The sequence below is a fragment of the Mycobacterium sp. URHB0044 genome, assembly GCF_000620625.1.
GTDB lineage: Bacteria > Actinomycetota > Actinomycetes > Mycobacteriales > Mycobacteriaceae > Mycobacterium.
In genome coordinates, this window is the sequence record NZ_JIAW01000003.1 from 400,599 (window position 1) to 457,272 (window position 56,674).

At 66.8% G+C, this 56,674-nt stretch carries 57 protein-coding genes (2 of these 57 only partly in view); 22 read left to right on the plus strand and 35 right to left on the minus strand.

Going from position 1 to position 56,674, the window contains the following annotated elements; all coding sequences use genetic code 11:
- The 3 genes in view from N536_RS0108705 to N536_RS37805 are tightly spaced (at most 51 nt apart) and all read left to right on the plus strand, a layout consistent with a single transcriptional unit that may run on beyond the window.
- Positions 1-208, plus strand: partial view of a hypothetical protein gene (locus tag N536_RS0108705; RefSeq protein WP_029113264.1) — the 3' portion only. It extends 167 nt beyond the left edge of the window; only the last 208 of its 375 coding nucleotides appear in the window; its start codon lies beyond the left edge, outside the window; it ends in the stop codon at positions 206-208.
- A gap of 51 nt (positions 209-259) precedes the next feature.
- Positions 260-424 (plus strand): hypothetical protein, encoded by a 165-nt coding sequence (locus N536_RS42555; RefSeq protein ID WP_197040084.1) that lies wholly within the window; start codon positions 260-262, stop codon positions 422-424.
- Complete coding sequence (locus tag N536_RS37805) at positions 424-1,929, plus strand: trehalose-6-phosphate synthase (protein WP_051574330.1); 1,506 nt, start codon at positions 424-426, stop codon at positions 1,927-1,929. Before N536_RS42555 ends, N536_RS37805 begins: the two co-directional genes overlap by 1 nt.
- Here N536_RS37805 and N536_RS0108720 read toward each other — a convergent pair.
- The 12 genes from N536_RS0108720 to N536_RS0108775 all read right to left on the minus strand — a co-directional run bounded on the left by N536_RS0108720 (position 1,916) and on the right by N536_RS0108775 (position 13,659).
- Positions 1,916-2,410, minus strand: coding sequence for a hypothetical protein (locus tag N536_RS0108720; protein ID WP_029113265.1), 495 nt, complete (start codon positions 2,408-2,410; stop codon positions 1,916-1,918). The genes N536_RS37805 and N536_RS0108720 overlap by 14 nt on opposite strands.
- Positions 2,410-3,093: a hypothetical protein gene (locus N536_RS0108725; protein ID WP_029113266.1), complete on the minus strand. Its 684-nt coding sequence runs from the start codon at positions 3,091-3,093 to the stop codon at positions 2,410-2,412. The genes N536_RS0108720 and N536_RS0108725 overlap by 1 nt, the downstream gene beginning before the upstream one ends.
- Positions 3,090-4,805, minus strand: a complete 1,716-nt coding sequence (locus N536_RS0108730) for an MCE family protein (protein ID WP_029113267.1) — start codon at positions 4,803-4,805, stop codon at positions 3,090-3,092. The genes N536_RS0108725 and N536_RS0108730 overlap by 4 nt, the downstream gene beginning before the upstream one ends.
- On the minus strand, positions 4,805-6,004 hold the full coding sequence (locus tag N536_RS0108735; RefSeq protein ID WP_051574331.1) for an MCE family protein: 1,200 nt from the start codon (positions 6,002-6,004) through the stop codon (positions 4,805-4,807). Before N536_RS0108735 ends, N536_RS0108730 begins: the two co-directional genes overlap by 1 nt.
- Complete coding sequence (locus N536_RS0108740; protein ID WP_029113269.1) at positions 6,001-7,365, minus strand: MCE family protein; 1,365 nt, start codon at positions 7,363-7,365, stop codon at positions 6,001-6,003. The genes N536_RS0108735 and N536_RS0108740 overlap by 4 nt, the downstream gene beginning before the upstream one ends.
- Positions 7,362-8,420 carry a virulence factor Mce family protein gene (locus N536_RS0108745; protein WP_029113270.1) on the minus strand — a complete coding sequence of 353 codons (1,059 nt, stop codon included), beginning with the start codon at positions 8,418-8,420 and terminating at the stop codon, positions 7,362-7,364. The genes N536_RS0108740 and N536_RS0108745 overlap by 4 nt, the downstream gene beginning before the upstream one ends.
- Complete coding sequence (locus N536_RS0108750; RefSeq protein ID WP_029113271.1) at positions 8,413-9,450, minus strand: MCE family protein; 1,038 nt, start codon at positions 9,448-9,450, stop codon at positions 8,413-8,415. Before N536_RS0108750 ends, N536_RS0108745 begins: the two co-directional genes overlap by 8 nt.
- On the minus strand, positions 9,450-10,652 hold the full coding sequence (locus tag N536_RS0108755) for an MCE family protein (protein WP_029113272.1): 1,203 nt from the start codon (positions 10,650-10,652) through the stop codon (positions 9,450-9,452). Before N536_RS0108755 ends, N536_RS0108750 begins: the two co-directional genes overlap by 1 nt.
- Positions 10,653-10,662: 10 nt before the next feature.
- Positions 10,663-11,505 carry an ABC transporter permease gene (locus tag N536_RS0108760; protein WP_029113273.1) on the minus strand — a complete coding sequence of 281 codons (843 nt, stop codon included), beginning with the start codon at positions 11,503-11,505 and terminating at the stop codon, positions 10,663-10,665.
- A 7-nt stretch (positions 11,506-11,512) separates the two neighbouring features.
- The gene (locus tag N536_RS0108765) at positions 11,513-12,277 is read right to left on the minus strand and encodes an ABC transporter permease (protein WP_029113274.1); all 765 of its coding nucleotides are present in this window, start codon (positions 12,275-12,277) and stop codon (positions 11,513-11,515) included.
- Between the two features lie 256 nt (positions 12,278-12,533).
- Positions 12,534-13,454, minus strand: a complete 921-nt coding sequence (locus N536_RS0108770) for a 3-oxoacyl-ACP reductase (protein ID WP_029113275.1) — start codon at positions 13,452-13,454, stop codon at positions 12,534-12,536.
- Between the two features lie 13 nt (positions 13,455-13,467).
- The gene (locus tag N536_RS0108775) at positions 13,468-13,659 is read right to left on the minus strand and encodes a ferredoxin (protein ID WP_029113276.1); all 192 of its coding nucleotides are present in this window, start codon (positions 13,657-13,659) and stop codon (positions 13,468-13,470) included.
- Between the two features lie 176 nt (positions 13,660-13,835).
- Here N536_RS0108775 and N536_RS0108780 point away from each other — a divergent pair, with 176 nt between their 5' ends.
- The 4 genes from N536_RS0108780 to N536_RS0108795 are packed head-to-tail and all read left to right on the plus strand — an operon-like array spanning position 13,836 to position 18,399.
- Complete coding sequence (locus N536_RS0108780) at positions 13,836-15,017, plus strand: acyl-CoA dehydrogenase family protein (protein ID WP_029113277.1); 1,182 nt, start codon at positions 13,836-13,838, stop codon at positions 15,015-15,017.
- Positions 15,018-15,024: 7 nt separating this feature from the next.
- Positions 15,025-16,122, plus strand: a complete 1,098-nt coding sequence (locus N536_RS0108785) for an acyl-CoA dehydrogenase family protein (RefSeq protein WP_029113278.1) — start codon at positions 15,025-15,027, stop codon at positions 16,120-16,122.
- Between the two features lie 14 nt (positions 16,123-16,136).
- Complete coding sequence (gene fadD17, locus N536_RS0108790) at positions 16,137-17,657, plus strand: long-chain-fatty-acid--CoA ligase FadD17 (protein ID WP_029113279.1); 1,521 nt, start codon at positions 16,137-16,139, stop codon at positions 17,655-17,657.
- 10 nt (positions 17,658-17,667) lie between these two features.
- Positions 17,668-18,399: a DUF6597 domain-containing transcriptional factor gene (locus tag N536_RS0108795; protein ID WP_029113280.1), complete on the plus strand. Its 732-nt coding sequence runs from the start codon at positions 17,668-17,670 to the stop codon at positions 18,397-18,399.
- On the opposite strand, the gene N536_RS0108800 is transcribed toward N536_RS0108795, so the two are convergent.
- Complete coding sequence (locus N536_RS0108800) at positions 18,336-18,731, minus strand: VOC family protein (RefSeq protein WP_029113281.1); 396 nt, start codon at positions 18,729-18,731, stop codon at positions 18,336-18,338. The two genes, N536_RS0108795 and N536_RS0108800, sit on opposite strands and share 64 nt — an antisense overlap.
- A gap of 64 nt (positions 18,732-18,795) precedes the next feature.
- Between N536_RS0108800 and N536_RS0108805 the strand changes: the two genes are divergently transcribed.
- On the plus strand, positions 18,796-19,602 hold the full coding sequence (locus N536_RS0108805) for an SDR family NAD(P)-dependent oxidoreductase (RefSeq protein WP_029113282.1): 807 nt from the start codon (positions 18,796-18,798) through the stop codon (positions 19,600-19,602).
- Positions 19,603-19,797: 195 nt separating this feature from the next.
- Positions 19,798-20,514 carry an LpqN/LpqT family lipoprotein gene (locus N536_RS0108810; protein ID WP_029113283.1) on the plus strand — a complete coding sequence of 239 codons (717 nt, stop codon included), beginning with the start codon at positions 19,798-19,800 and terminating at the stop codon, positions 20,512-20,514.
- Between the two features lie 57 nt (positions 20,515-20,571).
- Here the strand turns inward: N536_RS0108810 and N536_RS0108815 are convergent, their stop codons facing one another.
- Both N536_RS0108815 and N536_RS0108820 read right to left on the minus strand, forming a co-directional pair.
- Positions 20,572-21,693 (minus strand): nitronate monooxygenase family protein, encoded by a 1,122-nt coding sequence (locus N536_RS0108815; protein WP_029113284.1) that lies wholly within the window; start codon positions 21,691-21,693, stop codon positions 20,572-20,574.
- Complete coding sequence (locus N536_RS0108820) at positions 21,694-23,346, minus strand: acyl-CoA synthetase (RefSeq protein WP_029113285.1); 1,653 nt, start codon at positions 23,344-23,346, stop codon at positions 21,694-21,696.
- Between the two features lie 69 nt (positions 23,347-23,415).
- Between N536_RS0108820 and N536_RS0108825 the strand changes: the two genes are divergently transcribed.
- The gene (locus N536_RS0108825; protein ID WP_029113286.1) at positions 23,416-24,216 is read left to right on the plus strand and encodes a crotonase/enoyl-CoA hydratase family protein; all 801 of its coding nucleotides are present in this window, start codon (positions 23,416-23,418) and stop codon (positions 24,214-24,216) included.
- Between the two features lie 78 nt (positions 24,217-24,294).
- On the opposite strand, the gene N536_RS0108830 is transcribed toward N536_RS0108825, so the two are convergent.
- The 3 genes from N536_RS0108830 to N536_RS0108840 all read right to left on the minus strand — a co-directional run bounded on the left by N536_RS0108830 (position 24,295) and on the right by N536_RS0108840 (position 27,310).
- On the minus strand, positions 24,295-25,503 hold the full coding sequence (locus N536_RS0108830; RefSeq protein ID WP_029113287.1) for a cytochrome P450: 1,209 nt from the start codon (positions 25,501-25,503) through the stop codon (positions 24,295-24,297).
- Entirely contained in the window at positions 25,500-26,180 is a 681-nt protein-coding gene (locus tag N536_RS0108835; RefSeq protein ID WP_051574359.1) for an acetoacetate decarboxylase family protein, read from the minus strand. The genes N536_RS0108830 and N536_RS0108835 overlap by 4 nt, the downstream gene beginning before the upstream one ends.
- Before the next feature lie 98 nt (positions 26,181-26,278).
- Entirely contained in the window at positions 26,279-27,310 is a 1,032-nt protein-coding gene (locus tag N536_RS0108840) for an LLM class F420-dependent oxidoreductase (RefSeq protein ID WP_029113289.1), read from the minus strand.
- Between the two features lie 70 nt (positions 27,311-27,380).
- Here N536_RS0108840 and N536_RS0108845 point away from each other — a divergent pair, with 70 nt between their 5' ends.
- The 4 genes from N536_RS0108845 to N536_RS0108860 are packed head-to-tail and all read left to right on the plus strand — an operon-like array spanning position 27,381 to position 31,086.
- Positions 27,381-28,385 (plus strand): Zn-ribbon domain-containing OB-fold protein, encoded by a 1,005-nt coding sequence (locus N536_RS0108845; protein WP_029113290.1) that lies wholly within the window; start codon positions 27,381-27,383, stop codon positions 28,383-28,385.
- A gap of 45 nt (positions 28,386-28,430) precedes the next feature.
- Positions 28,431-29,504 (plus strand): thiolase domain-containing protein, encoded by a 1,074-nt coding sequence (locus N536_RS0108850; RefSeq protein ID WP_029113291.1) that lies wholly within the window; start codon positions 28,431-28,433, stop codon positions 29,502-29,504.
- Positions 29,504-30,679 (plus strand): thiolase domain-containing protein, encoded by a 1,176-nt coding sequence (locus tag N536_RS0108855; protein ID WP_029113292.1) that lies wholly within the window; start codon positions 29,504-29,506, stop codon positions 30,677-30,679. Before N536_RS0108850 ends, N536_RS0108855 begins: the two co-directional genes overlap by 1 nt.
- On the plus strand, positions 30,676-31,086 hold the full coding sequence (locus N536_RS0108860) for a nuclear transport factor 2 family protein (RefSeq protein ID WP_029113293.1): 411 nt from the start codon (positions 30,676-30,678) through the stop codon (positions 31,084-31,086). Before N536_RS0108855 ends, N536_RS0108860 begins: the two co-directional genes overlap by 4 nt.
- Here the strand turns inward: N536_RS0108860 and N536_RS0108865 are convergent.
- A complete protein-coding gene (locus N536_RS0108865; RefSeq protein WP_029113294.1) occupies positions 31,083-31,607 on the minus strand; it encodes a gamma carbonic anhydrase family protein in 525 nt (174 codons plus the stop codon). The genes N536_RS0108860 and N536_RS0108865 overlap by 4 nt on opposite strands.
- A 99-nt stretch (positions 31,608-31,706) precedes the next feature.
- Here N536_RS0108865 and N536_RS0108870 point away from each other — a divergent pair, with 99 nt between their 5' ends.
- Both N536_RS0108870 and N536_RS0108875 read left to right on the plus strand, forming a co-directional pair.
- Complete coding sequence (locus N536_RS0108870; RefSeq protein WP_029113295.1) at positions 31,707-32,861, plus strand: Rieske 2Fe-2S domain-containing protein; 1,155 nt, start codon at positions 31,707-31,709, stop codon at positions 32,859-32,861.
- The gene (locus N536_RS0108875) at positions 32,858-33,328 is read left to right on the plus strand and encodes a hypothetical protein (protein ID WP_029113296.1); all 471 of its coding nucleotides are present in this window, start codon (positions 32,858-32,860) and stop codon (positions 33,326-33,328) included. The genes N536_RS0108870 and N536_RS0108875 overlap by 4 nt, the downstream gene beginning before the upstream one ends.
- A gap of 8 nt (positions 33,329-33,336) precedes the next feature.
- Here N536_RS0108875 and N536_RS0108880 read toward each other — a convergent pair whose 3' ends face one another.
- The 3 genes from N536_RS0108880 to N536_RS0108890 are packed head-to-tail and all read right to left on the minus strand — an operon-like array spanning position 33,337 to position 36,389.
- Positions 33,337-34,479 (minus strand): sulfotransferase, encoded by a 1,143-nt coding sequence (locus N536_RS0108880; RefSeq protein ID WP_029113297.1) that lies wholly within the window; start codon positions 34,477-34,479, stop codon positions 33,337-33,339.
- Positions 34,476-35,258: an SDR family oxidoreductase gene (locus N536_RS0108885; protein ID WP_029113298.1), complete on the minus strand. Its 783-nt coding sequence runs from the start codon at positions 35,256-35,258 to the stop codon at positions 34,476-34,478. Before N536_RS0108885 ends, N536_RS0108880 begins: the two co-directional genes overlap by 4 nt.
- Before the next feature lie 3 nt (positions 35,259-35,261).
- Positions 35,262-36,389 carry a hypothetical protein gene (locus N536_RS0108890; protein WP_029113299.1) on the minus strand — a complete coding sequence of 376 codons (1,128 nt, stop codon included), beginning with the start codon at positions 36,387-36,389 and terminating at the stop codon, positions 35,262-35,264.
- Positions 36,390-36,529: 140 nt separating this feature from the next.
- Between N536_RS0108890 and N536_RS0108895 the strand changes: the two genes are divergently transcribed.
- The gene (locus N536_RS0108895; protein ID WP_029113300.1) at positions 36,530-37,441 is read left to right on the plus strand and encodes an IclR family transcriptional regulator; all 912 of its coding nucleotides are present in this window, start codon (positions 36,530-36,532) and stop codon (positions 37,439-37,441) included.
- On the opposite strand, the gene N536_RS0108900 is transcribed toward N536_RS0108895, so the two are convergent.
- The 4 genes from N536_RS0108900 to N536_RS0108915 are packed head-to-tail and all read right to left on the minus strand — an operon-like array spanning position 37,438 to position 41,703.
- Positions 37,438-39,525, minus strand: coding sequence for an ATP-dependent DNA helicase RecQ (locus N536_RS0108900; protein ID WP_029113301.1), 2,088 nt, complete (start codon positions 39,523-39,525; stop codon positions 37,438-37,440). The genes N536_RS0108895 and N536_RS0108900 overlap by 4 nt on opposite strands.
- Positions 39,526-39,585: 60 nt before the next feature.
- Complete coding sequence (locus N536_RS0108905; RefSeq protein WP_029113302.1) at positions 39,586-40,293, minus strand: TIGR03943 family protein; 708 nt, start codon at positions 40,291-40,293, stop codon at positions 39,586-39,588.
- A complete protein-coding gene (locus tag N536_RS0108910) occupies positions 40,290-41,282 on the minus strand; it encodes a permease (protein ID WP_029113303.1) in 993 nt (330 codons plus the stop codon). The genes N536_RS0108905 and N536_RS0108910 overlap by 4 nt, the downstream gene beginning before the upstream one ends.
- 25 nt (positions 41,283-41,307) lie before the next feature.
- A complete protein-coding gene (locus N536_RS0108915; protein ID WP_029113304.1) occupies positions 41,308-41,703 on the minus strand; it encodes a heme-binding protein in 396 nt (131 codons plus the stop codon).
- A gap of 220 nt (positions 41,704-41,923) precedes the next feature.
- Here N536_RS0108915 and N536_RS0108920 point away from each other — a divergent pair, with 220 nt between their 5' ends.
- A complete protein-coding gene (locus N536_RS0108920; RefSeq protein ID WP_155948495.1) occupies positions 41,924-42,442 on the plus strand; it encodes a hypothetical protein in 519 nt (172 codons plus the stop codon).
- 34 nt (positions 42,443-42,476) lie between these two features.
- Here the strand turns inward: N536_RS0108920 and N536_RS0108925 are convergent, their stop codons facing one another.
- The 4 genes from N536_RS0108925 to N536_RS0108940 all read right to left on the minus strand — a co-directional run bounded on the left by N536_RS0108925 (position 42,477) and on the right by N536_RS0108940 (position 46,747).
- Positions 42,477-43,748, minus strand: a complete 1,272-nt coding sequence (locus tag N536_RS0108925) for a hypothetical protein (protein WP_155948497.1) — start codon at positions 43,746-43,748, stop codon at positions 42,477-42,479.
- A gap of 230 nt (positions 43,749-43,978) precedes the next feature.
- Complete coding sequence (gene dmpG, locus N536_RS0108930) at positions 43,979-45,034, minus strand: 4-hydroxy-2-oxovalerate aldolase (RefSeq protein ID WP_029113307.1); 1,056 nt, start codon at positions 45,032-45,034, stop codon at positions 43,979-43,981.
- The gene (locus N536_RS0108935) at positions 45,031-45,948 is read right to left on the minus strand and encodes an acetaldehyde dehydrogenase (acetylating) (protein WP_029113308.1); all 918 of its coding nucleotides are present in this window, start codon (positions 45,946-45,948) and stop codon (positions 45,031-45,033) included. The genes dmpG and N536_RS0108935 overlap by 4 nt, the downstream gene beginning before the upstream one ends.
- 13 nt (positions 45,949-45,961) lie before the next feature.
- Complete coding sequence (locus N536_RS0108940) at positions 45,962-46,747, minus strand: 2-keto-4-pentenoate hydratase (protein WP_029113309.1); 786 nt, start codon at positions 46,745-46,747, stop codon at positions 45,962-45,964.
- Between the two features lie 71 nt (positions 46,748-46,818).
- Between N536_RS0108940 and kstD the strand changes: the two genes are divergently transcribed.
- The 3 genes from kstD to N536_RS0108960 all read left to right on the plus strand — a co-directional run bounded on the left by kstD (position 46,819) and on the right by N536_RS0108960 (position 52,178).
- Positions 46,819-48,501, plus strand: a complete 1,683-nt coding sequence (gene kstD / locus N536_RS0108945; protein WP_036435889.1) for a 3-oxosteroid 1-dehydrogenase — start codon at positions 46,819-46,821, stop codon at positions 48,499-48,501.
- A 5-nt stretch (positions 48,502-48,506) separates the two neighbouring features.
- Entirely contained in the window at positions 48,507-49,367 is an 861-nt protein-coding gene (locus tag N536_RS0108950) for a MaoC family dehydratase (protein WP_029113311.1), read from the plus strand.
- A 1,884-nt stretch (positions 49,368-51,251) separates the two neighbouring features.
- Entirely contained in the window at positions 51,252-52,178 is a 927-nt protein-coding gene (locus N536_RS0108960; protein WP_029113313.1) for an MPT63 family protein, read from the plus strand.
- A 4-nt stretch (positions 52,179-52,182) separates the two neighbouring features.
- Here N536_RS0108960 and N536_RS0108965 read toward each other — a convergent pair whose 3' ends face one another.
- From N536_RS0108965 to N536_RS42100, 4 genes are all read right to left on the minus strand, one after another.
- Entirely contained in the window at positions 52,183-53,046 is an 864-nt protein-coding gene (locus N536_RS0108965) for a hypothetical protein (protein ID WP_051574333.1), read from the minus strand.
- Between the two features lie 116 nt (positions 53,047-53,162).
- Positions 53,163-53,894, minus strand: a complete 732-nt coding sequence (locus N536_RS0108970) for a PE domain-containing protein (RefSeq protein ID WP_029113315.1) — start codon at positions 53,892-53,894, stop codon at positions 53,163-53,165.
- Positions 53,895-53,912: 18 nt separating this feature from the next.
- Positions 53,913-54,998, minus strand: a complete 1,086-nt coding sequence (locus tag N536_RS0108975; RefSeq protein ID WP_029113316.1) for a hypothetical protein — start codon at positions 54,996-54,998, stop codon at positions 53,913-53,915.
- Positions 54,999-55,364: 366 nt separating this feature from the next.
- The gene (locus N536_RS42100; RefSeq protein WP_155948499.1) at positions 55,365-55,559 is read right to left on the minus strand and encodes a hypothetical protein; all 195 of its coding nucleotides are present in this window, start codon (positions 55,557-55,559) and stop codon (positions 55,365-55,367) included.
- A gap of 65 nt (positions 55,560-55,624) precedes the next feature.
- Between N536_RS42100 and N536_RS0108985 the strand changes: the two genes are divergently transcribed.
- Positions 55,625-56,053 (plus strand): hypothetical protein, encoded by a 429-nt coding sequence (locus N536_RS0108985; RefSeq protein ID WP_231514455.1) that lies wholly within the window; start codon positions 55,625-55,627, stop codon positions 56,051-56,053.
- A 231-nt stretch (positions 56,054-56,284) separates the two neighbouring features.
- Here N536_RS0108985 and N536_RS0108990 read toward each other — a convergent pair whose 3' ends face one another.
- Positions 56,285-56,674, minus strand: the 3' end of a protein-coding gene (locus tag N536_RS0108990; protein WP_197040086.1) for a glycosyltransferase family 4 protein. It continues 789 nt past the right edge of the window; the window shows 390 of its 1,179 coding nt (coding positions 790-1,179); its start codon lies off the right edge, out of view — the gene reads right to left on this strand; the stop codon is at positions 56,285-56,287.

Below are 56,674 nucleotides of genomic sequence, written 5' to 3' on the forward strand. Positions count from 1 at the left end.
CATCCCGCACACCGTGCCGAGCTCGCCCTCTCCCTTCACCACCGATGCCGCCAACCCCGACATCCCGGAGATCAGCGGCGTGCCGTGCACCGGGCGCAACTCCGGCCAATGCATCGGCCTTGCCGAGGATGCACCCGCGTTCGTGCAGCCCGAATCGACCGTCGGCAGCAGCCCGACCGTCACTGGCAGCACGGGAAGCGTCGGCTAGTAAACGTAGGCGGCGCTCCGGGTTGCCCGGCGCGTCGCCTACAGTTGTCATATGCCTGCAAAATCTGATCCCGCCGAACTGGGCGACGTCGAACCATTGGCCGATAGCACCGCCCGGCAGGCCCGGCGCGTGGTAGCCGCTTACGCCACCGACGCCGACGAGTGCCGCGTCTTCCTGTCGATGCTGGGCATCGGGCCGGCGAAGATCGAAGCGTAGTGGCTGCTGGAGGCGGCCCGGACGGAAATTCGTCGGCTGACTCCGGGCACTCCGACTTCGTTGTGGTGGCCAACCGGCTGCCCATCGACATGGAGCGTCTTCCCGACGGCTCCACGACGTTCAAGCGCAGCCCGGGCGGACTGGTAACCGCACTCGAGCCCCTGCTACGGCGTCGCCGTGGGGCCTGGATCGGGTGGCCGGGCATCACCGACGGCGACGAGGAACCCATCTTCGAGGACGACCTCGAGATGCGCCCGGTTCGGCTGTCCGACGACGACGTCGCCGACTACTACGAGGGCTTCTCGAACGCCACCCTGTGGCCGCTGTACCACGACATCATCGTCAAGCCGATCTACCACCGAAGGTGGTGGGACCGGTACGTCGACGTCAACCGTCGGTTCGCCGAGGCCACCGCACGCGCGGCGGCGCCGGGCGCCACCATCTGGGTTCAGGACTACCAGCTGCAGCTGGTGCCGAAGATGCTGCGGATGCTGCGGCCCGACCTGACCATCGGGTTCTTCCTGCACATCCCGTTCCCTCCCGTCGAGCTGTTCATGCAGATGCCGTGGCGGACCGAGATCATCGAGGGCCTTCTCGGCGCCGACCTGATCGGCTTCCACCTGCCGGGCGGGGCGCAGAACTTCCTGATCCTGGCGCGCCGGCTGGTCGGTGCGAACACGTCGCGCGCCTCGGTCGGGGTGCGGTCCCGGTTGGGTGAGGTCCAGGTCGGCTTCCGCACCGTGAAGGTGGGCGCCTTCCCCATTTCGATCGACTCCGCCGAGCTCGACAGGAGGGCACGCGATCGTGGCATTCGCCAACGGGCCCGCGAGATCCGCGCCGAGATGGGCAACCCGCGCAAGGTGCTGCTCGGCGTCGACCGGTTGGACTACACCAAGGGCATCGACGTCCGGCTGCGGGCGTTCTCCGAGCTGCTCGACGAGGGTCGCATCAACGCCGACGACACGGTGATGGTCCAGTTGGCCACGCCCAGCCGCGAGCGGGTCGAGAGCTACAAGGCGATGCGCGAGGACATCGAACGTCAGGTCGGCCACGTCAACGGCGAATACGGCGAGGTCGGCCACCCGGTCCTGCACTACCTGCACCGGCCGATCCCACGCGACGAGCTGATCGCCTTCTTCGTTGCCGCAGACGTCATGCTCGTCACGCCGCTGCGCGACGGGATGAACCTGGTCGCCAAGGAGTACGTCGCCTGCCGCAGCGATCTCGGCGGCGCGCTGGTGCTCAGCGAATTCACCGGTGCCGCAGCGGAATTGCGGCAGGCCTACCTGACCAATCCGCATCACCTCAACGGCGTGAAGGACTCCATCGAGGCCGCGCTGACGCAGTCCCCCGAGGAAGGTCGGCGACGCATGCGCGCACTGCGCCGCCAGGTGCTCGCCCACGACGTCGACCGGTGGGCGCGCTCGTTCCTCGATGCGCTGGCCGCCACGCGCGACGCGGACAACGCGTCGGACGTCGGAGAAGGTGACGTCAGAGAAGGTTGATGCCCCCGATGAGCCATTTGCCGTCGATCTTCTGATATTCGACGCGCAAGCGGCTTCCGTCGTAGACGGGTTGTTTGGACTTGTCGGTGACGGTGCGGTTCATGAACACCATCACGGACGCCGAATCACGTTGCGCGGCCAGCATTCCCACCCCGACCACGTTCACCTGGCTGATCACCTGCCGATCCCTGGCCTGCGGGATCACGTTCTTGGTGGTGTCGTCCTCGTATTGGCGCCGGAACTCCGGCGTCATCAGGTTGTAGACCTCGGTGCGGCTGCGCTCCACCGTCTGGTAGTCGAAGCCCAGAATCATCGGGATCTGCTGTGCGGCAAGCGGAGGCAGTTCCTGGCGCGTCTGTTGTTCGGCCCGGATCTCGAAGCGGTTCCAGAACAGATAGCCACCGATACCGCCCAGTGCGACCAGCGCGACGGCGAACAGCGCCCCGACGAGCGCGGCCAGCCTGGTGGTCCAGCGGCCCATCAGTTGCCCCCGTCCGGGTATTTGAGGTCGTAGCCCGTCATGTGGCCGTTGTCGTCCTCGTGCACGATGACCCGCAGCCGGTAAGGCTGCGACGGCTTGTTCACGCCGTCCAAGTCGGTCACCGTCACCCGCACCGACACCAGTACCGAGGCGTTGTTGGCCACCTCATCGATCTTCTCCAGCGCCGCACCGTTGATCACGGCCTCGGAGCTGGCTTGGGTGTCGCGGAAGATGGCCTTCAGATTGTCGACGTTGCCTGCCTGGCTCATCATGTCGCGCAGCGGACCGCTGGTGCCGTTGACGAACCGGTTCACGCTCTCGTCGATGTTGTTCTGGTTGTAGCTGAACATGTTGACCACGGTCTGCGACGCGGTGTCGATGAACTCCTGCTGCCGCGCCTGATCGGCGTCGGCGGTGCGCTGCTGGGTGAGCAGCAGCGCCACCACGCCGGCGAGCAGAGCCACCAACACCCCAGTGACGACCAGCCCGACGAGCGCGACCAGGTTGACGTTCGGCCGACGGCGTGGCGGCGGTCCCATCGGGCGCGCGAGCCGCACCTTGACCGTGCTCGGCTTGTCGACCTTGACGCCTACGGACGCCGCAGTCTCGCCCGCCGCCGGTCCGGCCGCCCGAGAAGCGCGGCGGCGCCTGCGGGCGGCAGCCGTCGATTCTTGTTCAGTCATGCCTGCCTTGGATCCCTCATCAGGTCGACCCACGTCTCCGCAGTCGCGACCTTGTCCGTACCTCCGGCGTATACGCCCGTGCCTCCGGCGGGGTCGACGAACACACCGGTCCTCGAATCGTACGTCGTGCTCGCAGGCGCACCGGCGGCCTGCGGAGCGTCGGGGATCGGCGCCTCCGCGGGCAGCGGACCCGGCGCAGGCGGCGGGGGCGGCGGTGCGGGTGGCATCCGGCCATACGGCGGCACCACCTGGTCCGGTGGAGCGTAGAACGGCAACGGCGGTGGTGGCCCATTGTCGTTCGGCGGCACCGGCAGTGGGAACGGCGCCTGCGGCGCGGGCCCCGGCCCGGGTACTACCCCTGGCGGCAGCTGCACGGCCGGCGGACCCGGATCGTAGTCGGCGTATGGCGGAATGTAGGGAAATTTGTTGGGCGGAGTGATGTTTCGCCCCGGCGGCTCGTAGTGATTGTCTTCCCGTTGATCCATCGGGGTGTCATACGGAATGGGCGGCCCACGCCAGGGGCTGGTGCCGATCGGTACGTAGCCGCGCGGATCGCGGCAGATCTGCACGGTCGGGGCGCGCTTGCCGGGGAATTCCTGGCACGGGTAGTTGCGCGCGCCGCGCACCACGGCGGGATCGTTCTGCGCCGTCTTGCAATACAGGTCGCCGGGCAGGTCGCGCAGCGTGGTGTCGGCAGGCGAACGGATCAGCGGCGGAGGGATGAATCCCGTCGAGCACGGGGGCGGATCACCGAGGTCGACCTTGAAGTCCAGCTTGCCGCCCTCGTCGGTGGGCAGCCCACCACCGACCGTGATCAATGCCGCCATCAGCGCAGGGAAGATCACCAGTGCCTGCTCGAGCGACTTGTGATAGATCACGCCGATGCGGCCGAAGTTGGCCAGGTTGGCGGCCAGCATCGGGAACGTCGGCCGGATGCCGTCGAACGTGGTGTTGGCCGCCTCCGTCGCGCCGGGCACGGTCTGCAGCACGTTGCGCAGTTGCGGATCGGCTCCTGCGGCCTCGGTGGTCAAGCGGGCCAGCCCGTCGGCCAGTGACTTGATGTCGTCACCGCTGCGAATCTGTGAATCCAGGAACGGCCCGACCTGGTCGATCAGCTGCGTGGTCTGCCCGTAATTGGAATTCGCCTCATCCACCAGCAGGCGTGAAGACTGGATCAGCCGCGACAGCTCGGGGCCGGATCCGTTGAACGCCTTGAACGTCTCGCGCAGCAGATCCTGAATGCGGCTGTCACCGATGCTGCTGACGAGTTCGTCGGCCTTAGTGAGCAAGCCGGAGATGTCCTGACCGATCGCGGTGCGGTCGGTGCCGATGTCGGAACCGTTGCGCAGCATCTCGTTGGACGCGTCGGCCGGTGGCACCAGGTCCACGTACTGTTCGCCGACGGCCGACACGCTCTTCACCGTCGCCGTGACGTTCTCCGGGACGGGGGTGTCGGTGTTGAGGCGCATGTGCGCCACGACGCCGTCGTTGGACAACCCGACCGATTCGACCCGTCCGATGGTCACGCCCCGGTAGGTGACGTTGGCGTTCTCGTAAAGGCCGCCGCCTGCAACGAAGTTCGCGGTGATGTTGTATGAGCCGATGCCCATCGCCGACGGCACGTGCAGATAGAACGCCGCCATGGCTCCGACACAGAGCACGGTGACGAGTGCGAAGATCGACAGTTGCAGGCGCGTAAGGCGGTCCAGCATTACGGGCTCCCCCCGTCGTGCTGAGTTGCGGTGCCCGGCGGGATCTTGAACGGATCGGCCGCCTGGCCGGACAGGTTCGCCATCGCCCCGGTGAGGAAGTCCGGCGGATTGACGACCTCGTCGAGGCGCTTCATGTTCGGATCGAAGCCCAACGAGGTGGTGAGCACCGACTCGCCAAGTCGCCGAAGGGTCAGGTCGAACGTGACGAACACGTTGAGGTAGTCGCCGCGCACGGCGTTGCGCAGATACTTGTAGTGGAACGGGAATGTCGGCAGCAGTTCGAGATCCGAGATGAAGTCGTCGGCATTGTCGTTGAACGCCTTGACGACCGGATAGAGATCCTTCAAGTCCGCCGCGAAGTCACTCTTCGTCTCCGACAGCACGTGCGACGCGACGCCTGCGAACCTGCGCAACGCGGTGAACGTGTCGACGATGTTCGTGCGGTTGTCGTTGAGCACCTTCAGTGCGGCGGGCAGCGAGTCCAGCGTGCGGCCCAGGCCGTCCTTGCTGCGCGCCAGAATTCCCGCGAACCGGTTCAACCCGTCGGCGGCGGCGATGATGTCGCCGGTCTGCTGGTCAAGCGAACCGGTGAGTTCGGCGAGCCGGGGTATCAATTCGGCGAAGCTGCCCGCCCGACCGGCCACGGCGTTGTATGCCTCGTCGGTGATGTCCTGCAGCGCACCGAGATTGCCCTTGTTCACCACGACGCCCAGCGAGGACAGCACCTCTTCGGTGGTGGGGTACCGGCCGGTCTGGCTCAGCGGGATGTTCGAGCCGTCGACGAGCCTGGGTTGCCCCGACTGGTCAACGGGCGGAATGAGTTCCACGTGTTGCGAGCCGAGCAGTGACGTCTGTGCCACGGTCGCGCGCGAGCTCTGCGGAATCTTGACGTTCTCGTCCAGCGACAACTTCACCGCCGCGTAGAACGTCCCGTCGGGCCGTTGCACCGCGTCGATGCCCGACACGCTGCCGACCGTGACGTCGTCGATCATCACCGGTGAGTTCTGCGGCAGCGTCGCGACGTCGGGAAGCTCGACGGTGATGCTGTAGGAACCGCTGCCATGCCCGGCCGTACCGGGCATGTTCAGCGAGTTGAGGCCGCCGAACTGGCAGCCGGCCAGCAGCACCACCCCGGAGCCGAGAGCGAGCGCATTCCGGGACTGCCGCAGCACACGGCGGCGCGCCGTGGTTCGGGTCATCCGCCCGCTCCTTCCGCAGGCAAGGGCGCCGGGCCGGGCGCCGGACCAGCTGGGGAGACCTGTCCCACCTCGGCGGGCGGCGGCAGGATCAGATCGCTCAGCATGCCGTCCGGGCCAGGGGTCGAGGGCGTCACGCCAGGAGCGGGCTGCCACTGCAGATACGGCACCGGGGTCTGCGCCTTGGCTTCGGTTTCCGGTGTGTCGTAGATGATCTGGCCCTTGTACGCCGTGATGCTGTTGATCGGGTGGAACAACATCGGCGGGTAGTTCATCGCGATGCGCTTGAACACCGGACCCATCCGCTGGCGGCAGATCTCCGCGCGCTTGTAGTTGTCCGGGTTCGCGCCGGTGTCGAAGGTACCGCCGCAGATGAACTGCACCGGGTTCGAGAAGTTCGGCAGCGACAGCAGACCGCCGACGGTGCCCTGAGCGGGGTTGTAGATGTTGTAGAAGTTCGCGAGGCCGTTCGGCGTGATGTGCAGGACCTGCTCGATGTCGTCACTGTGATCGGTGAGGATCTGGGTGAAGTCGGCCAGCTTGCCGACCTGAGCGATGAGGGCCTCGTTGTTCTTGTTGAGGAAGCCCTTCACGTCACTCAAGGCCTGGTTGAGCGTGCCCAGCGTGACGTCGAGATCCTTTGAGCTGTCGGCCAATACCTGCGACACCGAGGCGACGTGGTTGGAGAACTGCACGATCTGCTCGTTGCTGTTGGACAGCGCGTTGACGAGCACCTGCAGGTTGCGCACGGTGCCGAACAGGTCGGAACGGGAGTCGCCGAGGCGGCCTGCGGTCTGGGACAGTTCCCGCAACGCCTTTCGGAACGAGTCGCCGTTGCCGTCGAACGTGTCCGCGGCCTGATTCACGAACTCGCTGAGCGGACCCTGCAACGATCCCTGCTGCGGACCCAGCTGGGTGCTGAGCTGGGTGAGCTGTTCCTTGACCTCGTCCCACTCGACGGGTACGCCGGTGCGGTCGAGTCCGATCTGCGCGCCGTCGGCGAGCACCGGACCCCCGGTGTAGGCGGGGGTGAACTGAACGAACCTGGCCGACACCAGGTTTGGGGCGACGACGATGGCGCGGGCATCGGCGGGCAACTTCACCCCGTCGCGCACGGTCATCGTGACCTGCACGTCGGACGCGCGGGGCTTGATGGAGTCGATGGTGCCGACGGGCACTCCGACCACCCGCACGTCGTCGCCCGGGTACAGGCCCACCGCCGACGGGAAGTACGCCACCACCTCGTGCCCGCGACGCGACGGCCACAACGTGTACACGCCGCCTGCCAGCACCACCACCAACAGGGCGGCCAGGATGACCCGGATCCACCGGGACCGACGCAACTTCGAATCGTCTTGTGTCATGGCGACTTCGGCCTAATGATCAGGCGCTCCGAGATGTATCCGCGCAGCATGTCGGCGAGGCTGTCGGGCAGTTTGCCCGGCTGAAAGTAGGTGTCGAGCAGCACTTCGGACATCGTGGCAGGCGGCAGGCCGTACAGGTTGATCTGGAAGCCGGGGCCGGAGCCGACGACCTCGCCCAGCGCCGTCGCATAGCCGGGGAGCCGCTTCAGCGCCTCACCGATGTGCTCGCGGCGCTCGAGGAGGTTGTCCATGACCTTGTTCAGGTTCTCCAGCGCCGGACCGAACTCGCGCTGGTTGTCCGCGACGAAACCCGAGAGCTGACGGGACACGTCGTCGATGCCGGAGATGAGGTTGCTCAGCGCTTGGCGGCGTTCGTCGAGCGCGGCGAACAGCAGGTTGCCCTCGGTGATCAGCTGATTCACCTGACCCGACCGCTGCGCGAGGGTGTCGGACACCCGCTTGGCGTGGCCGAGAAGTTGTTCCAGCGCTTCGTCGCGCTTGTTGAGGCTGCGCGACAGGTTCGCCACGCCGTCGAGGGCACCGCGCAGTTGCGGGGTCGCGTCGCGCAAGGTGTCGGTGAGCGTCTGCAGCGCCAGCTCGAACTTCGGCTTGTCCAGCTCGCTGGCGTTGCGGCCGAGATCCTGCAGCGCAGTGTTGAGCGTGTACGGAGTGGTGGTGCGGCCCAACGGAATCGTCGTCGACGAGCCGCTGCCACCCGGCGTCACCGCCAGCGACTTCTGACCGAGCACGGTGTCGGTCTTGATCGCCACCAGCGACTGATCGCCGACCTTGATGCCGCGGTCCACCGTGAACGTGACCCGTGCGGCGTCACCGGCCAGTTCGACCGACGACACCTGCCCGACCTTGATCCCGGACACCGCGACGTCGTTGCCCGGCGAGATGCCGCCCGCGTCGGTGAAGTACGCCTGGTAGCTCTTGCCCTGCGGCCAGAACGGGAGCTTGGTGTAGCCGAACGACACCAGGACCAGGCACGCCACCAGGACGATGCCGAAGACCCCCGTGCGTACCGGGTTGCCGCTGTCCGGCCTAGCCATTCTCGGAGCACCTTCCCTTCGAAGGATCTGGCGGACCACCGAACGGGATCAGGATGTCACTGCCCGCGGGGCCGTTGATCTTCATCCGGATCGAGCAGTAGTAGATGTTGAAGAACGAGCCATACGCACCAAGTGCGTTGAGCCGCAGGTAGTTTTCGGCGAGCGGTTCGATGACCTTGTTGACGTCGCCCTTGCGCTCATCGAGCCGCTGCGCCAGCGGCCGCACGTTCTCGAGGACGCCCTGCAGCGGGCGACGGCTGGTCTCCAGCATCTCGGTCAGGTCGTTCTCGGCCGAGGCGAGCGGCGGAATGGCGCCCGCGATCGGGTCGCGATTCTGGGCCAGTCCGGTGACGAGCTGCTCGAGCTGGTCGACGCTGGCGTCGAACTGCGCGCCCTTCTCGTCGACCGTGCCGAGCACCGTGTTGAGGTTGTTGATCACGTCGCCGATCAGCTGATCGCGCGCGGCGAGGTCCTGGGTGAACGATCCGGTGCTGGCCAGCAAGTTGGACAGCGCGCCGCCCTGCCCCTGCAGCAACTCGATGACCGCGTTGCTGACCTCGTTGACCTTGGTGCCGTCCAGGCCCTTCAATACCGGCTTCAAGCCACCGAGCAGCGCGTCGAGGTCCAAAGCCGGCTGGGTGTTCTCCCTGGCGATGGTGCCGCCCGCAGGCAGCTTACGCAGGTCGCCTGGGCCAGAGGTGATTTCGAGGTACCGGTCCCCCACCAAGTTCTGGTACCGGACCACGGCCTTGCTCGACGTGTACAGCTGGTAGCGCTCGTTGACGTCGAACGTCACGTCAACGCTGTTGTCGGGATTGAGCTTCAAGCCCTTGACCGAGCCCACCGGGACGCCGGCGATCCGGACGTCCTGCCCGGACTTCAGCCGAGAGGCATCGGAGAAGTTGGCGTGATAGGTGTTGCCCGACGCGAAGCGGAACTGCCCGAACACCACCACCAGGCCCGCTGCCACCAGCAGCATCACCGTGGTGAAGACGGCGACGTTGATGAGCGTGCTGCGTTCGCGGTTCATCACCAATCATCCCGTTCCGCGTATGCCCCGTTGAACAGGAACTGCAGCGTCGACGGTGCGTCGAACTGCAACTCGGTGTTCGGCTGGTACGGGACGTAGGCATTGTCGGTGACCAGGAAGGGCGAGTGGTACCACGATCCGCCGAACTGCTTGGACGGCACGTTCGGCAGGCCCCGGCAGTTCGGGCCGCCCGACGCGTTCACGTACGGCAGGCTCTCCGGGTACGTGTACGCGGGGGCGCCTGGCAGGAAGTTCGACGCCACGAACAGGCCCGGCCGGATGCCGCCGATGATGGGTGCGAAGGTATCCAGCGCCTTCTTGGTACCGGTGATGATGCAGCCGAGTTCTGGCGAATAGTCGCCGGCCACCTTCAGCGGCGCCCGCAGCCGTTGGATGGCGGCGATGTAGTCCTCGGCCGCGGGTTCCAAGGTCGCCGTGCCGTTGTTGGCCAGGCCGGTGGCGGCGAGCAATGTGGCGTTCAGGTTGTCCTGCTGGTCGACGAGCGTATTGCTGATGGTGGGCACGTTGTCGAAGACCGTCGCGAGGTCGGGCGCCGCGTCGGCGTAGATGTTGCCGACGACCGCCGTCTTCTGGAAGTCCTGCTGCAGCGTGGGCAGCTTCGGATTCAATTGTTGGAGATAGTAATTCAGGCCGGCCATGGCGGCGCCGAGGTCGTCGCCGTTGCCCCGCAGACCCTCCCCGAGCGCGGTGATGGTCGCATTGAGGTTGATCGGGTCGATCTTCTGCAACACGTCGGTCAGCGTCTGGAACAAGGTGTTGACCTCGAGCTGGACGTCCGAGGCGGCCACCTGCGCACCGGCCCGCAGCGAGTGATCCGCAGGCGAATCGGGCGGGAGGAACTCCACCGCCTTGGCGCCGAACACCGTTGTGCCGCCGATGCGCACCTTCGCGTTGGACGGGACGTACGGCAGTTGGTTGCTGTCGATCGCCAGCGTCAGCTTGGCCTGATTGCCTGCGTACTCGATCTCCTTGACCCGGCCGATCTGGATGCCGCGGTACTTCACCTTGGCGTCGGTCTCCATCACCAGGCCTGCCCGCGGCGCGGTGACCGTGACGGTGTCGGTGGAGGTGAAGGCCGCGGTATAGGAGAGGTAGGTGAACACGGTGGCGGCGAGCACCAGCACACCCAGAATCGCCGCAGCGATCCTGACGTGGCTGCGCTTGGCGTCACCGTTCGACATTCGTCCCTGCCTATCCGGAGAGGTTGAAGTTGCCGGAGGCGCCGTAGACGGCGAGGGAGATGAACAGCGTGATCGTGACGACGACGATGAGCGACGTGCGCACGGCCTGACCGACGGCGATGCCGACGCCAACCGGACCGCCGGACGCGTTGTAGCCGTAATAGGTATGTACGAGCATGACCGCGATCGACATCACGATCGCCTGCAGGAACGACCACAAGAGGTCGGTCGGCACCAGGAAGGTGTTGAAGTAGTGGTCGTACAGCCCCGCCGACTGGCCGTTGATGAAGACGGTGGTGAAGCGCGCCGCGAAGAACGCGGCGAGCACCGACAGTGAGTACAGCGGGACGATCGCGATGAGGCCGGCGATGATGCGCGTCGACACCAGGTAGGACACCGAGTGCACGGCCATCGCCTCGACGGCGTCGATCTCCTCGGCCACCCGCATGGCGCCCAATTGCGCAGTGGTGCCCGCTCCGATGGTGGCGGCGAGCGCGATGCCCGCGATCACCGGGGCGACGATGCGCACGTTGAGGAACGCCGAAAGGAAGCCGGTCAACGCCTCGATGCCGATGTTGCCCAGCGACGAATAGCCCTGGACGGCGATGACGCCGCCGGACGCCAGCGTCAGGAACGCCGCGACGCCCACCGTGCCACCGATCATCACCAGAGCGCCCGCGCCCATGGTCATCTCGGCGATGAGGCGGATGGTCTCCTTGCGATAGCGGGTGATCGCGTTGGGGATGTAGCGCATCGACTCGCCGTAGAACAGCGCCTGCTCGCCGATGACGTCGACGGCCTTTGGCACGCCGCGGAAGAACCGGCGCAGGCGAAGTGTGGCGTCGTAACTCATGGGCGGCTCACCTGGCCAGGACCCGGACGCCGATCGCCGTGGCGATCACGTTGATGACGAACAGGCAGATGAACGCGTAGACCACGGTCTCGTTCACCGCGACGCCAACGCCCTTGGGTCCACCCTTCACGGTCAGCCCCCGGTAGCAGCCGACGAGGCCCGCGACGACCCCGAACAACATGGCCTTCAAGAACGCGAGCATCAACTCGCCGAGGCCGGTCAGGATCGTCAGGCCGTTGATGAAGGCACCGGGGTTCACACCCTGCAGAAAGACCGAGAAGGCGTAACCGCCGGACAGGCCGATCGCGCAGACCAGCCCGTTGAGCAGGAGGGCCACGAAGGTCGACGCCAGCACGCGCGGCACGACGAGGCGCTGGATCGGGTCGATGCCGAGCACCCGCATGGCGTCGATCTCTTCGCGGATGGTGCGTGCACCGAGGTCAGCGCAGATCGCCGTGGCTCCGGCGCCGGCGACCACGAGCACCGTCACCACCGGACCCAGCTGGGTGACGGTGCCGAACGCGGTACCCGCGCCGGACAGGTCGGCCGCGCCGAGCTCCCGAAGCAGGATGTTGAGCGTGAAGGCCACCAGCACGGTGAACGGGATGGCCACCAGCAACGTGGGAATCAGGGAGACGCGCGCGATCATCCAGGTCTGATCGAGGAACTCTCGGAACTGAAACGGTCGCCGGAAGATCTTGACGAAGGTGTCCAACGACATCTCGACGAACCCGCCCACGGCCCGGGCCGGAGCCGCAAGCTGTTCGATCAACCTCGGCTCCGTTCTCGGCACGGGGGTCGAACGGTCGTTTGGCGAAGAGCCCGGGACTACCGGTCCAAACGGCCTTCCCACCCAGGGTTAAGCGGTGCTCTTAGTGAGCCGGCTCATATTAACTAGAACACGTTCGCAGTGTCAAAGAACCGCAAAATCCGCCACTGCAAGCAGATTTGCGCTGGTCAGGGCTAGTGTGACGTAGGTCATTCTGAAACGTGTTCTACCTCTCACAGGCCAGCGTCGATCAAGACCGTCAGTCTCGGGACTCCATCAGTCCCGTCGCTGAGAATCCGAGCTCGGGATCCCGGTCAGCAAAGTAGTCACGCAACGTTGCGTCGAGGTCGGCTGCGGCCCACGCATCGGACTCGGCAGTGAAGTGCTTTTCCGCCACGGGCGCCGCAACCAGCGTCACCGTCGGACCATAGACGATGAACAACTGCCCGTTGACCCCTTCGGCCGCCGGCGACGACAGAAACCGCACCAGGGTCACCACGTGCTCGGGCGACAGGCTGTCGATCCGACCGTCCGACAGCTCCGGTGCGTCGCCGAACACGTCGGCGGTCATCGCCGTCCTGGCCCGTGGCGCGATGGCGTTGGCACGCACGCCGTAACGGCCGAGCCCGCGGGCAGCCGACAAGGTCAGCGACGTGATTCCGGCCTTCGCCGCCCCGTAGTTCGCCTGTCCGACCGGGCCGGCGAGGCCCGCCTCGGACGACGTGTTGACGATGCGGCCGTAGACCTTTCCGTCGTTCGCCTTGGCCTTGTCGCGCCAGTACGTCGCGGCGTTGCGGGTGAGCAGGAAGTGGCCACGCAGGTGCACGGCGATGACGGCGTCCCAGTCCTCGTCGGACATGTTGAACAGCATGCGATCGCGGGTGATTCCGGCGTTGTTGACCACGATGCTCAAGCCGCCCAAGCCGTCGGCGGTGGACACCAACTCGTCGGCGGTGCTGCGCGCGCTGATGTCACCCGCGACGGCGACGCCCTTGGCGCCGACCGCGGCGATCTCGTCGAGGACGTCGGACCGATCCAGCGCACCGGCGATGTCGTTGACGACCACGGTGGCGCCGGCACGGGCCAGTCCGATGGCCTCGGCTCGACCAAGACCTGCGGCCGCGCCCGTCACTACCGCGACCAGACCGGACAGATCCGTCGCCTGCTCATTCGTGCTCAATTTATGAATACCTCTAGTCTTTGCGGAGCAACGCGGCTCTTGGGCACTCGGCGATCGACTGCTCCGCCAATCCCTCTTGGTCGGCGGGCACCGGGTCAGCCAGGACGACCGCGTAGTCCTCGTCGTCCAGATCGAACAGGTCCGGCGCGATACCCACGCACACCGCGTTTCCTTCACAGCGATCACGGTCTACTTCGACTCGCATGACTGTCTCCTCTCGGCCTGGTTCTGGTGCGCCGCCCTCGGTAAGGGGCCAGAATACGACCCCGGGCGCCGGATGCCACCCCAGGCGCCGCCTGGATTCCAAGACTAGAACGTGTTACAACCGGGAGTGTCGACGGGTACCCGCGGCACGGTGACGGACCAGATAGGACGACGGCGATGCGGATCGGCTACAGCCCCGAACAGGAGGAGTTGCGCCGTGAATTGCGGGCGTACTTCACCGGCCTGATGACCCCCGAGCGGGTGGAAGCGCTGAGCTCGTCGGAGGGCGAGGTCGGCAGCGGCAACGTGTACCGCGACACGGTCAAGCAGATGGCCGTCGACGGCTGGCTGACGTTGAGTTGGCCGGAGGAGTTCGGCGGCCAGGGCCGCTCCCCCATGGATCAGCTGATCTTCACCGACGAGGCCGCCATCGCGGGCGCCCCGGTGCCGTTCCTGACCATCAACAGCGTCGCGCCGACGATCATGGCGTTCGGCACCGAGGAGCAGAAGAAGTTCTTCCTGCCCAAGATCGCGTCGGGTGACCTGCACTTCGCGATCGGCTACTCGGAGCCCGGCGCAGGCACGGACCTGGCCGCGCTGCGCACCACGGCGGTGCGCGACGGCGACGACTACGTGATCAACGGTCAGAAGATGTGGACCAGCCTGATCGCCTACGCCGACTACGTCTGGCTCGCGGTGCGGACCAACCCCGACGAGAAGAAGCATCGCGGCATCTCGATGCTCATCGTGCCCACCACCGCCGAAGGCTTCTCCTGGACGCCGGTGCACACCATGGCCGGTGTCGACACCAGCGCCACCTACTACCAGGACGTCCGGGTGCCCACCTCCAGCCTGGTCGGCGAGGAGAACGGCGGCTGGAAGCTGGTCACCAACCAGCTGAACCACGAACGCGTCGCGCTGGTCTCGTCGCAGCCGATCTACGTGGCGCTCGACGGCGTCCGGGAGTGGGCGCAGAACACCAAGGACAGTCACGGCAGGCGGCTGATCGACTCGGAGTGGGTGCAGCTCAACCTCGCTCGCGTGCACGCCAAGGCCGAGGTGCTCAAGCTGATCAACTGGGAGCTCGCATCGGCTCAGGACGCCGCACCGTCGCCCGCCGACGCGTCGGCCGCCAAGGTGTACGGCACCGAACTCGCGACCGAGGCGTACCGCCTGCTGATGGAGGTGCTCGGCACCGCGGCCACGCTGCGCTCCGACTCCCCCGGCGCGCTGCTACGCGGTCGGGTGGAACGCATGCACCGGTCGGCGCTGATCCTCACGTTCGGCGGCGGCACCAACGAGATTCAGCGCGACATCATCGGCATGGTCGCGCTCGGCCTGCCGCGCATCAACCGATAGGACGAACATGGACTTCACCACCACAGAGGCCGCGGGCGACCTGGGCCAGCTGACGCGCACCATCACCGATTCGGTGTGCACGCCCGAGCACCAGCGTGAGCTCGACAAGCTCGACGAACGCTTCGACCGCGACCTGTGGTCCACGCTGATCGACGCCGACATCCTGTCCACCGCCGCACCGGAGTCGTTGGGCGGCGGCGGTTTCGGGGTGCTCGAAGAGACCGCGGTGCTGGTCGCACTCGGCCGTCAGATCGCGGCGGTGCCGTATCTGGAGTCCGTCGTGCTCGCCGCAGGCGCCCTCGCCAAGTTCGGCTCCGCGGAGTTGCAGCGGGACTGGGCGACGCCCGCGATCAAGGGTGACAAGATCCTCACCGTCGCGCTCGACGGCGAGATGGGGCAGGGCCCGGTGCAAGCCCAGACGCAGGGCTCCGGTTACCGGCTGTCCGGCTCCCGCGCGCAGGTCGGCTACGGCCCGGTTGCCGACGCATACCTGGTACCCGCCGAAACCGACTCGGGTGTCAAGGTATTCGTGGTCGCCGCGACCGACCCTGGCGTCACGGTCACGTCGCTGAACACCACCGGACACGGCAGTGTCGGGCACCTGGAATTGCAGGGCACCGACGTGGACGCCAGCCGGGTCGTCGGTGACGGCGAAGTGGTGAACTGGCTCGTTACTCAGACTGCGTTGGGACGCAGCGCCTTCCAGCTCGGCGTGCTGGAGCGCGCGCTGGAGCTGACCGCCGAATACGCCCGCGAACGCGAACAGTTCGGCAGGCCCATCGGCAGCTTCCAAGCCGTCGGCCAGCGGCTGGCCGACGGGTACATCGACATCAAGGGTCTGCGGCTCACGGTGACGCAGGCGGCGTGGCGACTGGCGGAGGATCTGCCCGCGGACCTGGAGGTCGGCACGGCGGCGTTCTGGGCGTCCGAGGCGGGCCACCGGGTTGCGCACACCACGGTGCACGTGCACGGCGGCGTCGGCATCGACATGGACCATCCGGTGCACCGCTACTTCCTGGCCGCCAAGCAGACCGAGTTCGCGGTGGGCGGTGCCACCGGGCAGCTGCTGCGCATCGGCCGCGAGCTGGCCGAGACGCCGGCCTGACCCGACTGCCGCAGGTGACCGCTGCACGCAACCCCACCGTCACCGATCTCCTGGTGCCGCTCGTCGACGTGACCGACCGCGGCGTGCACGACGAGCACACGTTCGTCAGCTGGCACGACCACATCGGCGCCGCCGCGGAACTGGCGGCCGCACTGACCGCCCGGCTCGATCCGAATCGGCCGCCGCACGTCGGTGTCCTCCTCGGCAACACTCCGTTCTTCTCCACCGTCCTGGCGGCGGCTGGGCTCACCGGTCTGGTGCCGGTGGGCCTGAATCCGACTCGGCGCGGCGACGCGCTGGCTCGCGACATCTCCCACGCGGACTGCCAGTTGGTGTTGACCGACGATCCGCAGTCGGTGGCCGGGGCGCTGCCCGATGGCGTCGGCTACATCGACGTCGAATCTCCCGAGTGGGCAACCGAACTCGCCTCGCACCGCGGCGCCCCCGTGACGTTCGCCGACCTCGGACCGGACGACCTCTACATGCTGATCTTCACCTCGGGCACCAGCGGGGAGCCCAAGGCGGTGCGCATCACCCACGACAAGGTGGCCTTCCCTGGCCGGATGCTCGCGCAGCGGTTCGGACTGGGGCCGACCGACACCGCCTACCTGTCGATGCCGTTGTTCCACTCCAACGCGGTAATGGCCGGCTGGGCCGTCGCGGTGGCGGCAGGCGCTTCGATTGCCTTGCGTCGCAAGTTCTCCGCATCCGGCTTCATGCCCGACGTCCGCCGCTTTCGTGCGACGTACGCCAACTACGTCGGCAAGCCACTGTCCTACATCCTCGCCACGCAGGCGCGCGACGACGACGCCGACAATCCGCTGAGGTTCCTCTACGGAAACGAAGGGGCACCACGCGATCTCGAGCGGTTCGCCCGTCGCTTCGGCGTGATCGTCGTTGACGGATTCGGCTCCACGGAGGGCGGCGTGGCGATCGCCCGCACCCCGGACACCCCGGACGGCTCGCTGGGGCCGTTGACCGACGAGGTCGCGATCGTCGACGTCGACACCGGAGAGCCCTGTCCGCCCGGCAAGGTCGGCGAGCTGGTGAACCCCACGGGCCGCGGATGGTTCCGCGGCTACTACCGCGACGAGGCCGCCGAAGCACAGCGGATGGCCGACGGCGTCTACCACACCGGTGACCTCGCCTACCGCGACGAGGACGGCTTCATCTACTTCGCCGGCCGGCTCGGCGACTGGATGCGCGTCGACGGCGAGAACCTCGGCACCGCCCCGATCGAGCGCATCCTGATGCGTTATCCCGACGTCGTCGAGGTGGCGGTGTACGCCATTCCCGATCCCGCCGTTGGTGATCGGGTGATGGCGGCGTTGGTGTTGCGTGAGGGCGCCGCGTTCGACGTGGGGAAGTTCGAGGCGTTCCTGGCCGAACAACCCGACCTCGGCCCCAAGCAGTGGCCGTCGTTCGTCCGAATCTGCGCGGCCCTGCCGCGTACCGAAACCTTCAAGGTGCTCAAGCGGATCCTCTCGGCCGAGGGCACCGAATGTGTTGACCCGGTGCTGCCCGTGCGGCGGTAGCGTGGCACGGGTGGGATACCGCGAATATTCGCCGCCCACCCCGCTGGGCGAGTACGTCGAAGCCGCGTGGGTGGTGGACGGTCCCGGCGATGCGGTCCGGGTCTTGCCGGACGGATGCATGGACCTGATCCGGATGGACGGGCACGTCGTCGTGGCCGGGCCGGACACCACGGCGTCGGTCAGCCGCCGTGACGAGGAACCGTTCGTCGGCCTGCGCTTTCGGCCGGGGATGTTGCCCCGGCTCCTCGGCGTACCCGCGGCAGAACTGCGTGATCAACGCGTCCCCCTCGATGCGCTGCGCCCGGTACGTCCGCGACACCGACTGACGGAGTTGGTCGCCGAGCTCGCCGCCGCCCGGCCGCGGCCCGAGACCACGCCATGGTCGGTGCCGACGCTGAGCCTCGTCACGGCCAGGCTGGCGGCGGGAGCGTCCGTGACCGACGTGGCGTCGGAGGTCGGCTGGTCCGGGCGAACCCTGCAGCGCCAGTGCGGCGCCGTCTACGGCTACGGTCCCGCCACGTTGCGGCGCGTCCTGCGCTTCCGGCACGCGGTGCAAATGGTGCGCGACGGTAGGCCGTTCGCCGCCGTTGCCGCGGCCGCCGGATACTCCGACCAGCCGCACCTACACCGTGAGGTCCGGGATTTGGCCGGAGTGCCGCTGCGAACGCTGCTCGAGGATCAGGTTTCCAGCGGGGCGAACAGATCGACCCAGTTTCCGTCCGGGTCGGACACCGTCGCATAACGCATGCCCCACGGCGCGTCATAGGGTTTCAGCGCTCCGGCGTGACCTGCCGCGGTGACCCTATCGAACAGCTCGTCGACCTGTCCCGGGGAACCCAAGCCGATTGCCAGGGCGACGCGACCGGGTTGGTTCGAGGGCTCCCAGCCCGGGTGCATGCCCGCAATGGTCTCGTCGGTGTCGAACGACAGCGTGTTGCCGCCGGGCAGCTCGACGGCGACGTGCGGCGCGTCCCCGTCGGGGATCGTCAGTCCGAGAAGGCGATAGAAGTCCAGCGACCGTTGCAGGTCCGAGGCAAAGACCTGGAACACTGCCGATGTCAGGTGAATGTCCATGATTCGACGCTAGGCCCCCGGTGCGGCGCCGTCGTGAACGAATCGGACAACCTAGGCTGACGCCATGGCGATCGACCCGTCGGCTGTCCTGCTCACCGGGCGGGTCGCCGTCGTCACCGGAGGGGGCGAAGGCATCGGCCGCGGGATCGCCGCCGGCCTGTCCGCATTCGGTGCGTCGGTGGCGATCTGGGAGCGCAACGAGCAGACCTGCGGCGAGGCAGCCGACGCCGTCGGCGGACTTGGCGTCGTCACCGACGTCCGCGAACCCGAGCAGGTCGATGTGGCGCTGGCACGCACCGTCGCCGAACTCGGACCGGTCTCCATCCTGGTCAACAACGCGGGCGGCACGTTCCCGTCGCCGCTGCTCGAGACGTCGGAGAACGGCTGGGATGCGCTGTACCGGGCCAACCTTCGACACGTGTTGCTGTGCACGCAACGCGCTGCGCGGGTGATGGTCGAACACGGCATCCCCGGCAGCGTCGTCAACGTCACCTCGATCGAGGGCTCCCGGGCCGCGCCCGGTTACGCCGCCTACGCCGCCGCGAAGGCAGGCGTCATCAACTACACCCAAACCGCGGCACTCGAACTCGCTCCGCACGGCATCCGCGTCAACGCGCTCGCGCCCGACTTCACCCTGACCGAGGGACTGGCCCGACTCGCTGGACCCGAAAGGCTGGAGCGCTCGGCCCGGATGGTCCCACTGGGACGGGCAGGCCACGTCGACGAGATGGCAGGTGCCGCAGTGTTCCTGGCCTCGGACCTGGCGGGCTACGTCACCGGCCAGACGATCCACGTCGACGGCGGGACGGCGGCCGCCGGTGGTTGGTATCCGCATCCCGAGACCGGCGCCTACACCCTGGGCCCCGGCTGACCCGCAGGCGGGGATCGAGCAAATCATCTTAGAAGGCCCGCGGTGGTTTGCACCGGGTTCTGGTCGGTGAATTCGAGTAGATCTACTCATCCTGGCCATGGCGCTTTTTGGGATACGCTTCGCTGCGGTATGGGGGTCGATCTTGATTGCCCGTGGCGCCCAGGAACCAGTCATCGAAATACGAGGAGTTAATTCATGAAGGCATCGGCGCTCACCGGTGTGGCCGCGGCGGTTACCGCATTGGCCGTCGTACTGTCCGGCTGCGGCTCGGACACCAAGACCGCAACGTCAAGCAGTTCCAGCACCGAGAGCTCGAAGACGTCGTCGAGCAAGTCATCGACGACGAAGAAGAAGCCCACGGTGGCACCGCGCGAAGAGGATGCGGCGGGCCCCAATCCGACCATCGCCAGCTACATCAAGGAACACGGCATCACCGAAACCGCCGTCCACATGGGCGATCCCGGTGCACCCACGATCAACCTGCCGGTTCCTGACGGCTGGGAGCCGGCCGGCGAGAACACCCCGGAGTGGGCCTTCGGGGCCATCATCTACACCGGGCCCGAGGGCGAGGCGTACACCCCGAGCATCGTGGCGCTGGTGTCGAAGCTGACCGGCGACGTCGACCCACAGACGATCATCGATCTGGCACCGGGCGAGCTGAACAACCTCGCCGGGTACAAGCCGCTGAACGAGGGTGCCACCAGCACGCTCGGTGACTACCCGGCCTACCAGCTCGGCGGCACGTGGGATTCCGACGGACAGACCAAGATCGTCGCGCAGAAGACCGTCGTCATCCCTGCCGAAGACGGCGTCTTCGTCCTGCAGCTCAACGCCGACGGCCTCGAGGATCAGGCCGAATTGGTCGGTGCCGCCACGGACGTCATCGACTCGGATACCACCATCGAGCCCTGACACCAGACAGTTGAAGGCGCCGCCGAAGTGCTCAGCACTTCGGCGGCGTTTCTGCGTTCAGGCTTCCCGGATGCCGTCGAGGCGCTTGGACGCGGCCTCGAACCCTTCGACCAGTTCGGCGATGATGTCGGCGACCGGGCGGATCTCGTTCATCCGGCCGACGATCTGACCGACCGGCATCGCGACCGTCGACGGATCGGTGGATTCGCTCATCCGTTGGTGCGCCTCGCTGACGAGGATGTTCTGCAGCGGCATGGGCAGCGGTTCCGGTGCATCGTCGGCGTCCCACGCCTCGGTCCAACGACTCTTGAGCAGCCGCGCCGGCTTGCCGGTGTAGATGCGGCGACGCACGGTGTCGCTGGAACTGGCAGCCAACAACGCCTGCTGAATCACCGACGTGCCCGACTCCGTGCGCACGCCGAGGTCGTATTCCGCCGCGGTGAGGAACGCCGAACCCATCCACACACCTTGCGCGCCGAGCGCTAGCGCCGCGGCGACCTGCCTGCCGCTGCCGATCCCGCCCGCCGCGAGCACCGCGGCCTTACCACCAAGGGCATCAACGACTTCCGGCACCAAGACCATCGACGCGATCTCGCCGGTGTGGCCGCCGGCCTCGTGGCCCTGGGCGATGACGATGTCGACGCCGTTGTCGACGTGACGTTGCGCGTGCTTGGCGCTGCCTGCCAGCGCGGCCACGGGGACGCCTGCGGCGTGGGCCTGGTCGATGACGTCCTTCGGAGGAGAACCAAGTGCGTTGGCGATCAGCTTGATCGGATGCTTGAGCGCCACCTCGACGTGGCTGCGGGCGACGGAGTGCAGCCAGCCCAGCACGCCTTCGGAGCGTTCCTCGTCGTCCGGCAGCGGAGGCACACCCAGGTCGGCGAGCGTCTTGGCGACGAAGTCCCGATGTGTCTGCGGGATCAGCTTGTTGATGTCGACGCTGCTCCCCTCGGTGGGCACCTTGGCGGGCATGACGATGTCGACGCCGTACGGCTTGCCGTCGGTGTTCTCGTCCATCCAGCCCAACACGGCTTCGAGGTCGTCGGCGTCGTTGAACCGCACGCAGCCCAGCACGCCGAGACCGCCCGCCTTGCTGACCGCGGCCGCCACCTTCTCCGACGGCGTGAAGACGAAGATCGGGTACTGGATCCCGAAGCGGTCACACAGTTCGGTTCTCATCTAGGAAGCAGTCCCCACGTGGTTGGCGTGCACGTCGTCCGCCGGACGCTCCTCGGTCGTGTCCTTGGCCCAGCGGTAGTCGGGCTTGCCTGCCGGGGTCCGCTGAATCTCGTCGACCCACCAAACCTTGCGCGGCACTTTGTATCCCGCGATCTCCTGCCGCACGAACGTGTCGAGTTCGGCCAGCGTCGGGTTGGTCGACGGGCGGCGGTGCACGACGGCAGCCACGCACTGACCGAAGCGATCGTCGGGAACGCCGACCACCAACGCGTCGAACACGTCCGGGTGACCCTTGAGTGCGGCCTCGACCTCCTCGGGGTAGATCTTCTCGCCACCACTGTTGATCGACTGCGAGCCGCGGCCCAGCATCGTCACGCTGCCGTCCGCCTCGACCTCCGCGTAGTCACCCGGGATCGAGTAGCGAACCCCGTTGAAGGTCTTGAAGGTTTCCGCAGTCTTCTTCTCGTCCTTGTAGTAGCCGACGGGAATGTGGCCCTTCTTCGCGATGAGCCCCCTCACGCCCGAGCCCGGCTTGACCTCGTTGCCGTCCTCGTCGAGCACGACGGTCGTCTTGTCGATGGTGACGCGCGGGCCGCCGGTGTGCGACTGGCCCTTTGCCACGATGCTGGTGCCCCCGAAGCCCGTCTCCGAGGAGCCGATCGAGTCGGTGATGATCCGGTTGGGCAGCAGTTCGAGGAACTTCTCCTTGATGCTGGTGGAGAACAGCGCGGCGGTGCTGGCCAGCAGGAACAGCGACGAGAGGTCGTAGTCCCTGCCCTTCGACTGCGCAGCGATCAGCGCGTCCAGCAGCGGGCGCGCCATTGCGTCACCCGTGAAGAACAGCAGGTTGGCCTTGTTCTTCTCGCACGTCTCCCACACCTCGTCGGCGTTGAACTCCGGTGCGAGTACCACGGTGTGTCCCGCGAACAGCGCGCCCCACGTCGCCGACTGCGTCGCGCCGTGAATCATCGGCGGGATCGGATAGCGGATCATCGGCGCGTTCGCGGCGGCCTGCTTGGCCAGGTCGTACTCGTCGGCGATGGGTTCACCGGTCGCATAGTCGGTGCCGCCCAACAGGACCCGGTAGATGTCCTCGTGGCGCCACATCACGCCCTTGGGGAAGCCGGTGGTGCCGCCGGTGTAGAGCAGGTAGATGTCGTCGGCGCTGCGCGGACCGAAATCGCGCTCCGGCGCGCCCTTCTCGAGCGCCGACGCGAACTCGACGCCGCCGTAGCGCTGGAAGTCGTCATCGCTGCCGTCCTCGACGACCAGGATGGTCTTCACGTTCGGGGTCTCGGGCAGCACGTTGGCGACGCGGTCGGCATAGCGGCGCTCGTGCACCAGCGCGACCATGTCGGAGTTTTCGAAGAGGTACTTCAGCTCGCCCTCGACGTAGCGGAAGTTGACGTTGACGAGGATCGCGCCTGCCTTGACGATGCCGAGCATCGCGATGACGATCTCGATGCGGTTGCGGCAGTACAGGCCGACCTTGTCGTCCTTCTTCACGCCTTGGTCGACGAGGTAGTGGGCGAGGCGGTTGGCCTTGTCCTCCAACTCGGCATAGGTGAGCTGTTCGTCGCCACAAATCAGGGCAACACGGTCTGGCACGGCGTCGATGGCGTGCTCGGCAAGATCGGCAATGTTCAGGGCCACGAGACCTAAACTAGAACGTGTTACATTTCGAGACAAGTCTCCGGCGACAACGGTGAAAGGCGGATACCCGTGAGCGACCCCCAAAAAGGCCCCGACGCCCTCGTTGAGCAGCGCGGACACACTTTGATCGTGACGCTGAACCGGCCGGAGTCCCGCAACGCGCTTTCGACCGAGATGCTCTCGATAATGGTGGACGCCTGGGACCGTGTCGACGAGGATCCGGAGATCCGGACCTGCATCCTGACCGGTGCCGGCGGCTACTTCTGCGCCGGCATGGACCTCAAGGCCGCCACCAAGGCGCCTCCTGGCGACTCGTTCAAGAGCGGCGCCTACGACCCGTCGCGCATCGATGGTCTCCTCAAGGGCCGCAGGCTCACCAAGCCGCTGATCGCCGCCGTCGAGGGCCCCGCCATTGCCGGTGGCACCGAGATCCTGCAGGGCACCGACATCCGCATCGCGGGCGAAAGCGCGAAGTTCGGCATCTCCGAGGCGAAGTGGAGCCTGTACCCGATGGGCGGCTCCGCGGTGCGGCTGGTCCGCCAGATTCCGTACACGATCGCGTGCGACCTGCTGCTCACCGGACGCCACATCAAGGCCGCCGAGGCTCTCGACATCGGACTGATCGGCTACGTCGTGCCCGACGGCACTGCGCTGGACAAGGCGCTCGAGATCGCCGAGGTGATCAACAACAACGGCCCCCTGGCAGTGCAGGCGATCCTGCGCTCCATCCGCGAGACCGAGGGCATGCACGAGAACGATGCCTTCAAGATCGACACCAAGATCGGCATCGAGGTGTTCCTGTCCGACGACGCCAAGGAGGGCCCGATGGCCTTCAAGGAGAAGCGCGCCCCCAACTTCCAGATGAAGTAGGGCTCTTGGCCCGACTGTGCGCCTGACGAGGGATTTCGCGCGCATTCCTCGTCACGCGCACAGTCGCCGCGCGTCTTCCTAGGTGAGCACCTTCTTCGTCGGGGTGAACACCACCGGCATGGCCTCAGGGCCGCTGACGAAGTTGGCTGGCCGCAGCGGCACCTCGGCGTCCTCGGCGAGCCGCAGGTCGGGCAGCCGCTCGAGGATGCGGCTCGTCATCATCGACAGCTCGAGACGGGCCAGCTGGTTGCCGAGACAGAAGTGCGAACCGAAGCCGAAGGCCAAGTGGCTGTTCGGGTTTCGGTCGATATGGAATTCATCGGCGTTCTCGAAGACCGACTCGTCGAAGTTCGCCGACTCGAACATCAACATGATCTTCTCGCCGGCACGCAGGTCCGTCCCATGGAACGTGGTGTCGGCGGTCAGCGTGCGGCACATGTTCTTCACCGGCGAGGTCCAGCGCAGCATCTCCTCGATGGCACCCGGCAGCAGCTCAGGATTGGCGACCAGGGCCTCCCACTGATCCCGGTGGCGCAGGAGCTGTTCGGTGCCGCCGGACAGCGTGTGACGAGTCGTCTCGTCACCACCGATGAGGATCAGCAGCGTCTCCATGACGATCTCGTCGTCGGACATCTTCTGACCCTCGACCTCGGCGTTCACCAGAATCGAGAACAGGTCTTCGGTGGGCTCGGCACGCCGCTTGGCGATGGCGTCCATCGTGAACGCCGTATAGGCGGCGAAGGCGTCCATCACCGCCTGGATGGTCAGCTCGTCGACGTGCGAGCTCAGCCCGCACACCAGGTCGTCGGACCACTTCAGCAGTGTGCCGCGGTCCTCGGGCAGCACGCCGAGCATGTCGCCGATCACCGCCATCGGCAACGGCGCCGCGATGTCGCGGACGAAGTCGGCCTCGCCGCGCTCGCACACCGCGTCGATCAACGTGTGACACAGTTCCGCGATCGACGGCTCCTTGTCCTTCACGCGCTTGCGGGTGAAGCCGGCGTTGACGAGCTTGCGCCGCAACAGATGTGCGGGATCGTCCATGTCGATCATGTACGGCATGCCCGGCTGGTCGGGGCGAATGCCGCCGGTCGAGCTGAACAACTCCGGGTTGCGTTCGGCGTCGAGCACCGCCTGGTAGCTGGCGGCCGCGGCCAGGCCGTTGCGGTCCCGGAACACCGGCTGGTTCGCCCGCATCCAGCGGTACGCCTCGCGGGCACCGCCGTCGGCGTAGAAGTTGCCGTCGGTGAGGTCGACGTCGGGCTTGGTGCCAAGTAGCGCAGTCACGAGATCTCCTTGGCATCGGCGAAGGTCATCTCGACGTTGTCTGCTGAACTCGAGATCATCGCCCGCTTGGGGAAGCCCAGTGCCGCAAGCTCTTTGGCGTAGTGATGTTCACCGAGCCGCACCCGCACGCCGCCTGGCCGATAGCGGACACCGGAAAGCCGCATCTCCCCGGCGGTTTCGCGCGTGACGCCATCCAGATGTGAATAGGTGGGATGGACCTGGGTCTTTGACGTGAGGGCCGACGGCACGGGCAGCCCGCGCCCGAAGTCCATTCCCACCGCGAACTGACCGTCGATGGTGACGTCGAATCCAAAGTTGCGGCCGTCTCGAATTGCGAAGTCAGCCATCACCTTCGGATAACCCCAGATCGACCGCCCGGCCTCCAAGGTGAAGGCCTGATCGACGGGAAGGTGGTGGATGAATGCGCCCGCGGATTGCAACGCCTTCAGGCCGCGCCCATGCGACCCCGGCGGATTCACCATGACGTTGGTGCCGTACTCGAGGTACTCGCCCAAGTCACCGTCGACGTAGTGCATGAGCATCAGCACGACCACGGCCTTGGTCGGGCGGTACCGGCACACTTCCAGCCCGCTGTAGTCGATCATGCGCTGGGCGGCGTCGGCGTCGACCGAGAACATCGCCATGTGCTGCGTCGCCTTGCGGATCCGCACCGGCATGGTGAGGACCGTGCCTGCGATGGTGTGCTGGGAAGTGGGGTGAGTCACACGCCAAATCTAGAACGCGTTCTAGACAATCTGCAAGAAGTGTCTACTCCCTACACCAAGTCGGCGAGGTCGCGGATCTGCTCGGACGAGCGCGCGCCGACGACCATCATCGTGACGCCCGCCGCCTCCCACGCCTTGACCTGCTCCTTGACGTAGTCGAGGTTGCCCACGATCGCCGAATCGTCGACGAGTTCGTCGGGGATGACCTTGGCCGCCTCGTCCTTGCGATCGGTACGGAACAGCTTCGTGACGTCGTCGACGACCTCCGAGTAGCCCATCCGGCGGTAGACGTCGGCGTGGAAGTTGGTGTCCTCGGCGCCCATCCCGCCCATGTACAGCGCGAGGTGGGGCTTCATCAGCTCCATGATGGCCGGCCGGTCGTCGGTCACCACGACCTGCGCCGTCGCACAGATCTCGAAGGTCTCGCGGGTACGCCGGGCGCCTGGCCGGGCGAACCCCTCGTCGAGCCACTCGTTGTACATGTCGGCGATGCGCGGCGAGTAGAAGATGGGCAGCCAGCCGTCGCAGATCTCGGCGGCCAGCGCGACGTTCTTCGGTCCCTCGGCACCCAGCATCACCGGGATGTCGGCCCGCAGCGGATGCGTGATCGGCTTCAGGTTCTTGCCGAGTCCGGTGGTGCCCTCGCCGGTCAGGGGCAGCGGGTAGTGCGGCCCATCGCTGTGCACGGGGGCTTCGCGGGCCCACACCTGGCGCAGGATGTCGACGTATTCGCGGGTGCGGGCCAGCGGCTTGGGGAACTTCGCGCCGTACCAGCCCTCGACCACCTGCGGGCCGGATACGCCGAGGCCGAGGATGTGCCGCCCGCCCGAGAGGTGGTCCAGCGTCAGCGCCGCCATCGCGCATGCGGTCGGGGTCCGGGCCGAGAGCTGGATGACCGACGTGCCGAGCCGCATCCGCGTGGTCTCCCGGCCCCACCACGCCAGCGGCGTGTAGGCGTCCGACCCCCACGCCTCGGCGGTGAAGACCGTGTCGAACCCGGCCTCCTCGGCGGCGGCGACGAGTTCCGCATGGTCCGTGGGCGGCTGCGCGCCCCAGTATCCGAGCTGGAGTCCGAGTTTCATGCCGACCGACCTTTCCGAGCCCGGGAGCCCGTTCTTGCCTCGATTGTTAGAACCTGTTCTACTCGATGCCGTGAGCCCCAGCCAAAGCAGCCCGGTGCAGATCGATGACCACGAGCCGCCCCTTTCAGCTCCACTGAAGCTGTCATTCGACTACACCCGTTCAGTAGGTTCCGTGCTCAGCCGGTTCTTCACCGAACTGCGCGGACGCCACGTCGTTGGCGTCCGCGGTTCGGACGGCCGAGTGCACGTGCCGCCTGCCGAGTTCGACCCCGTCACCTACGAGCCGTTGACGGAGATCGTACCGGTGGCCAGCGTCGGAACGGTGGTGTCGTGGACCTGGCAGCCGCAGCCGTTGGCAGGTCAGCCGCTGGACCGCCCGTTCGCGTGGGCGCTGATCAAACTCGACGGCGCCGACACCCCGCTGCTGCATGCAGTCGACGCGGGTTCTCCGGATGCCATCGCCACGGGAGCACGCGTGCACGTGCATTGGGTCGACGAACCCGTTGGCGCGATCACCGACATCGCCTACTTCGCGCTCGGTGACACCCCGGAGGACGTGGCGGAGAGCACCGACGAGCGGGACCCGGTGACGCTGCTGGTCACCCCCAGTTCCATCGAGATTCAGCACACCGCGTCGCTGCCCGAGAGCACCTTCCTGCGGGGGCTCGAGGACGGCAAGCTCGTCGGGGCCTACGCCATCCTGGACGGCGGCGAGAAGGGGAAGGTGTACTTCCCTGCGCGCGAGGCAGATCCGGCTACCGGTAAGCAACTCACCGAGTTCGTCGAGCTGCCGGACAAGGGCACGGTGACGACGTTCGCGATCATCAACATCCCGTTCGCCGGCCAGCGCATCAAGCCGCCCTACGTCGCGGCCTACGTACTGCTTGACGGCGCCGACATCCCGTTCCTGCACCTGATTCTCGAGATCGACGCCGCCGACGTGCGGATGGGCATGCGGGTCGAGGCGGTGTGGCGGCCACGCGACGAGTGGGGCCTTGGGATCGACAACATCGAGTACTTCCGGCCCACGGGCGAACCGGACGCCGAGTACGACACCTACAAGCACCACCTGTAAAGGCGCCCGGATGAGCGCTTGCGCGAAGACCAGAGGATGTAGCACATGACTTTTCGTGACGTAGCCGTCGTGGGGTTCGCACACGCCCCGCACGTCCGCCGCACCGAGGGCACCACCAACGGTGTCGAGATGCTGATGCCCTGCTTCGCCGAGATCTACGAAGACCTCGGCATCAAGCAGACCGACATCGGGTTCTGGTGCTCAGGCTCCGCCGACTACCTTGCCGGCCGGGCGTTTTCGTTCATCTCGGCGATCGACTCGATCGGCGCGGTACCGCCGATCAACGAGTCGCACGTCGAGATGGACGCCGCCTGGGCGCTGTACGAGGCCTATATCAAGCTGTTGACCGGCGAGGTCGACACCGCGCTGGTGTACGGGTTCGGCAAGTCGTCGGCGGGTACCCTGCGCCGCGTCCTGGCGATGCAGACCGATCCCTACACCGTCGCGCCCCTCTGGCCAGACTCGGTCTCGATGGCCGGATTGCAGGCCCGATTCGGGCTGGACTCGGGCAAGTGGACCGCCGAGCAGATGGCCCAGGTCGCACTCGACTCGTTCGCCGTCGCGGAGCGAGTGGATTCGGAGAAGCCCGCGAAGAGCATCGACGAACTGCTGAACCGACCGTACTTCGCCGACCCGCTCCGGCGCCACGACATCGCGCCGATCACCGACGGTGCGTCGGCGATCGTGCTCGCCGCAGGCGACAAGGCCCGCGAACTGCGCGAGAACCCCGCCTGGATCACGGGTTTCGAGCACCGCATCGAAACCCCGGTGCTGGGCGCACGGGACCTGACGACGTCGCCGTCCACAGCGGCGTCGGCGAAGGCCGCCACGGGCGGTGACACCGGCTCCATCGACGTGGCGGAGATCTACGCGCCGTTCACCCATCAGCACCTGATCCTCACCGAGGCCATCGGGCTCGGCGCATCGACGAAGGTGAACCCCTCCGGCGGCACGTTGGCTGCCAACCCGATGTTCTCCGCGGGGCTGGAGCGCATCGGCTTCGCGGCTCGGCACATCTTCGACGGCTCCGCCCAACGGGTACTGGCTCATGCCACCAGCGGCCCTGCGCTGCAACAGAACCTGGTTGCAGTGCTCGAAGGAAAGGACGGCAAGAACTGATGGCCGGAAACAAAGCCGCCGTCCTCGGCACCGGACAGACCAAGTACGTCGCCAAGCGCAAGGACGTCTCGATGAACGGCCTCGTGCGCGAGGCCATCGACAAGGCGCTGGCCGACTCGGGTTCGACGTTCGACGACATCGACGCCGTCGTGGTCGGCAAGGCGCCCGACTTCTTCGAGGGCGTCATGATGCCGGAGTTGTTCATGGCCGACGCTGTGGGTGCTACCGGCAAGCCGCTGATCCGGGTGCACACCGCCGGGTCGGTGGGCGGGTCGACCGCCGTCGTCGCCGCCAGCCTGGTGCAGTCGGGGAAGTACAAGCGCGTGCTGGCCATGGCGTGGGAGAAGCAGTCGGAGTCGAACGCCATGTGGGCGTTGAGCATTCCGGTGCCCTTCACCAAGCCGGTTGGCGCAGGCGCGGGCGGCTACTTCGCGCCGCACGTGCGGTCCTACATTCGCCGCTCGGGCGCGCCGACGCACATCGGCGCCATGGTCGCGGTCAAGGACCGGCTCAACGGCGCCAAGAACCCGCTTGCCCACCTGCATCAGCCGGACATCACGCTGGAGAAGGTGATGGCATCGCAGATGTTGTGGGATCCGATCCGCTTCGACGAGACGTGCCCGTCGAGCGACGGTGCCTGTGCGTTGGTGATCGGCAACGAAGAGACTGCGGATGCCCGTGTGGCCGAAGGTCATCCGGTGGCGTGGATCCATGCCACCGCGTTGCGCACCGAGCCGCTGGCCTACTCCGGCCGCGATCAGGTGAACCCGCAGGCCGGCCGTGACGCGGCTGCGGCGCTGTGGAAGGCGGCGGGAATCACCAGCCCGATCGACGAGATCGACGTGGCCGAGATCTACGTGCCGTTCTCCTGGTTCGAGCCGATGTGGCTGGAGAACCTCGGCTTCGCGGCCGAAGGCGAGGGCTGGAAGCTCACCGAGGCTGGTGAGACGGCGATCGGTGGCCGCATCCCGGTCAACGCGTCGGGTGGCGTGCTGTCCTCGAATCCCATTGGCGCGTCGGGCATGATCAGGTTCGCCGAGGCGGCGATCCAGGTGATGGGCAAGGCGGGCGACCACCAGGTGGAGGGTGCCCGCAAAGCGCTCGGTCACGCGTACGGCGGTGGCTCGCAGTACTACTCGATGTGGGTCGTGTCTGCCGACAAGCCGAACCGATGACAAACCCCGAGGCCCCGGTGCACCTGGCGGGCAAGCGATCCCGCGAGGCGGCCATGGCGGGCGACAAGGAAGCCTGGCTGGCACTGTTCGCCGACGACGCCATCGTCGAGGATCCGATCGGCCCGTCGCACTTCGACCCCGAGGGCAAGGGGCACCGTGGCAAGGAGGCCATCGCGGCGTTCTTCGACATGGCGATCGCACCGAGCCAGCTGCAGTTCAACTTCGAGAAGACCTATCAGTGCGGCAATGAGGAAGCCAACGTCGGCACCATCGAAATCGTCGCGCAGGGCTTCCGGGTGACTGCCGAGGGCGTCTTCACCTACCGCGTGAACGACGAGGGCAAGATCGTCGCGCTGCGCGCCTATTGGGAGCTGGACCGCGCCGCCGCGAGCGCCACACCCGTCTAGACCGGCTCGAGGCCGTCGCGGTAGCGGCGGGCCAACTCCTGGTACGCACCGGGGTTGGTGTTGACCCACATTTCGGCGCCGGTGCCGGCGATCGGACCGCGCACCTTGGCCGGCGAGCCGGCGGCGAAAACCTCGTCGGGGATCTTCGTGCCGCCGACCACCAGCGAGTGCGCGCCGATCAGGCTGCGGCGCCCGACGATCGCACCGTCGAGCACCGTCGCATGATTGGCGATCACCGCTTCTTGACCGACGTGCACGCCGTGGATGACGCAGCTGTGCGCGACGGTCGCGCCGGGACCGATGTCGGTCGGGATGCCCGGAGGCGCGTGCAACACGCTGCAGTCCTGCACGTTGGCGCCCTCTCTGATGATGATGGGCGCGAAATCGGCTCGGAGCACGGCGTTGAACCACACCGATGCTCCCGCCTCGACGTGCACGTCGCCGATCAGCGTGGCCGTCGGCGCGACGAAGGCGCTTGGGTCGACGACCGGAGAACGTCCCTCGAACGAGAACAACGGCATCCACTAGATATACCGCAGCTAGATGCGCCGACATTGCGCAACGGGGGCCAAAAACTGTAACGTGTTCTAGTTAGAGACCCCAGAAACGGGAGGCCCACCGTGACTACGGAAACCGCAAGCGTCCGCGAGATCGACACCGGCACCCTGCCGGACCGGTTCGCGCGGGGCTGGCACTGCCTCGGCCCAGTGACCGACTACCAGGACGGTAAGCCGCACTCCGTTGAGGCGTTCGGCACCAAGCTGGTGGTGTTCGCCGACTCGAACGGTGACCTCAAGATCCTCGACGGTTACTGCAGGCACATGGGTGGGGACCTCTCGCAGGGCACCATCAAGGGCGACACGGTCGCCTGCCCGTTCCACGACTGGCGCTGGGGCGGCGATGGCAAGTGCAAGCTGGTGCCCTACGCCAAGCGCACCCCGCGCCTGGCCCGCACCCGCTCCTGGACCACCGACGTGCGCAGCGGTCTGCTGTTCGTCTGGCACGACGTCGAGGGCAACCCGCCCCCGCCCGAGGTGCGCATCCCGGAGATCCCCGAGTACGCGACCGACGAGTGGACCGAGTGGCGGTGGAACTCGATCCTCATCGAGGGCGCCAACTGCCGCGAGATCATCGACAACGTCACCGACATGGCGCACTTCTTCTACATCCACTTCGGGCTGCCGACGTACTTCAAGAACGTCTTCGAGGGCCACATCGCCTCGCAGTACCTGCACAACGTCGGTCGGCCCGACGTGAACGACCTGGGCACCTCGTACGGTGAGGCACACCTCGATTCGGAGGCGTCGTACTTCGGCCCGTCGTTCATGATCAACTGGCTGCACAACAACTACGGCGGTTACAAGGCCGAGTCGATCCTGATCAACTGCCACTACCCCGTCACCCAGGACTCGTTCGTGCTGCAGTGGGGCGTCATCGTCGAGAAGCCCAAGGGCATGGACGAGAAGATGACCGAGAAGCTGTCGCGCGTCTTCACCGAAGGCGTCAGCAAGGGCTTCCTGCAGGACGTCGAGATCTGGAAGCACAAGACCCGCATCGACAATCCGCTGCTGGTCGAGGAGGACGGCGCGGTCTATCAGATGCGGCGCTGGTATCAGCAGTTCTACGTCGACGTCGCCGATGTCACCCCGGACATGACCGACCGCTTCGAGATCGAGGTCGACACCACCGCGGCGAACGAGAAGTGGCAGGTCGAGGTCGAAGAAAACCTCAAGCACCAGGCCGAAGAGAAGGAAGCTGCCGAGCAGGCGACATGACCGCGCACGACGAGCGGATGCAGACGCCAGATGTCGACCGGCTGGCTCGCTCGATGCTGCTCCTGCACGGCGCGCACGACGACGACGATCATCCCGTCGGCGATGGCCGAAGCACTGGTTCGTGGAGCAAGGCGCCGGATTTCGCCGAAGATCCGCAACGCGCCGCGGCGGTGCGGGAGGCGACTGCTCGGGACCGCGAGCGCTACCTCAACGCGGGCCTGACGCCGGTCGACTGCCGGTTCTGCCACGTCACGGTCGCCGTCAAGAAACTGGGACCGGGACACACTGCGGTGCAATGGAATTCGGAGGCGTCACAGCGTTGCGCGACGTTCGCCGAGATCCGCGCCGGCGGCGGGGATCCCAGCCGCAGCCCGTCCTGCCCGCGGCTCGCCGACAGCATCAAGCATGCGGTGGCGGAGGGTTGCCTCGACGAGGTGTCGACCGCGCCGTCCCCCGGCGACGGCTAGCTCTTCTCTCAGAGGCCCTTGAACCGCTCCTTGACCGCCTCGGCGGTCAACCCGTAGTCCTCGAGCGAGTAGGTGTGCTTGGGCGTCCGCGGACCCCTCTTGCTCTCCTCGTGGCTGGCCTCGATCGCGGCGCGGCTTGCGTCGGTCAGCTCGATGCCGAAGTGGGAGTAGATGCCCTCGACGGCTCGTAGCGGATCGGCGATGAACTCGAAGTAGTCGAGATCGTAGAACTGGGCCTGATCGTGATTGGTGCGTTCGGCGTTGAACAGCTCGAGGCCCCGCGACCACGTCTCCATCTCGTCGCGCCCGATCACGTCGCCCTTGAAGCTGTTCGACCAACCCTCGGTCGTGTGATGGGCCAGCGAGCACATCGATGCCATGATGGTCTCCACGGGCCGGTGACATTGCACCACCAACGCATCGGGATACGCCGCGAACAATGCGTCCAGCGCGAACAGGTGGCTGGGATTCTTGAGCACCCACCGCTTCTCGGCATCGTTGAGGCCGATGAGCTGAAGGTTCTTGCGGTGCCGCTGATACGACTTCGTCCAGTCCTGCTTGGCGAGCCACTGCGAGTAGGTGGGCAGATGGGCGAGCGTCTCGTAGGACACCGAATGCAATGACTGTCGCAACAGCTGCCAGCACTCCTCGACCTCATCGGCGGTCATGTAGTGCAGGCCCGTGTAGTCCGGGTCCTCTTCGTGCGCCTTGGTGAACTGAGCGTCGAGCTGCGCGAAAACCGGGTTCTCCGACCAGGTTTCGCGGGGCGGACGCGGTTGCGGAAACTCGGCCAGCCACAGCTCGAGGCCCTGATGCGACGGATCCGCGGTGAGCAGGCGATGGATGAGGGTGGTGCCGGTGCGCGGCAGCCCGGTGACGAAGATCGGTCGTTCGATCTTCACGTCCGCGTGCTGGGGATACTGCTTGAACGCCGCCTCCGACACCAACCGTGCGACCAACGCGTTGCGCACGAAGAAGCGATTCATCTTGCTGCCGAGTTCTGTGAGGTCGGCGTCGCGGCGATAGGACTCGAGCAGCACGCCGAGCGCCTCGCGGTAGTTGTCGTCGTCGCTGCCGAAGTCGTCGAGACCGCAGGCCTTGGTGGCCGACGCGTGTAGATCCTCGACGGTGCCGACGTCGGTGCGGGTCACGCCTTGTACTCCCCGCAGTTCACGTCCAACGTCTGACCGGTGATGCCGCTGGACAGGTCACTGGCCATGAACAGGATCGCCGAGGCCACCTCGTCCTCCGTGGGCAGCCGCTTCAGGTCGGACGCGGCGGCGGTGGCGTCGTAGATCTGCTCGATCGTCGTGCCGTACTTGCCGGCCTGGTGATTGAAGTAGCTTTCCAACGTTTCGCCCCAGATATATCCGGGCAGAATCGAATTCACTCGAATGCCCTGCTCACCCAGTTCAGTCGCCAACGACTGTGACATCGCCAGCAATGCCGATTTGGCGATCTTGTAGGCGCCGTACTTGGCCTGCGAATGCCGGACCACCATCGAGTTCACGTTGACCACCGAGCCCTTGGCCTCGGCGAGCGCCGGTGTGAAGCCCTGGGTCAGCCGCAGCGCGCCGAAGACCGTCAGCTCGATGGCCTCGCGGATGTGTTCAAACGTGGTGTTCGCCAAGGGTTTCATCGACGGCACCCGGAAGGCGTTGTTGATGAGCACGTCGACCTTGCCGTACGCCTTGAGCGACTCGGAGACCAGGTTGTCAACCTGCCCTTCGTCGGTGATGTCGGTGCCCACCGACACCGCGCGTCTGCCCATGTCGGTGACCTGCTTGGCGACGTCCTCGAGACGTTCGACGGTCCGCGCTGCGAGCACCAGGTCGGCGCCGTTCTCGGCACATCGCCGCGCCAGGGTCGTGCCGAGCCCTGGGCCGAGGCCGCTGATCACCACTACCTTGCCTTCGAGCAATCCGGCCATCTGCTAGCCCACCATTCTTTCGCCAATTTGCTTCTGGCGGAGAGCGATCCGCGCTCGCCAGTCTTGCTCGGAGATCTTGTTCGACTCGTAGTACGGCAACGCGGCGGGCACCTGATCGATGTCGAGGAGTTCGACGGTCGGACCGTCGGCCTCGGTGAGCTCCCGCGACACCCGCTGCCAGCGGAACTGCAGGAAGCCCTTGCGATGCCCGAGGGTCTCCACCCAGTTCGTCACGCCAGGGTTCTGATCGGACACCACCATGCGGATCTTGCCGTCCGGATCCGCTTGCGCCTGAGTGCCATTCAGCGAAGTCTGATGATTGATGTAGTCCAGCGAGATGTACCACAGGCTGCCGAGCTGGAAGCCGAGGTACGGCGCGTCGGTGACGGGCAGGGTGATGACCAGCGCCTGGTCCGGCGTCAGGTCGAACTGTCCGGCCGACGAGTACTGGGTGGCCAGCCCACCGGGCGTCAGCCGGGGCGGGACCATCGTGTTGGCTGGGCTGTCGGTGTAGAACCACTGCGGGAACTGCAGCCAGGTCTTGACCCGCTGGACCAGCTGCTTGCCCGCTACGGCGTAACGCTTTTCGATCAGTTCACGGGTCAGCGGCGGTGGGGCGGTCCCCGCGGTGTCCGTGCGCGAGATGGCGAACGAGCCACGCTGCGCCGACCAGTCGTTGTACACCTCGCGGATGACGAGCTGGGACGGACCGGGCGGCGTGAAACGCCATTCGAAGGTGCCGTCGGCGGCGATGTCGAGCTTGCGGTCGTCGAACGCCGTTTCGCTGTCCGGCACGTTGTCGTCGGTGTACTCGCCGCCGAGGAGCTGAAAGCTCACGTCGGTGGTGGTGCCGCGCTTACCCGTCACCACGTACTCGTGGCCGGGCTGCACCCGCGTGCCGAAGTACATCGTGTCCGGATTGTCCAGGCCCATCTTGGTGAACGGGCCCGTGCCGCTGTGCAGGAACGGATGGTCGCGGTCGTAGTCGAACGCGACGTGCGTGCACGCCGCGATGCAACCGGCCAGGTACTGCAGTCCTTCGAGGAGGTCGGCCTCGGATTCGATGAAGGGCGCGGCAGCGACCAGACTTTCGGCCTCGGCGATCGCCTCGGCCAACGGGGTTGAGAACATCGATGTTCGCCCTTCGCGGTTCAGTATTGGACCGGGGTGGTAGACATTTCGATATTGACACTAGAACGCGTTCTAGTTTTCGTCAACGCATGATCAGCTGTGGCCGTTCCATATCTGTAACAGATGGGTACAATTCTGCAATGACGAGCACCGAGTCGTCCCGTCGGACGTCGCCGCCCACCGAACGGGTGGTGGCGGTGCTCGACTTCCTGGCGCGGCACCCGAACGACCGTTTCGGGGTATCGGACCTGGCCCGGCGCCTCGGTTTGAGCAAGCCCACGTGCCTCGGCATCGTGAGCACGCTCGCCGCGGCGGACTATCTGGTGCGTGACGGGCAGGACAAGACGTATCGGCTTGGGCCGGCGCTGATCTCGCTCGGGCACACCGCACAGGAGTCGATGCGGGTGAACCCCGCTGCCCGCGAGCAGTTGCGGCGGCTCTCGTCGACCTTCGGCACCACCGCTGCACTGTCGGCGGTCATCGACGATCGCATCACCCTGTTGGAACTCGTCGGGCCGCCGGGGGCGGACGTCGGCGTCCGAGTCGGCCAGAGCTACCCATTCGCCCCGCCGGTGGGCCTGATGTTCGTCCTCTGGGACGACGAAGCGCTGCGGGGCTGGTTGCGCAAGGAGCCGACGATCCCGCTGCGCACCGACACCGACCGGTTGGACCGCGTGATCGCCGAATGCCGCGCCTCGGGCTACCTGGTGGAGCGGCTGACACCGGGCGGACGACGCCTCTACGCACTGATGGCGGGCATGTCGAGCGCGCTGCCCGACGAACTGCGGGCCCTGCTCGGCGAACTGGTCTCCGACATCGGTGAGCGGGTCTACCTGCGCAGTGAGGCCTCCGCCCGGCAACGCCATGACGTCAGCGTCATCTCCGCACCCGTCTTCGATCACCACCGGCGCCAGGCGATGGTGGTGTCGTTACAGATCGGGCGGGCGATCACCGACGGCGAGATCACCAGATGCGCCCGCGGTCTGGTGGCAGCCGCCGACGCACTGACGGCCGGGCTCGGCGGACTCAAGCCGGATCGGCCGACGCCTTAGCTGGTGGCCGCCAGCGCGAACGGCAACACGTCCGGCGCACCGGCGGCCCGCACGACGCGGGCGGCCATCGTCAACGTCCAGCCGGTGTCGGTGACGTCGTCGACCAGCAGCACCGGGCCGCCCGCCGAGCCGATCACGCCAGGATCCGGCGGCAGCCACGATCCCTCCAGCGCCGCCACCCGGTAGGCCGAGTTGGCCGCCGTCACCGGCCTGCGTTCCGGCGCGTACTCGAGTCTGCCGAGGTCGGTGAGCCTGCCGAGCCGGGCGAGTTCGCGCGCCAGCGACGAGATCAGTAGCGGGTGCCGGTCGGAGTCCATCGCCAGCACCGCGGTGGGTCGGGTCTGCCAGTCCCACGACGCCAGTACCTTCACCGCGGCCTGCACGACGTCGTCGGAGACCTCGCCGTCGGGTTCGTCGAGCAGACGTCGCAACCTGGCACCCCACCCGAGGTCGGTGAGCCTGCCGATGACGCGGCCGGGTGCGGGGCCGTCGCCGATGCGTCCGCTCAGCTGCACGCCGAGCTTCCCGAGGCCGGACGGCCACTGCTTGCGGGGCGTGATCTCCACGCCGGGGCGCATCAACCGCGCGCGGGTGTCCTCGGCGGCGGTCGCGTCGACTTTCGCGTCGTAGCGCGTTCCCGCGCAGTTGTCGCACCGCCCGCAGCGCTCCCCTTCGCGGAGTTCGGGGTCGTCGAGTTGACCGCGCAGGAATGCCATCCGGCAGCCGTCGGTGGCCTGATAGTCGAGCATCGCCTGCTGTTCGCGCTTGCGCGCTTCGTCGAGCTTGCGGTAGCGCGCCTCGTCGTACTCCCACGGTTCCCCGGTACCGACCCAGCCGCCCTTCACGCGACGCACGGCACCGTCGACGTCGAGCACCTTGAGCACCATCTCCAGCCGGGTCCTGCCGAGGTCGACGAGGGGCTCCAGCGCGGGCGTCGACTGCGGGCGGTCGGGCTCGAGCGCACGAATGACGTTGCGCACCATGGCCTCCGACGGGAATGCGACGGAGGAGAAGTAGCGCCAGACGTCCTGGTCCTCGTGACCGGGCAGCAGCACTACCTCGGCGCTGGCCGTCGACCGGCCGGCACGACCGACCTGCTGGTAGTAGGCGATGGGCGAGGACGGTGCCCCGAGGTGGACGACGAATCCGAGGTCCGGTTTGTCGAACCCCATGCCGAGTGCCGACGTGGCGATCAGCGCCTTGACCCGGTTGGCGAGGAGGTCGGTCTCGAGTTGTTCGCGTTCGGCCGTCTCGGTCGAACCGGTGTACGCCGCTACCGGGTGGCCCTGCTCGCGCAGCAGCGCCGCGACGTCGTGGGCCTGTGCGACGGTGAGCGTGTACACGATGCCCGACCCGGGAAGCGAATCGATATGTGCGGCAAGCCATGCCGCGCGCTGCGCCGGGTTGCCGGCCTTGACCACGGACAGTCGCAACGACTCGCGGTCCAGCCCGCCACGCAACACCAGCGTGTCCTGTCCCCCGACGCCCAGCTGACTCGCGACGTCGTCGACAACGCGGTCGTTGGCGGTCGCCGTCGTCGCCAACACCGGAACGTTGGTACCCAGCTCGGCGATCAGCGTCCGGATGCGGCGGTAGTCGGGCCGGAAGTCGTGACCCCAGTCCGACACGCAGTGCGCCTCGTCGACCACGACGAGTCCGGCGTCATGGGCGAGCGCGGGCAGCACCTGGTCACGGAAGTCGGGATTGTTGAGCCGTTCCGGACTGACCAGCAGCACGTCGAGCTCGCCGCCGCGGACCCTCTCGTGGATCTCGTCCCAGTCCGTGACGTTGCTCGAATTGATGGTCGCGGCATGGACGCCCGCCCGATCGGCGGCAGCCACCTGGTTGCGCATCAGGGCCAGGAGGGGCGACACGATCACCGTCGGCCCGTGACCGGTCGCCCTCAGCAGCTTGGCGGCGATGAAGTAGACCGCCGACTTGCCCCACCCGGTGCGCTGCACGACGAGCGCGCGACGGCGCTGCACCACCAGCGCCTCGATCGCGACCCATTGGTCGTCGCGCAACACCGCCTGCGGTCCGGCCAGCTGCTCGAGGATCGCTTGCGCCTGTTCGCGGGTGGCCATCAGGGGCGAGCGAAGCGACGGGGGGAGATCATGAGGCCATGGTGTCAGTCGGCAATGACATCAATACGCGTAGGTGTTCGCGGGTTTGTCGATCCGGGTCACGTTCTCGACGGCCATCGTCGGGATGAAGCCGTCACCGGCCTGTGCCGAGCCGGGGACGATCTGGCCCTGGATCCGCAGCCAGGTGTCCTCGGGATAGCCTGCCGCGGCCTCGACGCCGGCACCGGTCAGGTGCACGCGGGCGAGTTGCGCGTCTGCCGCGCAGCAGACGATGACGACGCGGCCGAGGTCGACGCCCTCGGCGTGGTGCAGCGTGAAACCAGACAGGGTGATCGACCGGCCGTCCAGCGAGTTGGCGGAATCGGCGGCCGCGCGCATCACGGCCTCCGGCAACGACACCGACGGCGCGGGACCCGGCGGCAGCGGCGGGAACGGCCTGCGCTGCGGTGCGGACACGGCCGCCTGCGGACTGGCGCCGCTGGCGTTCAGCGGTGGCGGCACCACGAACGCCACCATGGCGATCGGGACGAGCAGCAGCCACGTCAGCCACGTGCGGTGCGAGTGCCCGTGCCCGTCGTCCTCGCGGGCGGCGTGCCGAAGGTCGCGGACGACGGCCGCCACTCCGAGCCAGATGAGGACCGCCGCGGCCAGGATCAACCACGGCAGCAGTCCCGGCTTCACGTAGTTGAGGTAGGTCCCCTTGGCGAGCATCACCGCGGTGCTGAGCCCGATCAGAAGGAGGACGACGTTCTGCGTGCCGCGGGTCATCGGCCGCCGCCCAGAATCGCCAACCCGACGATCGTCGCGATCACCGTGGCCACCACGAACGTGGCCGGGCCGAACCGCACCGCGAACCGGCGGCCGAACATGCCTGCCTGCATCGCGGACAGCTTCACGTCGAACGCGGGTCCGACGACGAGGAACACCAGCCGCGGAACCAAGCGCAGCATCGTCATGCTGGCCGCGACGAATGCGTCGGCCTCGGAGCAGAGCGCCAGGACGACTGCGAGCACGGCCATGACCGGGACGCTGATGACGAGATTGCCTGCGAGGTGGCCGTACACCCAGGCGGGCACCAGGACGTGCAATGCTGCGGCCGCGGCGGCACCCACCACCAGGTAGGACGCGGCCTGCAGGAAGTCGTGGCGCGCCGCCTCGGTGAAGACCGTCCACCGCGATGAGCCCTCGGCGGGCGGTTCGGGAAGATCGCGGGTGACCCATTCGTCCCGACCGAAGCGCGACCACAACAGTCCCATCACGACCGCGGTGGCCAGCGAGGCCAGGCAGCGGGCCAACACCATCGCGGGTTCGCCGGGAAACGCCACGGCCGTCGCCACCAGCACAACCGGGTTGATCGCGGGCGCCGACAGCATGAACGTCAAGGCGGCCGCTCCGCTCGTGCCTGGCCCGAACAGCCGTCGTGCCACGGGCACCGATCCGCACTCGCAACCCGGCAGCGCCGCGCCGCCCACCCCGGCCACCGCGACGGCCAGTGCCGGACTGCGCGGCAACCAGCGGGACAGCCGCTCGGCGCTGACGAATGCGGCGATCAGTCCACTCACGACGACGCCGAGCACCAGAAACGGCAGTGCCTGGACGAACACGCCGCAGAACACCGTCGCCGCGGTACTCAGGTCCGGAGAACCTGCCACGAACGCACTCATCGCGCCGGCGGAAATCGCCAGCGCGATGAGGCTGATCAGCAAGACTTCGAGTGAACCGACACGTCGTTTGTGCTCGGTCGGCGCGGTGGTCACCGTGCCATCTTGCCCACTGTTGCTGTTAGACGGCCGTCCGCAGCGCGTCGGTCAGCTCGTTCGGTGACACCTGGATGCCGCACTGCGACGACAGTTCGGTGACGGGCTGCTGAATGCCCTTGAGCTCATCGGCGACCTTCGGGTTGTCCGCGAAGTAGGTGCGGTACGACACCTGCGCCTCGGTGGGCGACTGCTTCGCGATGTCCGTCAAGGCCTGGTTGGTCTGCGGATGCGTCTGCAGATACGTGCTCATCGACAGCTGCACCGAGCTCTGGGCGGTCGCGACCCCGCTCGCGCTGCACTGGTCGGGGGCCGCGTTCGCGCTCGGCATCAGAATTGCCGCTGATGCGATGCCTCCAAGCAGGCCGCCTGCGAACATGACATACAGCCCGCGACGGACGGTCGTTTCGGACATCCTCATGTTTGCCTCCTTCGGTCTGCGATGTGTTCATCGCCGCCGAAGGCCTAGCCGAATGACCGCGGACCAAAACACGCCGCCCCACTCGCGGCTCCTCGCCCCGCCTTCGTTCGTGCAGGCCACCCCCGCGAACCGGACAACCGAAAATTCTTGGTTAGCCCGGCTATGTGACGACGCTCAGATCCGCAGTCTTGGCAAAACCAGCGGTTACGATCCGGTGACCATGACGCACAGCGCTGAACCGGACGACGAGGAAACGCATCGGTGGGGCGCGTACGCACCCATCGTGTCGCGTGCGGCGACCCTCGCACCCACGGTGATCTCGGTCGTCGCACTCGGGATTGCGATCTGGGCGCTGACGAGCCCGCGGTCCGACACCCCGCCAGCACCGACTGCGCAGCAGGTCACCGAGGCAAAGGGGCGCGCGTGCGACGCGTATGGCCGGGCCCGCACCGCCGTCGCGCTGCAAACCCGCACCGAGGTCGGTACGGACCCGACCGCGGCCCAAGCGGTCGCGGCCAACGCGCGCTTGGCGATGGCAGTCGGAAGCCAGCACATCATCGACAATCTGAGCCCAGAGGTGCCGTCCGAGTTGGCGGGACTACTGCGTTCGGTCGCGACGGACCTTCAAGACCTCACGATCAACGCCCTGGCCGGGACCACCGACGCCGACACGGGTCAGGTCACGCGCCTGCAAGACCTCGAGGCGACGAGCGCGAAGATCGTCGAACTGTGCAAGTGAGTGCTGTGCAAGTGAGTCGTCGGACCGGTCCGGCCTAGCCCTCTCCGGATCCGTCGCCCGCACCGTCGGTGCCTGCGCCGGTCGAGTCGGTGCCACTCGTCGTCTCGGGCCGGTTGCCGGTGAAGGCGCCGAACCCGTTGCTGATGAAGTCGGTGACCGGCTTGAACGGATTGCTTCCTGCCGCATCAGACGCAGTGGTCGATGGCTTGACGGGGGGAGCGCCGTTGACGCCCGGGATGACGGGCGTTGACTTCTCGTCGTTTACCCGGGAGGTCTTCGATACCGGCGTCTCGGTCTCGTCGGCGGATGTCTCCGGTGCCGCCTCGACGGACCTGGCGCTGGAGGCCGGAGCGGCGAGGGTCACCGGAACCGGGGCCGGGACCGGAAGCCCACCACCGGGCTGGACCACGCCGGGCGGCGGCGGAGTGAGAGGCGCGAACGGGGTGCTGCCAGCGGTCATGTCGGGGGCCATCGCGAACGAGATGAACGACGGACCGGCATTGGTGGTGATGGCCGGCAGGACGTTGAAGTCGAACGTCATCGAGCCGACCTGCGTCGTGGTGTGCAGGCCGCCGATGCGGAAGTCGTTCGGCGGGCCACCCGTGAAGTTGTCCGACGTGACGAAGCCCGTGGTGCCGGTATTGGTGATGACCCCGGGTATGCCTGCTGACCACCGGCCGATGTCGACGGCACTGAAGTTGTCGTTCAGACCATTGGGTATGGGCAGTAGGCCCCCGCCCGGAGCCTGGGTGAAGCCGATGGCCTTGAGGACGTTGAGATTGAAGAAGGCAGGGCCGAGCTGGTTGGACGTTTGGAGGACGCCGGCGTGGGTGCCGATGATCGGATCCCACGAAGCGGCATTGTCGGTGAAGCCCACTGCGCCGGTGCTGCTGGCGAGGCCGACGACCCCGGTAACCCACTGGTCCATTTGGGTGTAGTTGGCCGTGGCCGTGTTGCTACCGGGCGGCGGCTGGCTGGCGCTGAAGGCCCTCAACGAATCCAGGCCGAAGGCCAGCGGACCCAATTGATTTGCTGCCTGCAGGGCACCCGTCGCCCCGGTGGCGAAGTTGCCACCGGCGGCGGCCCCAGCGGCGGCGGACAAGGCGGCCGCGCCGGCAGTGCTGGTCGACGGGTCGGGTGCAACGACCCACGGATAGATCTGACTGAAGCTGAAGACCGGCCGCACCTCGGGAATGGTGACCGGTGCGGGATTAGCGGTGGACAGAGCGTAATGAGTGAGCAGCAACGCTCCAGCACCAACTGCGGCGATCCCAGTGCCACTGAAGCAGCAAACGGTCCTGATCATGATTTTCCCTCTGTGAGCCGGTGTACTGGCGATTTAGTGAAGTATAAAACTAACGCTTCAGTCAACAAGCCATTTCGTGCCAGCTAATAACGGAACCGGTTGTTTTGCATTCGCTGATGGTACTACCCGCTCAGTGATTTGCTAACCCGACACAGAAAAATCTGGGTGGCAGGCACGGAATCCGTTGATGGCCGTGTGCCTGAGTTACCTCGTCGGACGAGGAGGACCAGCTAGGCCGAGGCGGCCGCGTCCTGTTCGCGCTTGATCTCCAACGCGATGTCGATGAGTTGGTCTTCCTGGCCGCCGATCAGTTTGCGTTGCCCTGCGCGGTGCAGCAGCTGGTGTGCGGGCACGCCGTAGCGCTCGGATTGGCGGATGGCGTGCTTGAGGAAGCTGGAGTACACCCCGGAGTAGCCCATGATGAGGGCGTTGCGGTCCAGCAGGCACTCGGCGGGCATGGCGGGGGCGACCACTTCCTCGGCGGCGTCGGCGATGTCGAAGAAGTCGATGCCGGTCTTCACGCCGATCTTGTCGAACACGCCGATGAGCGCCTCGACGGGCGCATTGCCCGCACCCGCGCCGAACCGCCGGCAGGACCCGTCGATCTGCTTGGCGCCCGCGCGGACGGCCTCGATCGAGTTGGCGACGCCGAGGCCGAGGTTCTCGTGGCCGTGGAAGCCCACCTGAGCATCGTCGCCGAGCTCGGCGACCAGCGCGGCCACCCGGTCGGCGACACCCTCGAGCACCAGCGCCCCGGCCGAGTCGACGACGTAGACGCACTGGCAGCCGGCGTCGGCCATGATGCGGGCCTGAGCGGCGAGCTTCTCCGGGCTGATGGTGTGGCTCATCATCAGGAACCCGACCGTTTCCAGGCCGAGTTCGCGGGCCAGCCCGAAGTGCTGGATGGAGGTGTCGGCTTCGGTGCAATGGGTCGCGATGCGGCAGATCGAGCCGCCGTTGTTCTGCGCTTCCTTGATGTCTTCCTTGGTGCCCACACCGGGCAGCATGAGGAAGGCGATCTTGGATTCGGTGGCCGTCTCGGCGGCCAGCTTGATCAACTCCTGCTCGGGAGTCTTGGAGAACCCGTAGTTGAAGCTCGAGCCGCCCAGTCCGTCACCGTGGGTGACCTCGATGACCGGCACGCCTGCGGCGTCCAATGCCGCGACGATCGCACCGACTTCGTCCTTGGTGAACTGGTGGCGCTTGTGGTGCGACCCGTCGCGCAGCGACGTGTCGGTCATCCGGACGTCCCACATCGGGTCGAAGTAGATGTCGTCGGTGCTCATGCCTGCCCTCCAGTGGCCGCGGCGAGGGATTCCTTCGCGATTTCCTCGCCGACCTTCGTCGCCGCGGCGGTCATGATGTCCAGGTTTCCCGCATACGGCGGCAGGTAGTCACCCGCACCCTCCACTTCGACGAACGTGGTGACGAGGTGGTTGCCGCCGTTGTACACCGTCGGTTCGTCGAACTGCGGCTCGTTGAGCAGCCGGTAGCCGGGCACGTAGGTCTGCACCTCGGCGACGACGTCCTTGATCGACTGCGTGATCGCGTCGTGGTCGGCGTCCTCGGGAATGGCGCAGAAGATGGTGTCGCGCATGATCATTGGCGGATCGGCGGGGTTGAGGATGATGATCGCCTTGCCACGCTTGGCGCCGCCGATCACCTCGACCCCGGCGCTGGTGGTCTTGGTGAACTCGTCGATGTTGGCCCGCGTGCCAGGCCCCGCCGATGCGCTGGACACCGACGCCACGATCTCGGCATACGGCACGTCGACGATGCGGGAGACGGCGTAGACCATCGGGATGGTGGCCTGCCCACCGCAGGTGACCATGTTGACGTTCGGTGCGTCGAGGTGCGCGCGCAGGTTGGCAGGCGGGATCACCCCTGGGCCGACGGCCGCAGGCGTCAGGTCGATCGCGCGGATGCCCGCCTCGGCGTAACGCGGCGCGGCGTCGCGGTGCACGTAGGCACTGGTCGCCTCGAACACCAAATCCGGCTTCTCCGACTGCGACAGCAGCCAATCGACGCCCTCGTGACTCGTCTCCAGGCCCAACTTGCGGGCCCGCGCGAGGCCCTCGCTGTCGGGGTCGATGCCGATCATCCAGCGCGGCTCGAGCCACTCCGAGCGCAGGAGCTTGTAGAGCAGATCGGTACTGATGTTGCCGGACCCGACGATCGCGACCGATGCCTTGTGCGGCATGCCTAACTCCTCATTACTCGAAAGACAGTCGGACTGAACCTAGTCCGTCGAAATCTGCTACGAAATCGTCGCCTGGACGTGCATCTATCGCACGCGTGCAGGAGCCCGGCAGCACGATGTCGCCGGCTTTCAGGCGCACGCCGAACTGGTCGACCTTGCGGGCCAGCCATGCCACGGCCGTCACCGGATTGCCGAGCACCGCGTCACTGCGTCCCTCGGCGACCTTCTCACCGTTGCGCGTGAGTACCGCGTCGATGTTGCGGATGTCGATGTCCTTGGGCGACACCCGACCCTTGCCAAGCACCCAGCCCGCCGAGGACGCATTGTCGGCGATCGTGTCGCACAACTTGATCTTCCAGTCGGTGATGCGGGTGTCGATCAGCTCGATCGACGGTGCGAACGCGGCAGTCGCGGCCAGCACGTCGTCCTCGGTGCAACCCTCCCCCGGCAGATCGTCGGCCAGGATGAAACCCACCTCGACCTCGACGCGGGGATAGAGGAAGCGGCCCGCAGCGACCGGGACGTCCTCGAAGACCGCCATCTCGTCGAGCAGATGGCCGTAGTCGGGCTCGTCGACACCCATCATCTTCTGCATGGCCTCCGACGAGAGGCCCACCTTGTGCCCGATGACCCGTGCGCCCTCGGCGACCCGCTGCCGGATGTTGATCAACTGAATCTCGTACGCATCGACGACGTCGATGTCGGGATAGGCGTCGGTCAACGGCTTCATCGGCACCTTGCTGCGCTCGGCATCGGCAAGCTCGGCGGCCAGTTCATCCCGCACTTCTTCGGACAACATCGGTGAAGTCCCCTCGTTTCGTCGACCGGCACAGTTGTGGGTCGGCCGGGCAATTCTATAACGTGTTCTACATGACTGGACAGGAGTACGACGTCGTCGTAGTCGGAAGCGGCGCGGCAGGGTTGGTGGCCGCACTCACCGCCGCCCACCAGGGACTCTCGACATTAGTCGTCGAGAAGGCTCCGCACTACGGCGGTTCCACTGCGCGGTCAGGTGGTGGCGTATGGATCCCGAACAACGAGATCCTCAAGCGCGACGGCGTCACCGACACGGCCGAAGCGGCCCGTACGTACCTGCACACGATCATCGGCGACGTCGTCCCGCCGGAGAAGATCGACACCTACCTGGACCGCGGTCCGGAGATGCTGTCGTTCGTGCTGAAGAACTCACCGCTGAAGATGTGCTGGGTGCCCGGCTACTCCGACTACTACCCGGAGACGCCCGGTGGCCGCCCGGCCGGACGCTCCATCGAGCCGAAGCCGTTCAACGCGCGCAAACTCGGTGCCGACGAAGCCGGGCTGGAGCCTGCGTACGGCAAGGTGCCGCTGAACGTCGTCGTGATGCAGCAGGACTACGTCCGGCTCAACATGCTGAAGCGCCACCCGCGTGGTGTGCTGCGCAGTCTGAAGATCGGCGGCCGCACCATGTGGGCCAAGGCCACCGGAAAGAACCTCGTCGGCATGGGCCGGGCCCTGATTGCGCCGCTGCGCATCGGCCTGCAGAAGGCCGGTGTGCCCGTCGAGCTGAATACGGCGCTGACCGACCTGTACGTCGAGGACGGCGTTGTCCGCGGTATCTACGTGCGCGACACGAGCGCACCGGAATCGGATGAGCCCCGCCTGATTCGGGCTCGCCGCGGCGTGATCCTCGGCAGCGGCGGCTTCGAGCACAACGAGCAGATGCGGGTGAAGTACCAGCGCGCCCCGATCACCACGGAGTGGACCGTTGGCGCGGTGGCGAACACGGGCGACGGCATCCTCGCCGCCGAGAAGCTCGGTGCCGCACTGGAATTCATGGAGGACGCGTGGTGGGGGCCGACGGTGCCGCTCGTCGGCGCACCGTGGTTCGCTTTGTCCGAGCGCAACTCACCCGGGTCGATCATCGTCAACACCAGCGGCAAGCGATTCATGAACGAGTCGATGCCCTACGTCGAGGCGTGCCACCGGATGTACGGCGGCGAATACGGTCAAGGGCCCGGGCCCGGCGAGAACGTGCCCGCGTGGCTGGTGTTCGACCAGCAGTACCGCGACCGCTACATCTTCGCGGGTCTGCAACCCGGACAACGGATTCCGAAGAAGTGGTTGGACTCTGGCGTGGTGATCAAGGCCGACACCCTGGAGGAGCTCGCCGCGAAGACGGGTCTGCCGGTGGAGGACTTCAAGGCCACGGTCGAGCGGTTCAACGGTTTCGCCCGCTCGGGTGTGGACGAAGACTTCAAGCGCGGCGAGAGCGCATACGACCGTTATTACGGTGATCCGACCAACAAGCCGAACCCCAATCTGGGCGAGATCAGCCACGGGCCGTTCTACGCGGCGAAGATGGTGCCCGGCGACCTCGGCACGAAGGGCGGCGTGCGCACCGACGTGTACGGCCGGGCCCTGCGCGACGACGGTTCGATCATCGATGGCCTCTACGCAGCGGGCAATGCCAGCGGACCGGTGATGGGCCACACCTATCCCGGTCCGGGCGGCACCATCGGGCCTGCCATGACATTCGGCTATCTGGCCGCGCTGCACGTGGCAGGGAAGGCGTAGACCGGATGCCGATCAATCTCGCCGAGGCGCTCGGGGCCGAACTCGATCCCATCGAATTCTCCTGGAGCAGTAGCGATGTGCAGCTGTACCAGCTGGGCCTCGGAGCAGGCACCGACCCCATGGACAAGCGCGAGTTGCGCTACCTGGCCGACGACACCCCACAGGTGCTGCCGACATTCGGCAACGTGGCGCAGACCTTCCACATGACCGAGCCGCCGACCGTTCGGTTCCCTGGCATCGACATCGAACTGTCCAAGGTGCTGCACGCCAGCGAGGCCATCACCGTTCCTGGGCCGATCCCACCGTCGGGCACCGGACGGGCGGTGACGCGGTTCACCGAGATCTGGGACAAGGGCAAGGCCGCGGTGATCTGGTCCGAAACCACGGTGACCACGCCGGATGGCACCCCGCTGTGGACGCAGAAACGGTCGATCTTCGCCCGCGGCGAGGGCGGCTTCGGCGGCGACCGCGGACCCTCGACGTCATCGGCACCTCCCGAACGCGCGCCGGACTTCGAGCTCGACGTTCCGGTGTCCCCCCAGCAAGCGCTGCTCTACCGCATGTGCGGGGACCGCAATCCGCTCCATTCGGATCCGGAATTCGCTGCAGCCGCTGGGTTTCCGCGGCCAATCCTGCACGGCCTCTGCACGTACGGCATGACGTGCAAGGCAATGACCGACGCGCTGCTCGACGGCGACAGCTCGCGGGTCGGCAGCTACGGTGCCCGCTTCGCCGGCGTGGTGTTCCCGGGGGAGACGCTGAAGGTGAGCGTCTGGAAGGAAGGCGACGGCTTCCAAGCCGCGGTCACCGTGCCCGGACGTGAAGACGCTGTCGCGCTGGCCGGCGTCGAGTTGATCCCCGTTTAAATCCTCTGGGGCTCAACCGGTCCGGCGCTTCGGACGCACAATCGGCACGTCGTGCAGTGCCGTGTCGGCCCATGACCGGGCGGACGGACACCTCCGCAGGTGCTTGTAGACGAGATCGTGCAACTCAGGTGCCTCCGCGGTCAACGAGACGATCACCAACGGGACGGAAAGGCTTTCCCCGCAGCCACCCGGGCATTCGACGGTGAGGACCTCCGGTGATGCAAAGGAACCTGCGGTCTCCGACTGAGCCAACGGAATCGCTGGCTGACAACCGCCTTTCGTTGCGTGAATGAGCGCGTCAATCTTGGCGGACGACAGCAGCATGTGCGATCTGCCGATCCAGCCGCAGCTGCATTGGGCTCGGCTACTGTGGCGCGGCCGCATCGCGATCACGACGCCCGCGCTATCCCCCCTAGCCACGTGTGCGAATCTCCTTCACCGGCGAGTAGTGATGTCGAGTGACCAAAACCCCCGTAGAGATCATCGACTCCAACGCCGTGTGGCGCAGATCACACCAGGCTATTCTTTGCTAGAAACGCCGTCAAGCGCATGAGTCGCCACCGACGCGAGTTTCGACGCCTGGGTCAACCCCAGGCACATCAGGGGCCTCAGGCGGCGAAGTGCCACGGCCGATTCAACGCGTGGGCGCGGGGCACCAGCCGCAAGTCATCATGAATATGCAGGTAGAAACCATTTGCGTCGACAATTAGTTCCTTAGTCCGATCTTGCCGTTCCTGCCGATCGGAGCATTTGGCTACGCCGACGGGGAAGTAACTCCGGCAACCCAATTGGGCTATATGTCACCAACTGCCACGAGATTGCTGTGATGCGTGCCGAGGAGCCTTCAGACCCTTTAGAACTCGTCGGGCGAGGCCGCGAATTGCGGCCTCGCCCGACGAGTGGTCCTTCGATTTCATTGCCGACAACGCCGGCCGGTTCGTTCCCCCATTCGAGGCTGGCGCTTCAGATCCCTAACCGCGAGTTGAATCCCTCGTGAGTGCGGACAGCGGCCGTACCCACCCCCTACTGGCGATTGCAACATGCAGTCGACACCTGCGGGTGGCGCCCGCGACGTGGGCGTGGACCCACAGCCGTTAGGCGACGACCAGTCCAACTGCAGTTGACTCATGGTCGGCACCCCCTTCCCAACGGCTGGGGCCCACACCGCGGTCTGGATGTGGCATTGCCCTAAACGCTAGGCCTTTGCTAAAACTACTGTCAAGCGTTCATCAATTAACCGATGAGCAAATTTGAATTGATTTCGGCGCCGAATTCGTATGGCTTGGCTGTCCATCCTCGAGCCGTCGTTCAGGATGCACGTCGTGGTTTCGATGCCGCCCGATCCCGTCGGCTCCAGCGTCGCCCGCCCAGAAAGGGCCGAAGCGTATTCACGCAGTTCACGTCATTGCGGCCCGCCGCCGTGTGCTCTCGTGCAAGAATCCGCACCCGAATCCCAGCACGGGCAACGAGACTTCGCCACACGGACCATGCCCTGAGCGGTTGTTCACGGAAATGGACGTTCCTTAGCGCATCTAGCAACGCCAGGCCTGGCGTGGACGACGACCGATGAAATGATTGCTAGAACTGCGCTTGCGCGACGCATCTGGCCGCGCTCCGCGAGATCGATCGCACGGATCGTCCGCCATGGACTTCAAGGCGGCACGAAATTTTTGCCGCCATCGGCTCTCTGCCCGGAAAGCCGCGGTGTGCCGATACGTTGCTGCCTGCGGCGAGATTGCGGACGACAGCCTCCGCCAACTCGCTGCTTTCCGACGCCGCAAAATGGTGAGTCACGAGCTGTGCGCAACCTGATAACTTCGGAATCCGTGACCATTCCCGTCGGGGGGATGCCGCCGGTTGGACGATTTCAGGAGGGCACTTCACGTGAAGATCAGCCATGCATTGGCAGCAGCCGCAGCCGTCGCCACAGCAGGCTCGGTTGGCATCCTCGGCGCGCCGATCGCGTCCGCCGATCCCACCACGACGACCATCGGGTCTCAGGCAAAGCTGGTCGACGGCAACGTGGTCCAGGCCTGGACCATCACCAATCTGAAGCCTAGTTCGGACGCCATCCCCTACCCGGTGGCCGGCACCTTGTGGGAGGCCACCGCCACTGACGAGGCCCTCGAGGGCGGTGCCACCCCCATCGTCTCGAACCTCAACGCGCGGGCCAAGAGTGGCGAGACCTACCGGGTGCTGTTCGGTGTCGCCACACCACAGGGCGTGAACCCGTCGACGCTCGCGCAGGGAGAGAAGACCACCGGCAAGGTGTACTTCGACGTGACCGGGGACAAGCCGGACAGCGTCGTCTACAACGCCGGCGGTCAGGATCTGCTCGTCTGGGTGGAGGCCCCGCCGCCCGCACGTCAAGGCGGAACCCAGTGGACCCCCGCACCGTCCCGTGGTCAGACCTCGCCGGCCCCCGCGGCGACGCCAGCAACGCCCGCTCCCGCGGCCAGCCCGACTGCCACGGGCACCGAGGGCGCGCCGCTTCCCGCCAGCGGAGCACAGCTCCCCACGGGTAGCTCAGGCACCCCGCTTCCCGTGGGAACTCCGGCAACCCCGCTCCCGACCGGCAGCCAGGGCACGCCGCTTCCGGCCGGTAGCCAGGGCACTCCCGCCGTCGCAGGCACCGAGGGAGCTCCCCTGCCCGCCAGCGCGCAGGAGGCGCCGGCACTTGCGCCCGCCCCGGCAGTTGCGCCGGCACCGGCGCCCGCCGTCAGCCAGGGCACCCCGCTTCCCGCGGGCAGCCAGGGCACCCCGGCGACACCCACCACGACGACGATTGCGCCGCCGCCTCCCGGTTCCTGAGTAGTCAGGAGTGGGTTGACCACCACGCGTAAAGCTGGTCGAGGGTCGGCCCCTTGGCGTCGGCACGAACCACGCCGAGCAATCCGATGATGTCGTCGGTCCACGCCAGGGTCGGACGGCCGCCCTGCAGGCCGCACACGAGGGTGCCGCTGACCTGTTGCGGCGTGGCGTTGCGGCGCCACGGTCCCGGCGACTGGATGTTGCCCGGGCAGGTGACCACGGCGGCGCTTCGCATTTCGACGTCGAGAGCGGCACGTAACGCCGCGCCGTCCCTCAGCAACGTGTACGTAGCCGACGGCGGACCACCGGCATCGGCATTCTTCTGGCAATTCACTTGCGCCAGTGAGTCATTCGGCGGGTCGACCTGCTCGCAAGAATTCGACGGGTAACCCGGGGGCAGGAATCGCAGCAGTTTGGCCTGCGCCTCGGCATCCACCGGCCTTTCGGTGGTCGAGGGCGCCGAAGGGGCGCTCGAGGATTCGGCGGCATCGGATGACGGCCAGAACAGCCATGCCGCCAGGCCCACCGCGAGCAGACCCGCCACGCCGGCGACGATTGGCCCAACGCGAATGACGTTGTGCCTCACCGGAACCGTCCGCGGGTCAACCGTCAGCGGTGCGGTGAACCGGCCTGCGAACGTCTCCGGCTCGACGGGTGGCGGACGACGCGTCGACGGCCACTGCCCTGGGTTCGGATCTTCGACGACGTCATCCGCGGCGGGTGGCGCGTAGTAGCCCTGCGGCCAGCCCGCGTCGCTGACGTTCTCGCCGCTGGGACCGACGAGGCGGATCGGTCCGGTGTCCTCATCGGGGTCGCCGTGCACCGCGTCCTGCGACGGCCATTGATCCGGCGGTGGAGGCGACGTCATGCCCGTGCCTCCGTGTCCCTCACTGTCACTACGCAATCCCCGTGCATCGGTAATGAGGGTAATGGGCGACGGCCTTCCGGGCGCCCGCATGTCCGGGTCAACGGAATGGTGGCCGCTTACATCCTGCGCGCAAGATCGTCGTCGCCACGGTGACGCGGCGGCTCTGGCGGCGCGACAGGAGCCGGCCCGGCGTTGTGCGCCCTCTCGCCGGGTCCGGCGGCGTCGGGTGCGGCGGTTTCGGGGGCTGCGGGTTGCACCGGTGGCCGTTCATCGCGTTCGCGACGCTCCTCGTTCCGCTCGGGCTCCTGCTGCGGGCCCGCATCGTCGCGGGGCGCCTGCTGTGGGGCGCCCGTAGCTGCCGGGGGCTGGCCCGCGGGTGGTTGGCCGCCCGCCGCCTGCGCTCCCCCGCTCTGCGAGCCGCCGCTCTGCGAGCCGCCGCCGCTGGAGCCGCCTTGCGAGCCTGCGCTTTGAGCTGCCTGCATGGCCTGCTGCATCATCTGGCCGAACATGCCGGTCTGCCCGCCGAGGGCCTGTGCCGGTTGACCCGCCTGCTGCGCCATCTGACCGACCTGTCCGAGCATGCTGGACAGTTGGCCGACCGACTGCCCACCTTGGTCGTCGGCGGTGTCGTACGCCGCTTGGGCGGACGTGACCTTGCCCGAGAACGTCGTCTCCTTCGCCTGCAGGGCTGCCACATTGGCGGCGAGAGGAGCGGCCAACGTCGGCAGCACGGCGGCGATCGTCATGCTGATCGCGTCGGCCCCTGGTGGGATCGTCGGCATCGGCGGCATGTCCACCGACGCCGGATCCCAGTTGATGTTGCCCGGAGTTTGCAATGGGCCGCCCATCAGCGCGGACCTCCTGTCTCACCAGTCATCGTCGACCTCGTCACCCAAGTCGTATTCGAGCGCGGGTGGCGGCGCCAGCGAGGCGGTGGTGCCTCCGCCGCCCTCACCGCGTTGACCCATCATGCCCATGGGGCCGCCCATGCCTCCGCCCACCGGCGCCACCCCGCCGACGGCCATGCTGCCCGCACCCGCAGGCCGCACCGCGACGTCACTCGTGGTGGCTCCCACCAGATTCGCCATCATCGGAGTCTGCGCCGGGGAACCACCCGATCCCGGGAGGGACGCAGCCTTCACCATGCCGGCACCGCCACTTGCCCCCGAGCCGCCGGCCAACGGGTGGTTGGAGAAGGCGGGGAAGGGACTCGTCCCCATGGCCCCACTCGAGCCTCCCTTGCCCCCGAACATCGACGTGATCTGCTGCAGCGGTTGTGACACCTGCTGCATGAGCTGTTGCGGAGCCTGCGTCACCATTCCGCCGAGCTGCTGCGCCAGCTGCCCGCCCATCTGGCCCATCTGCATCATCATCTGCATCGCCTGCTGTGAACCCTTGTCCGCCGCCTGCGACGCCTGCGCCGTACCGGGAGGGGCGCCGGGGTTGGGAGTGCTCGGTGGCACCCCGAGCCCGTTGGCCAGCTCGGCCGCGTTCGCGTTCACGTAGGCGATGTTCTGCGACAGCCCCATCTTGATGCGGCTCTGGATCAGCTCCTCGGTGTTGCTGACCACCGCCGACGCGGCCTGAAGCGCCATGCATTCCTGCTGCACCTCTTCAGCCGTCGCGTTCACGAGCGCCTTCGTCTTCGCGACGCTGACTTCCATGGCCTGCAGTTTCAGCGCGATCGCCGCCGCGTGGGCGGCGTTTGCCTCGTGGCCGGCGATGATCGTGGTGGCCTCGCCCGCTGCGGCGACGGAACCAACGCCGGTCCATTGCGCCGCGAGCGACTCCAGTTGGCTCTGCTGCAACGGCACGACGGATCCCGTCAGCTTCGTCGCGAAGGCCGTGTATTCCGCCGCCGCCGCGGCGAGCTGCTCTTCCTCGACGTTCGGCCAGGCAGGACCAGTCACCGTCTGCGACCCATACGGGCTCACGTCGGCTTGCAATCCCATGACACGGCTCCCCTTCCGCGCGTTCCGCTGTGAATCGAGATTACCGCCCGCTGGGGAAGCCGTGATGCACCAACGGAACGTCAGCCGCGCCAACGGCGGCACTGTCCGGGATTCGCCAATACAGCAAATACACCGCGAGGACGTTCGCCAGCCACGCGTCGGGGCCGTCCTACCAATATCCTTCCCAGGGGAAGTTTTCTGACACTCCAGGTGGCTGCGTGCTGGCAAGGTCGATGAAGCGCTCACCGGCGTCGGCGAGATGCGCCCTTCGCCGCCTCCCCGGTCGATGCTGCGACCGCTCGAACGATAGCCGGGGTGCCACGAAACTCGCCATCATCCAGGCCAAACACCCTATTGACGTGCTAGTCAATGCCCAGGATCGACCTGGATGCGCCTTCCAGCGTGTTTGCGATCGCCGCCGAACTGCGGCCCGGCATCCGCGGGGAAGGCAAAGTCATCGGAGCGGATACCGTCCGCTTGGGCAACATCATAACGACACGAATTTAGTTTGCTGAAATCGTTGCACAGCGTCGCAACGCGGCTTATGGTGAAGGCCGTCACACTTCCCAACTAGCAAAGGAATGGCAATGTCATTCATCCGCTCAGGTCTTCTTCTTGGATGTGCAGTGATCGGCGCCGGTGCCATCGCCCTCGTCGGCGCAGGTGCGGCAAGCGCCGATAGCGGCATCAACCTCACGCCCGGCAACAACGGTTTGCTCAACGGCGGAACGGGCAACACCGGCATCGCCAACAACCTCCTGGGCCCCGGTACCGGGAACTTCGGCGTGGCCAACGGCCTGCTCGGCGGCTCGTTCAACCAGGGCATCGCCAACCAGGGCAATTTCAACAACGGCCTGCTCAACATCGGCGACATCCAAGGCGGCATCGCCAACATCGGCACCCTGCAGTCGGGCATTGCCAACATCGGTGCCGGCCAGGTCGGGGTCGCCAACGTCGGCTGCGCCAACGTGGGCGCCGTCAACGTCGGTTGCGGAAACCTGGGCGCCGTCAACGTCGGCGACGGCCGCGTGGGCATTCTGCGGCTCTTCAACTAAACCGGCCGCAGTTCGGCCCGACTTCAGCAGCGACGCAAGGCTGCGGGTAATCCCTTACCTGCAGCCTTTCGTCGTTTCTGGGGAAGCTCCGAGGCTCAGCCGGGGATGAGACCGGACGTCGGCACAGTTCGATAGTGAGCACCCAATCGAGGATGTCGGGTGCAGGATCCAATTCTCACCCCGGCGCGCCCTGGTCTCAACATCGAAATTTGCTGCCCCGCAACAGAATTGCTACGGTCCTTCCGTGTAGACGAGTGATTGTGCGTGGTGACGCAGGTCCAGAAGACGCATGTACTCGACATGCAGCGCTGCCCAGACATCCTCTTGCCGAAACTCTTTGAGCACCCGTTCCCGCCCAGACCGGCCGTGCCGACGACGTAGCTCCGGATCGATCAGGTACCGGCGGATCGCTTCGGTCAGCGCAGCTGCGTCCCGCGGTGGCACGAGCGTTCCCGTCACGCCGTCCTGGACAGCGTCGACGCAGCCGGGCACCTCGGTGGCGACAACGGGCAGCTCCATCGCGGCAGCCTCGAGCGGGGAGACGGGTAGGCCTTCACGGTAGGTCGGCAGCACAAATACATCCATCGCCGCGAACAACGGTGGGGTATCCCAATTTATCCC

Coding starts and splice junctions, on each gene's coding strand:
- N536_RS42555 (WP_197040084.1), top strand. CDS start 260: ATGCCTGCAAAATCTGATCCCGCCGAACTGGGCGACGTCGAACCATTG.
- N536_RS0108720 (WP_029113265.1), bottom strand. CDS start 2,410: ATGGGCCGCTGGACCACCAGGCTGGCCGCGCTCGTCGGGGCGCTGTTC.
- N536_RS0108725 (WP_029113266.1), bottom strand. CDS start 3,093: ATGACTGAACAAGAATCGACGGCTGCCGCCCGCAGGCGCCGCCGCGCT.
- N536_RS0108730 (WP_029113267.1), bottom strand. CDS start 4,805: ATGCTGGACCGCCTTACGCGCCTGCAACTGTCGATCTTCGCACTCGTC.
- N536_RS0108735 (WP_051574331.1), bottom strand. CDS start 6,004: ATGACCCGAACCACGGCGCGCCGCCGTGTGCTGCGGCAGTCCCGGAAT.
- N536_RS0108740 (WP_029113269.1), bottom strand. CDS start 7,365: ATGACACAAGACGATTCGAAGTTGCGTCGGTCCCGGTGGATCCGGGTC.
- N536_RS0108745 (WP_029113270.1), bottom strand. CDS start 8,420: ATGGCTAGGCCGGACAGCGGCAACCCGGTACGCACGGGGGTCTTCGGC.
- N536_RS0108750 (WP_029113271.1), bottom strand. CDS start 9,450: ATGAACCGCGAACGCAGCACGCTCATCAACGTCGCCGTCTTCACCACG.
- N536_RS0108755 (WP_029113272.1), bottom strand. CDS start 10,652: ATGTCGAACGGTGACGCCAAGCGCAGCCACGTCAGGATCGCTGCGGCG.
- N536_RS0108760 (WP_029113273.1), bottom strand. CDS start 11,505: ATGAGTTACGACGCCACACTTCGCCTGCGCCGGTTCTTCCGCGGCGTG.
- N536_RS0108775 (WP_029113276.1), bottom strand. CDS start 13,659: ATGCGAGTCGAAGTAGACCGTGATCGCTGTGAAGGAAACGCGGTGTGC.
- N536_RS0108780 (WP_029113277.1), top strand. CDS start 13,836: ATGCGGATCGGCTACAGCCCCGAACAGGAGGAGTTGCGCCGTGAATTG.
- N536_RS0108785 (WP_029113278.1), top strand. CDS start 15,025: ATGGACTTCACCACCACAGAGGCCGCGGGCGACCTGGGCCAGCTGACG.
- N536_RS0108800 (WP_029113281.1), bottom strand. CDS start 18,731: ATGGACATTCACCTGACATCGGCAGTGTTCCAGGTCTTTGCCTCGGAC.
- N536_RS0108805 (WP_029113282.1), top strand. CDS start 18,796: ATGGCGATCGACCCGTCGGCTGTCCTGCTCACCGGGCGGGTCGCCGTC.
- N536_RS0108810 (WP_029113283.1), top strand. CDS start 19,798: ATGAAGGCATCGGCGCTCACCGGTGTGGCCGCGGCGGTTACCGCATTG.
- N536_RS0108815 (WP_029113284.1), bottom strand. CDS start 21,693: ATGAGAACCGAACTGTGTGACCGCTTCGGGATCCAGTACCCGATCTTC.
- N536_RS0108835 (WP_051574359.1), bottom strand. CDS start 26,180: ATGCCGGTGCGGATCCGCAAGGCGACGCAGCACATGGCGATGTTCTCG.
- N536_RS0108840 (WP_029113289.1), bottom strand. CDS start 27,310: ATGAAACTCGGACTCCAGCTCGGATACTGGGGCGCGCAGCCGCCCACG.
- N536_RS0108850 (WP_029113291.1), top strand. CDS start 28,431: ATGACTTTTCGTGACGTAGCCGTCGTGGGGTTCGCACACGCCCCGCAC.
- N536_RS0108855 (WP_029113292.1), top strand. CDS start 29,504: ATGGCCGGAAACAAAGCCGCCGTCCTCGGCACCGGACAGACCAAGTAC.
- N536_RS0108860 (WP_029113293.1), top strand. CDS start 30,676: ATGACAAACCCCGAGGCCCCGGTGCACCTGGCGGGCAAGCGATCCCGC.
- N536_RS0108865 (WP_029113294.1), bottom strand. CDS start 31,607: ATGCCGTTGTTCTCGTTCGAGGGACGTTCTCCGGTCGTCGACCCAAGC.
- N536_RS0108875 (WP_029113296.1), top strand. CDS start 32,858: ATGACCGCGCACGACGAGCGGATGCAGACGCCAGATGTCGACCGGCTG.
- N536_RS0108885 (WP_029113298.1), bottom strand. CDS start 35,258: ATGGCCGGATTGCTCGAAGGCAAGGTAGTGGTGATCAGCGGCCTCGGC.
- N536_RS0108890 (WP_029113299.1), bottom strand. CDS start 36,389: ATGTTCTCAACCCCGTTGGCCGAGGCGATCGCCGAGGCCGAAAGTCTG.
- N536_RS0108895 (WP_029113300.1), top strand. CDS start 36,530: ATGACGAGCACCGAGTCGTCCCGTCGGACGTCGCCGCCCACCGAACGG.
- N536_RS0108900 (WP_029113301.1), bottom strand. CDS start 39,525: ATGGCCACCCGCGAACAGGCGCAAGCGATCCTCGAGCAGCTGGCCGGA.
- N536_RS0108905 (WP_029113302.1), bottom strand. CDS start 40,293: ATGACCCGCGGCACGCAGAACGTCGTCCTCCTTCTGATCGGGCTCAGC.
- N536_RS0108915 (WP_029113304.1), bottom strand. CDS start 41,703: ATGAGGATGTCCGAAACGACCGTCCGTCGCGGGCTGTATGTCATGTTC.
- N536_RS0108920 (WP_155948495.1), top strand. CDS start 41,924: ATGACGCACAGCGCTGAACCGGACGACGAGGAAACGCATCGGTGGGGC.
- N536_RS0108925 (WP_155948497.1), bottom strand. CDS start 43,748: ATGATCAGGACCGTTTGCTGCTTCAGTGGCACTGGGATCGCCGCAGTT.
- dmpG (WP_029113307.1), bottom strand. CDS start 45,034: ATGAGCACCGACGACATCTACTTCGACCCGATGTGGGACGTCCGGATG.
- N536_RS0108935 (WP_029113308.1), bottom strand. CDS start 45,948: ATGCCGCACAAGGCATCGGTCGCGATCGTCGGGTCCGGCAACATCAGT.
- N536_RS0108940 (WP_029113309.1), bottom strand. CDS start 46,747: ATGTTGTCCGAAGAAGTGCGGGATGAACTGGCCGCCGAGCTTGCCGAT.
- kstD (WP_036435889.1), top strand. CDS start 46,819: ATGACTGGACAGGAGTACGACGTCGTCGTAGTCGGAAGCGGCGCGGCA.
- N536_RS0108950 (WP_029113311.1), top strand. CDS start 48,507: ATGCCGATCAATCTCGCCGAGGCGCTCGGGGCCGAACTCGATCCCATC.
- N536_RS0108965 (WP_051574333.1), bottom strand. CDS start 53,046: ATGACGTCGCCTCCACCGCCGGATCAATGGCCGTCGCAGGACGCGGTG.
- N536_RS0108970 (WP_029113315.1), bottom strand. CDS start 53,894: ATGGGCGGCCCATTGCAAACTCCGGGCAACATCAACTGGGATCCGGCG.
- N536_RS0108975 (WP_029113316.1), bottom strand. CDS start 54,998: ATGGGATTGCAAGCCGACGTGAGCCCGTATGGGTCGCAGACGGTGACT.